The sequence below is a fragment of the Pseudorhodoferax sp. genome (assembly GCF_047601025.1).
In the GTDB taxonomy this organism is placed as follows: domain Bacteria; phylum Pseudomonadota; class Gammaproteobacteria; order Burkholderiales; family Burkholderiaceae_C; genus Pseudorhodoferax.
The window spans coordinates 5,172,866-5,229,542 of the sequence record NZ_JASGJZ010000001.1 but is presented as its reverse complement, the minus strand read 5'-3'; the positions used below and the strand labels follow the sequence as shown (position 1 = coordinate 5,229,542).

The 56,677-nt window shown below is 68.8% G+C and carries 48 protein-coding genes and 4 pseudogenes (2 of these 52 cut by a window edge); 23 read left to right on the top strand and 29 right to left on the bottom strand.

Going from position 1 to position 56,677, the window contains the following annotated elements:
* The 7 genes from QM782_RS24110 to QM782_RS24080 all read left to right on the top strand — a co-directional run.
* Nucleotides 1–99, top strand: the 3' portion of a protein-coding gene (locus QM782_RS24110) for a glycosyltransferase family 39 protein (RefSeq protein WP_415205395.1). The gene continues 1,581 nt to the left of window position 1, outside the view; 99 of the gene's 1,680 nt are visible here — the last part of the coding sequence; its start codon lies beyond the left edge, outside the window; the stop codon is at nucleotides 97–99.
* Nucleotides 96–485, top strand: coding sequence for an SMR family transporter (locus QM782_RS24105; protein WP_415205394.1), 390 nt, complete (start codon nucleotides 96–98; stop codon nucleotides 483–485). Before QM782_RS24110 ends, QM782_RS24105 begins: the two co-directional genes overlap by 4 nt.
* Complete coding sequence (locus tag QM782_RS24100) at nucleotides 482–1,627, top strand: DegT/DnrJ/EryC1/StrS family aminotransferase (protein ID WP_415205393.1); 1,146 nt, start codon at nucleotides 482–484, stop codon at nucleotides 1,625–1,627. The genes QM782_RS24105 and QM782_RS24100 overlap by 4 nt, the downstream gene beginning before the upstream one ends.
* A gap of 5 nt (nucleotides 1,628–1,632) precedes the next feature.
* On the top strand, nucleotides 1,633–2,616 hold the full coding sequence (locus tag QM782_RS24095; RefSeq protein ID WP_415205392.1) for a glycosyltransferase: 984 nt from the start codon (nucleotides 1,633–1,635) through the stop codon (nucleotides 2,614–2,616).
* A gap of 107 nt (nucleotides 2,617–2,723) precedes the next feature.
* Nucleotides 2,724–3,671, top strand: a complete 948-nt coding sequence (locus tag QM782_RS24090) for a formyltransferase (RefSeq protein ID WP_415205391.1) — start codon at nucleotides 2,724–2,726, stop codon at nucleotides 3,669–3,671.
* Nucleotides 3,672–3,676: 5 nt separating this feature from the next.
* Nucleotides 3,677–4,714: a bifunctional UDP-4-keto-pentose/UDP-xylose synthase gene (locus tag QM782_RS24085; RefSeq protein WP_415205390.1), complete on the top strand. Its 1,038-nt coding sequence runs from the start codon at nucleotides 3,677–3,679 to the stop codon at nucleotides 4,712–4,714.
* Between the two features lie 4 nt (nucleotides 4,715–4,718).
* A complete protein-coding gene (locus QM782_RS24080) occupies nucleotides 4,719–5,675 on the top strand; it encodes a 4-deoxy-4-formamido-L-arabinose-phosphoundecaprenol deformylase (protein ID WP_415205389.1) in 957 nt (318 codons plus the stop codon).
* A gap of 271 nt (nucleotides 5,676–5,946) precedes the next feature.
* Here the strand turns inward: QM782_RS24080 and QM782_RS24075 are convergent, their stop codons facing one another.
* From QM782_RS24075 to gabT, 8 genes are read right to left on the bottom strand one after another with little or no spacing between them, the layout of a single operon-like run.
* On the bottom strand, nucleotides 5,947–6,915 hold the full coding sequence (locus QM782_RS24075) for an amino acid ABC transporter substrate-binding protein (protein ID WP_415205388.1): 969 nt from the start codon (nucleotides 6,913–6,915) through the stop codon (nucleotides 5,947–5,949).
* A 19-nt stretch (nucleotides 6,916–6,934) separates the two neighbouring features.
* Complete coding sequence (locus QM782_RS24070) at nucleotides 6,935–8,245, bottom strand: dicarboxylate/amino acid:cation symporter (protein ID WP_415205387.1); 1,311 nt, start codon at nucleotides 8,243–8,245, stop codon at nucleotides 6,935–6,937.
* Between the two features lie 51 nt (nucleotides 8,246–8,296).
* Complete coding sequence (locus QM782_RS24065) at nucleotides 8,297–9,292, bottom strand: C45 family autoproteolytic acyltransferase/hydolase (RefSeq protein ID WP_415205386.1); 996 nt, start codon at nucleotides 9,290–9,292, stop codon at nucleotides 8,297–8,299.
* Between the two features lie 25 nt (nucleotides 9,293–9,317).
* A complete protein-coding gene (locus tag QM782_RS24060) occupies nucleotides 9,318–10,775 on the bottom strand; it encodes a biotin carboxylase (protein WP_415205385.1) in 1,458 nt (485 codons plus the stop codon).
* Complete coding sequence (locus QM782_RS24055; RefSeq protein WP_415205384.1) at nucleotides 10,772–13,660, bottom strand: aminotransferase class I/II-fold pyridoxal phosphate-dependent enzyme; 2,889 nt, start codon at nucleotides 13,658–13,660, stop codon at nucleotides 10,772–10,774. Before QM782_RS24055 ends, QM782_RS24060 begins: the two co-directional genes overlap by 4 nt.
* A gap of 58 nt (nucleotides 13,661–13,718) precedes the next feature.
* Nucleotides 13,719–14,594, bottom strand: coding sequence for a carbon-nitrogen hydrolase family protein (locus QM782_RS24050; protein WP_415205383.1), 876 nt, complete (start codon nucleotides 14,592–14,594; stop codon nucleotides 13,719–13,721).
* Between the two features lie 17 nt (nucleotides 14,595–14,611).
* Nucleotides 14,612–16,072, bottom strand: coding sequence for an NAD-dependent succinate-semialdehyde dehydrogenase (locus QM782_RS24045; RefSeq protein ID WP_415205382.1), 1,461 nt, complete (start codon nucleotides 16,070–16,072; stop codon nucleotides 14,612–14,614).
* 18 nt (nucleotides 16,073–16,090) lie between these two features.
* Entirely contained in the window at nucleotides 16,091–17,407 is a 1,317-nt protein-coding gene (gene gabT, locus QM782_RS24040; RefSeq protein ID WP_415205381.1) for a 4-aminobutyrate--2-oxoglutarate transaminase, read from the bottom strand.
* Between the two features lie 95 nt (nucleotides 17,408–17,502).
* Here gabT and QM782_RS24035 point away from each other — a divergent pair, with 95 nt between their 5' ends.
* Nucleotides 17,503–18,984, top strand: coding sequence for a PLP-dependent aminotransferase family protein (locus QM782_RS24035; RefSeq protein ID WP_415205380.1), 1,482 nt, complete (start codon nucleotides 17,503–17,505; stop codon nucleotides 18,982–18,984).
* 9 nt (nucleotides 18,985–18,993) lie between these two features.
* Here the strand turns inward: QM782_RS24035 and QM782_RS24030 are convergent, their stop codons facing one another.
* Nucleotides 18,994–19,905 carry a LysR substrate-binding domain-containing protein gene (locus QM782_RS24030; RefSeq protein WP_415205379.1) on the bottom strand — a complete coding sequence of 304 codons (912 nt, stop codon included), beginning with the start codon at nucleotides 19,903–19,905 and terminating at the stop codon, nucleotides 18,994–18,996.
* A 232-nt stretch (nucleotides 19,906–20,137) separates the two neighbouring features.
* Here QM782_RS24030 and aspA point away from each other — a divergent pair, with 232 nt between their 5' ends.
* From aspA to QM782_RS24010, 4 genes are all read left to right on the top strand, one after another.
* On the top strand, nucleotides 20,138–21,556 hold the full coding sequence (gene aspA, locus QM782_RS24025) for an aspartate ammonia-lyase (RefSeq protein WP_415205378.1): 1,419 nt from the start codon (nucleotides 20,138–20,140) through the stop codon (nucleotides 21,554–21,556).
* A gap of 31 nt (nucleotides 21,557–21,587) precedes the next feature.
* Nucleotides 21,588–22,298: a DUF1345 domain-containing protein gene (locus tag QM782_RS24020; RefSeq protein ID WP_415205377.1), complete on the top strand. Its 711-nt coding sequence runs from the start codon at nucleotides 21,588–21,590 to the stop codon at nucleotides 22,296–22,298.
* A gap of 203 nt (nucleotides 22,299–22,501) precedes the next feature.
* Entirely contained in the window at nucleotides 22,502–23,776 is a 1,275-nt protein-coding gene (locus QM782_RS24015; RefSeq protein ID WP_415205376.1) for an MFS transporter, read from the top strand.
* Between the two features lie 113 nt (nucleotides 23,777–23,889).
* Nucleotides 23,890–24,564, top strand: a complete 675-nt coding sequence (locus tag QM782_RS24010; protein WP_415205375.1) for a DUF4760 domain-containing protein — start codon at nucleotides 23,890–23,892, stop codon at nucleotides 24,562–24,564.
* On the opposite strand, the gene mltB is transcribed toward QM782_RS24010, so the two are convergent.
* The 4 genes from mltB to QM782_RS23990 are packed head-to-tail and all read right to left on the bottom strand — an operon-like array spanning nucleotide 24,561 to nucleotide 29,564.
* On the bottom strand, nucleotides 24,561–25,649 hold the full coding sequence (gene mltB / locus QM782_RS24005) for a lytic murein transglycosylase B (RefSeq protein ID WP_415205374.1): 1,089 nt from the start codon (nucleotides 25,647–25,649) through the stop codon (nucleotides 24,561–24,563). The two genes, QM782_RS24010 and mltB, sit on opposite strands and share 4 nt — an antisense overlap.
* Entirely contained in the window at nucleotides 25,646–27,676 is a 2,031-nt protein-coding gene (locus QM782_RS24000; RefSeq protein WP_415205713.1) for a DUF3488 and transglutaminase-like domain-containing protein, read from the bottom strand. The genes mltB and QM782_RS24000 overlap by 4 nt, the downstream gene beginning before the upstream one ends.
* Nucleotides 27,673–28,647 carry a DUF58 domain-containing protein gene (locus QM782_RS23995; RefSeq protein WP_415205373.1) on the bottom strand — a complete coding sequence of 325 codons (975 nt, stop codon included), beginning with the start codon at nucleotides 28,645–28,647 and terminating at the stop codon, nucleotides 27,673–27,675. Before QM782_RS23995 ends, QM782_RS24000 begins: the two co-directional genes overlap by 4 nt.
* The gene (locus tag QM782_RS23990; RefSeq protein ID WP_415205372.1) at nucleotides 28,644–29,564 is read right to left on the bottom strand and encodes an AAA family ATPase; all 921 of its coding nucleotides are present in this window, start codon (nucleotides 29,562–29,564) and stop codon (nucleotides 28,644–28,646) included. The genes QM782_RS23995 and QM782_RS23990 overlap by 4 nt, the downstream gene beginning before the upstream one ends.
* A 43-nt stretch (nucleotides 29,565–29,607) precedes the next feature.
* Here QM782_RS23990 and QM782_RS23985 point away from each other — a divergent pair, with 43 nt between their 5' ends.
* Nucleotides 29,608–30,561, top strand: coding sequence for a histone deacetylase family protein (locus QM782_RS23985; RefSeq protein WP_415205371.1), 954 nt, complete (start codon nucleotides 29,608–29,610; stop codon nucleotides 30,559–30,561).
* A 3-nt stretch (nucleotides 30,562–30,564) separates the two neighbouring features.
* Here QM782_RS23985 and QM782_RS23980 read toward each other — a convergent pair whose 3' ends face one another.
* Entirely contained in the window at nucleotides 30,565–31,545 is a 981-nt protein-coding gene (locus tag QM782_RS23980) for an SDR family oxidoreductase (RefSeq protein ID WP_415205370.1), read from the bottom strand.
* A gap of 233 nt (nucleotides 31,546–31,778) precedes the next feature.
* Here QM782_RS23980 and QM782_RS23975 point away from each other — a divergent pair, with 233 nt between their 5' ends.
* From QM782_RS23975 to QM782_RS23960, 4 genes are all read left to right on the top strand, one after another.
* On the top strand, nucleotides 31,779–32,528 hold the full coding sequence (locus tag QM782_RS23975; RefSeq protein WP_415201339.1) for an electron transfer flavoprotein subunit beta/FixA family protein: 750 nt from the start codon (nucleotides 31,779–31,781) through the stop codon (nucleotides 32,526–32,528).
* 13 nt (nucleotides 32,529–32,541) lie between these two features.
* Complete coding sequence (locus QM782_RS23970) at nucleotides 32,542–33,474, top strand: electron transfer flavoprotein subunit alpha/FixB family protein (protein ID WP_415203863.1); 933 nt, start codon at nucleotides 32,542–32,544, stop codon at nucleotides 33,472–33,474.
* Between the two features lie 84 nt (nucleotides 33,475–33,558).
* On the top strand, nucleotides 33,559–35,346 hold the full coding sequence (locus QM782_RS23965; protein ID WP_415205369.1) for an acyl-CoA dehydrogenase: 1,788 nt from the start codon (nucleotides 33,559–33,561) through the stop codon (nucleotides 35,344–35,346).
* A gap of 26 nt (nucleotides 35,347–35,372) precedes the next feature.
* Entirely contained in the window at nucleotides 35,373–36,329 is a 957-nt protein-coding gene (locus tag QM782_RS23960) for an NAD(P)H-dependent flavin oxidoreductase (protein WP_415205368.1), read from the top strand.
* A gap of 4 nt (nucleotides 36,330–36,333) precedes the next feature.
* Here QM782_RS23960 and mnhG read toward each other — a convergent pair whose 3' ends face one another.
* From mnhG to cutA, 7 genes are all read right to left on the bottom strand, one after another.
* Nucleotides 36,334–36,711 carry a monovalent cation/H(+) antiporter subunit G gene (gene mnhG, locus QM782_RS23955; RefSeq protein WP_415205367.1) on the bottom strand — a complete coding sequence of 126 codons (378 nt, stop codon included), beginning with the start codon at nucleotides 36,709–36,711 and terminating at the stop codon, nucleotides 36,334–36,336.
* A gap of 13 nt (nucleotides 36,712–36,724) precedes the next feature.
* Complete coding sequence (locus tag QM782_RS23950) at nucleotides 36,725–37,003, bottom strand: K+/H+ antiporter subunit F (protein ID WP_415205366.1); 279 nt, start codon at nucleotides 37,001–37,003, stop codon at nucleotides 36,725–36,727.
* A complete protein-coding gene (locus QM782_RS23945; RefSeq protein ID WP_415205365.1) occupies nucleotides 37,000–37,506 on the bottom strand; it encodes a Na+/H+ antiporter subunit E in 507 nt (168 codons plus the stop codon). Before QM782_RS23945 ends, QM782_RS23950 begins: the two co-directional genes overlap by 4 nt.
* Nucleotides 37,503–39,209 (bottom strand): monovalent cation/H+ antiporter subunit D, encoded by a 1,707-nt coding sequence (locus tag QM782_RS23940; RefSeq protein ID WP_415205364.1) that lies wholly within the window; start codon nucleotides 39,207–39,209, stop codon nucleotides 37,503–37,505. The genes QM782_RS23945 and QM782_RS23940 overlap by 4 nt, the downstream gene beginning before the upstream one ends.
* A complete protein-coding gene (locus QM782_RS23935; RefSeq protein ID WP_415205363.1) occupies nucleotides 39,206–39,559 on the bottom strand; it encodes a Na+/H+ antiporter subunit C in 354 nt (117 codons plus the stop codon). The genes QM782_RS23940 and QM782_RS23935 overlap by 4 nt, the downstream gene beginning before the upstream one ends.
* The gene (locus QM782_RS23930) at nucleotides 39,559–42,507 is read right to left on the bottom strand and encodes a monovalent cation/H+ antiporter subunit A (RefSeq protein ID WP_415205362.1); all 2,949 of its coding nucleotides are present in this window, start codon (nucleotides 42,505–42,507) and stop codon (nucleotides 39,559–39,561) included. The genes QM782_RS23935 and QM782_RS23930 overlap by 1 nt, the downstream gene beginning before the upstream one ends.
* Nucleotides 42,508–42,582: 75 nt before the next feature.
* On the bottom strand, nucleotides 42,583–42,900 hold the full coding sequence (gene cutA / locus QM782_RS23925) for a divalent-cation tolerance protein CutA (protein WP_415205361.1): 318 nt from the start codon (nucleotides 42,898–42,900) through the stop codon (nucleotides 42,583–42,585).
* 220 nt (nucleotides 42,901–43,120) lie between these two features.
* Between cutA and QM782_RS23920 the strand changes: the two genes are divergently transcribed.
* A complete protein-coding gene (locus QM782_RS23920) occupies nucleotides 43,121–44,701 on the top strand; it encodes a hypothetical protein (RefSeq protein ID WP_415205360.1) in 1,581 nt (526 codons plus the stop codon).
* Between the two features lie 413 nt (nucleotides 44,702–45,114).
* Here the strand turns inward: QM782_RS23920 and QM782_RS23915 are convergent.
* The 3 genes and pseudogenes from QM782_RS23915 to QM782_RS23905 all read right to left on the bottom strand — a co-directional run.
* A pseudogene (locus QM782_RS23915) lies at nucleotides 45,115–45,564 on the bottom strand (IS110 family transposase); the annotation flags it as partial.
* Between the two features lie 343 nt (nucleotides 45,565–45,907).
* Nucleotides 45,908–46,357 (bottom strand): annotated as a pseudogene (locus QM782_RS23910) (IS110 family transposase); the annotation flags it as partial.
* Between the two features lie 343 nt (nucleotides 46,358–46,700).
* The gene (locus tag QM782_RS23905) at nucleotides 46,701–47,717 is read right to left on the bottom strand and encodes an IS110 family transposase (protein ID WP_415203953.1); all 1,017 of its coding nucleotides are present in this window, start codon (nucleotides 47,715–47,717) and stop codon (nucleotides 46,701–46,703) included.
* Between the two features lie 136 nt (nucleotides 47,718–47,853).
* On the opposite strand from QM782_RS23905, the gene QM782_RS23900 reads away from it, so the two are divergent.
* The 3 genes from QM782_RS23900 to QM782_RS23890 all read left to right on the top strand — a co-directional run bounded on the left by QM782_RS23900 (nucleotide 47,854) and on the right by QM782_RS23890 (nucleotide 50,857).
* A complete protein-coding gene (locus tag QM782_RS23900; protein ID WP_415205359.1) occupies nucleotides 47,854–48,498 on the top strand; it encodes a type I restriction endonuclease in 645 nt (214 codons plus the stop codon).
* A 358-nt stretch (nucleotides 48,499–48,856) separates the two neighbouring features.
* Nucleotides 48,857–49,336 carry a hypothetical protein gene (locus tag QM782_RS23895; protein WP_415205358.1) on the top strand — a complete coding sequence of 160 codons (480 nt, stop codon included), beginning with the start codon at nucleotides 48,857–48,859 and terminating at the stop codon, nucleotides 49,334–49,336.
* Nucleotides 49,337–50,050: 714 nt separating this feature from the next.
* Nucleotides 50,051–50,857 carry a lipase family protein gene (locus QM782_RS23890; protein ID WP_415205357.1) on the top strand — a complete coding sequence of 269 codons (807 nt, stop codon included), beginning with the start codon at nucleotides 50,051–50,053 and terminating at the stop codon, nucleotides 50,855–50,857.
* 248 nt (nucleotides 50,858–51,105) lie between these two features.
* On the opposite strand, the gene QM782_RS23885 is transcribed toward QM782_RS23890, so the two are convergent.
* A complete protein-coding gene (locus tag QM782_RS23885) occupies nucleotides 51,106–51,369 on the bottom strand; it encodes a hypothetical protein (RefSeq protein ID WP_415205356.1) in 264 nt (87 codons plus the stop codon).
* Nucleotides 51,370–52,238: 869 nt separating this feature from the next.
* Between QM782_RS23885 and QM782_RS23880 the strand changes: the two are divergent.
* Nucleotides 52,239–53,054 (top strand): annotated as a pseudogene (locus tag QM782_RS23880) (radical SAM protein); the annotation flags it as partial.
* A pseudogene (locus QM782_RS23875) lies at nucleotides 53,042–53,545 on the top strand (transposase); the annotation flags it as partial. The pseudogenes QM782_RS23880 and QM782_RS23875, both read left to right, overlap by 13 nt.
* Nucleotides 53,546–53,549: 4 nt before the next feature.
* Here the strand turns inward: QM782_RS23875 and QM782_RS23870 are convergent.
* The 4 genes in view from QM782_RS23870 to QM782_RS23855 are tightly spaced (at most 5 nt apart) and all read right to left on the bottom strand, a layout consistent with a single transcriptional unit that may run on beyond the window.
* Nucleotides 53,550–54,215, bottom strand: a complete 666-nt coding sequence (locus tag QM782_RS23870; RefSeq protein WP_415205355.1) for an ABC transporter ATP-binding protein — start codon at nucleotides 54,213–54,215, stop codon at nucleotides 53,550–53,552.
* Nucleotides 54,199–54,972 carry an ABC transporter ATP-binding protein gene (locus tag QM782_RS23865; RefSeq protein ID WP_415205354.1) on the bottom strand — a complete coding sequence of 258 codons (774 nt, stop codon included), beginning with the start codon at nucleotides 54,970–54,972 and terminating at the stop codon, nucleotides 54,199–54,201. Before QM782_RS23865 ends, QM782_RS23870 begins: the two co-directional genes overlap by 17 nt.
* Nucleotides 54,972–55,928 (bottom strand): branched-chain amino acid ABC transporter permease, encoded by a 957-nt coding sequence (locus tag QM782_RS23860; RefSeq protein ID WP_415205353.1) that lies wholly within the window; start codon nucleotides 55,926–55,928, stop codon nucleotides 54,972–54,974. Before QM782_RS23860 ends, QM782_RS23865 begins: the two co-directional genes overlap by 1 nt.
* A gap of 5 nt (nucleotides 55,929–55,933) precedes the next feature.
* Nucleotides 55,934–56,677, bottom strand: the 3' portion of a protein-coding gene (locus tag QM782_RS23855) for a branched-chain amino acid ABC transporter permease (RefSeq protein ID WP_415205352.1). It continues 138 nt past the right edge of the window; the window shows 744 of its 882 coding nt (coding positions 139–882); its start codon lies off the right edge, out of view; it ends in the stop codon at nucleotides 55,934–55,936.

The window sequence follows — 56,677 nt, the reverse complement described above, 5'->3', positions numbered from 1 at the left end:
TACATGAACCGCGCCACCTGGCAGGTGCTCCGGCAGCGCGGCGTCCCCATGCGCGCCATCTTCGAGGACTCGCGCCGGGTCGTGGTGGTGCGCCGATGAAGCCCGCCGACTTCGCCTGCATCCTGGGCGGCGTGCTGCTCAATGCCGCCGCCCAGCTGCTGCTCAAGGCCGGCGTCGGCGGCGTGGGGGAGATCCGGCTGGCCGGCGGCCTGGCCGAGGCGCTGCGCACCGCGTCCCGCCTGGCGCTGCAGCCCGCCATCCTCGGCGGGCTGGCCTGCTACGTGGTGAGCGTGGTGGTCTGGATCGTCGCGCTGTCGCGCGTGGAGGTCAGCGTCGCCTACCCGATGCTGTCCATCGGCTACGTGGTCAACGCCGTGCTGGCGTGGTGGCTTTTCGGAGAGGACGTGAACATGCAGCGCTGGCTGGGTATCGGCGTGATCATTCTTGGCGTGGCCCTGGTCGCGCGCAGCGGGAGTTCCGCGTGAGCGCGCCGCCGTTCCTGCCCTTCACGCGCCCGGCGATCGACGAGCGCACGATCGAGGAGGTCGGCGACGTGCTGCGCTCCGGCTGGATCACCACCGGCCCCAAGTGCCAGGAGCTGGAGCAGGCGCTCTCGCGCCGGTGGGGCGGCCGGCCGGTGCGGCTGCTCAGCTCCGGCACCGCGGCGCTGGAGCTCGGGCTGCGGCTCGCCGGCGTCGGGCCGGGCGACGAAGTCGTCACCACGCCGCTGAGCTGGGTGGCGACCGCCAACGTGATCCTGGCGGTCGGCGCCACCCCGGTCTTCGCCGACGTCGACCCCGGCACGCGCAACATCGACCTCGGCCATGTCGAGCGCGCGATCACCCGGCGGACCCGGGCGCTGATGCCGGTGGACCTGGCGGGCCTTCCGGTCGATCGCGACCGGCTGTACCGGCTGGCCCGCAGCCGCGGCTTGCGCGTCGTCGAGGATGCGGCGCAGTCCTTCGGGTCGTCCTGGGGCGGGCGCGCGATCGGCAGCTTCGGCGACCTGGTGTCGTTCAGCTTCCACGCGAACAAGAACTTCACGACCGCCGAGGGCGGCTGCCTGGTGCTCAACGACGAGCAGGAGGCCCGCCGCTGCGAGAAGCTGCGCCTGCAGGGCGTCGTCCGGCTGCCGGACGGCGGCATGCTGGTCGAGGAGTGGGGGGCGAAGGCCAACCTGACCGACGTGGCGGCCGCCATCGGCCTCGGGCAGCTGCGGCACGTCGACGCGGCGGCGGCGCAGCGGCGCCGGCTGGCCGCGCGCTACTTCGCGGCCTGGGACCGCACGCTGGGCCTGGAGCTGCCGCCGCAGGACCCGGAGGGCCACGGCAACTGGCACATGTTCCAGCCGCTGCTGCCGCGCGACCTGGCGCCGCGGCGCGGCGACTTCATCGCGCGGATGCGAGCGCGCGGCATCGGCGTCGGCGTGCACTACCCCGCGATCCATCTGTTCCAGCTGTACCGGATGCGCGGCCACGGCATCGGCGACTTTCCCGTGGCGGAGGACATCGGCGCCCGCACCGTCACCCTGCCGCTGTTTCCGGGCATGGCCTACGGCGACGTGGACCGGGTCTGCGGCGCCGTCGCCGAGGTGGTCGGCGAGATGCGCCAGGGGCGTGCGCCGTGACGGCGATGCACGACGTCGACCCGTCCCTGCTCGCCCCGCAGGGGGAGGGCGAGGGACCGGTGGCGCTCAGCGTCGTGATCCCGGTCTACAACGAGGAGTCCGGCCTGGAGGCGCTGTTCGCGCGCCTGCTGCCGGCGCTCGACGCATTGGCGCTGCGCTACGAAGCGATCTTCGTGGACGACGGCAGCCGCGACCGGTCGGCGGCCATCCTGGCCCAGCATTTCGAGGCGCGGCCGGACGTGGTGCGCGTGGTCATGCTGAACGGCAACTTCGGGCAGCACCGCGCCATCCTGGCCGGGTTCGAGCGCTGCCGGGGCGAGCGCGTGGTCACGCTGGACGCGGACCTGCAGAACCCGCCGGAGGACATCCACCTGCTGCTCGAGGCGATGGCGCAGGGCTTCGACTACGTGGGCTCGATCCGGCGCGACCGGCAGGATGCCGCCTGGCGCCGCTGGGCGTCGCGGGCCATGAACCGCCTGCGCCTGCGCCTCACGGGCATCGCCATGACCGACCACGGCTCGATGATGCGCGGCTACAGCCGCGACGTGGTGCAGCTGATCAACCAGTGCAACGAGATGAACACCTTCATCCCGGCCCTGGCCTACCAGTTCGCGCGCAATCCGACGGAAGTCGTGGTCGGGCACGAGGCCCGGCACGCCGGAACGTCCAAGTACTCGCTCTACAGCCTGATCCGGCTGAACTTCGACCTGGTCACCGGCTTTTCCGTCGTGCCGCTCCAGGCGTTCTCGATGCTGGGCATCGTGGTGTCGCTGCTCTCGGGGCTGCTGTTCGCGGTGCTGGCGGTCCGGCGGGTGGTGATCGGGCCGGAGGAGGGCGGCGTGTTCACGCTGTTCGCGCTGGCGTTCCTGCTGATCGGGCTGGCGCTGTTCGGCATCGGCTTGCTGGGCGAATACATCGGCCGCATCTACCAGGAGGTGCGCGCCCGGCCGCGCTACCTGGTCCGCGCGGTGCTGGAGCGCCGGCCATGAGTCCCGCCCGGCCGCCCGAGGAGGGGCGCACCGCAGGTCGTCCCGTGAACACCGCCGGGCCGCCCCGAGGTGCCCGCACCGCAGCCCGCACGGGCGAGGGCACTCCGGTGAACACGGCGCCCCGCGCCGTCGTGTTCGCCTACCACGACGTGGGCGTGCGCTGCCTGCAGGTGCTGCTCGACGGCGGGGTGGACGTCGCGCTGGTCGTGACGCATGCCGACGACCCGCGGGAGAACGTCTGGTTCGCCAGCGTCGCGGCCCTGGCGGCGGACCACGGCGTGCGCTGCGTGATGCCGGACGACCCGCACGGCGCGGAACTGCTGGCGGCGGCCCGCGCGCTGCAGCCGGACTTCCTGTTCTCGTTCTACTACCGCAGGATGCTCGGGCCGCAGTGGCTGGAACTGCCGCGGCGCGGCGCCTTCAACATGCACGGCTCGCTGCTGCCGCGCTACCGCGGCCGCGCGCCGGTGAACTGGGCCATCATCCACGGCGAGCGCGAGACCGGCGCCACGCTGCACCGCATGAACGAGAAGCCCGACAACGGGCCGATCGTCGACCAGTTCGCCGTGCCCATCCTGGGCGATGACACGGCGCGCGAGGTGTTCTCCAAGGTCACCGTGGCCGCGGAGATCGTGCTGGCGCGCAGCCTGCCCGGGCTCCTCGACGGTTCGATCGTGGAGCGGCCGCAGGTGCTGTCCGCAGGGCGGTACTTCGGCGGCCGCACGCCGGCCGACGGCCGGATCCCGGCCGATGCGAGCGCCCGCCAGATCCACGACCTGGTGCGGGCGCTGGCGCCGCCCTATCCGGGGGCCTTCCTGGACATCGGGGGGCAGCGCATCGTCATCGAGCGCACGCTGCCGGCGGCCGCGTCCCCGCGCGGCGCCCCGGCCGGGCAGCGGCTGTGGGCCGACGGCGCCGGCATCTGGCTGAGCGCCGCCGACGGCCACCGGCTGCGCGTGCTGGCCGCACGCCGCGACGGCGACGCCGCGCCGCTCACCCCGCGCGATGTCGAGGCCCTGGCGCCGCAGACCCCGGGTCCATCCACCAACCACTGACCACCATGCTCCGAGTCCTCATCCTTGGCGTCAACGGCTTCATCGGGCACCACCTCACGCGGCACATCATCGCGTCCACCGACTGGGAGGTGTACGGCATGGACATGCAGTCGGACCGGCTGCGCCCGTGGCAGGACCATCCGCGCTTCCATTTCTTCGAAGGCGACATCACGATCAACCGGGAGTGGATCGAGTACCACGTGAAGAAGTGCGACGTGGTGATCCCGCTGGTGGCCATCGCGACGCCGGCCACCTACGTGCGCGAGCCGCTGCGCGTGTTCGAGCTCGACTTCGAGGCGAACCTGCCCATCGTGCGGCAGTGCGTGCGCTACGGCAAGCGCCTGGTGTTCCCGTCCACCAGCGAGGTCTACGGCATGTGCGCCGATTCCGCCTTCGATCCGGAGGCGTCCAACCTCGTCTACGGCCCGATCAACAAGCCGCGCTGGATCTACGCCTGCGCCAAGCAGCTGATGGACCGCGTGATCCACGCCTACGGGCAGGAGCAGGGCCTGCGCTACACGCTGTTCCGGCCGTTCAACTGGATCGGCCCCGGCCTGGACAGCATGCACACGCCCAAGGAGGGTTCGAGCCGGGTGATCACGCAGTTCCTCGGCCACATCCTGCGCGGCGAGCCGATCCGGCTGGTCGACGGGGGCAGCCAGCACCGGACCTTCACGCACGTGGACGACGGCATCGCGGCGCTCGGCAGGATCATCGCCAACCGCGGCGGCGTCGCGGACGGCAAGATCTACAACATCGGCAACCCGCGCAACGACTTCTCGATCCGCGCGGTCGCCCAGATGATGCTGGACCTGGCCAGGACGCTGCCCGCGTACCGGGAGGCGGCGGCGGACGTCGAGCTGGTCGACGTCGCCGCCACGGCCTACTACGGCAGCGGCTACCAGGACGTGCTGCAGCGCGTGCCCGACGTGCAGCGGACCATGGACGACCTGGACTGGCGGCCTCGGGTCGACATGCAGGACGCGCTGCGCGCCCTGTTCGACTACTACGCCCAGCACGCTGCGGCGGAGCTGGGCGCCTGAGCGGATGGCGCGCATCGCGCTCAAGGTCGACGTCGACACGCTGCGGGGAACGCGCGAGGGCGTGCCGGCGCTGGTTCGGCTGCTGCTGCGGGAGCATGCCGCGGCGAGCTTCCTGTTCAGCGTCGGGCCGGACCACACCGGCCGCGCCATCTTCCGGGCGTTGCGGCCGGGCTTCCTGCGCAAGGTCTCGCGCACCTCGGTGGTGGAGCACTACGGCATCCGCACGCTGCTGTACGGCGTGCTGCTGCCGGGCCCCGACATCGGGCGCGCCGAGGGAGCGACCATCCGCGGCGTCCGGGACCAGGGCTTCGAGGTCGGCGTGCACTGCTGGGACCATGTGCGGTGGCAGGACCGGCTGATGGCGCGCGACGGCGCCTGGGCGGAGCGCGAGATGCGCCTGGCGGTGCAGCGGCTGGCCGAGCTGCTGGGCGCTGCGCCGGCGCTGCACGGCGCGGCGGGCTGGCAGTTCAACGCCGCGGCGGCCTCGGCCGAAGCCGCGCTGGGCATCACCCACGCCTCGGACACGCGCGGCAGCCACCCGTTCGTTCCCGTCGACGACGCCGGCCGGGTACTCGGCCCGCCGCAGTTCCCGACCACGCTGCCGACGCTGGACGAACTGATCGGGACCCGCGGCCTGCACGCCGGCAACGTCCACGCGCACCTGCTCGCGCTGACTGAGGACGCGGCCCGGGACCAGGTGTTCACGCTGCACGCGGAACTCGAAGGCATGAAGCTGCGGCCCGTGCTGGAGCGCCTGATCCGGGGCTGGCGCGCGCAGGGCCACGCCCTGGTCGACCTGAGGACGCTGCACGGCGCCAGCCCGCCGGCGACGCTGGCGCGGCACCGGCTCGCGACGGGCTCGGTCCCGGGCCGCTCCGGCACCCTGGCGGTGCAGGGCGCGCCGTGGGTGGCGCGCGCGCCGGTGCCGCGGCAGGTGCCGGAACCCGTTCCCCGCGCATAGCGCAGACGGGAAAGCAGGAGGCCGTCTGACTCCTCCCGACGGCTTCCTGCTTTTTCGTGCAGCTGCTACGCCGCCCGGGCTCGACGGGCAGCGCCTGCCGGCGGCCTTCCTACGGCAGGCTCACCGGCAGGTCGAGGCCGGGGTCGTGCCGTTCCCCGGCATGCTGCGCGGCAGCGCCACCGAAGGGCGGCGGCGTGGCCTGCCAGCGTCGGCGGGCCGGGCTGGACGCGAAACGACCGGTCCGTGCCCAGGGCGCCCGCCGGGGTGGCGGTCAGCGCGTCGTGATCGCCATGGTTTCGATGATGGTCTGTAGCTGCGCGCTCATCGGCAGGTCGAGGCTGGCGCCCGACGAGGGCAGCCGGCGCAGGAACCAGCGCTTGTACTGGCGCTCGATCTCGCCGTCCTCGGCCAGTTCCTGGAAGCTGCGCTGCACCACCTGCGCCAGTTGCGGGTCGTCCTTGCGGAACATGATGGCGTAGGGGTCGTAGGAGAGGTAGTCGCCGACGACCTGGAACTTGCCGGCGCCTTCCTTGCCGGCGTTCTCGGCGATCAGGCCGTACAGCAGCACGTCGTCGGTGGCGAAGGCGTCGGCCTCGCCGGCCGCGACCTGGGCGAAGCCCTGGGCGTGGTCGGGCACCACCTGCAGCTGCAGGCCGAGCTTGAACTTGTGGTCCAGGTCGCGCAGCGCCTTCTCGTTGGTGGTGCCGGCGGTCACCGCCACCTTCTTGCCCGCCAGGTCGCGGAAGCTGCGCACCGGCACGCCCTGCTTGACCATCACCTTGGTGCCGGCCACGAACATGATGGGCGAGAAGGCCACCAGCTTCTGCCGCTCCAGGTTGCTGGTGGTGGAGCCGCACTCCAGGTCCACCTTGCCGCTGGTCACGGCCTCGATGCGGTTGTCGGAGGTGACGGGGACCCACTGGATGCGCAGGCTCTTGTCGATCGTGTCCTCGATCGCCGTGACCAGCGCCTTGCATAGCTCGATCGAATAGCCGATGGGTTCGTTGCGCGGGTTCAGGTACGAGAAGGGGACCGAGGCCTGGCGATAGCCCAGCGCGATGCTGCCGCTGGCGCGCACCTTGGCCAGCGTGCCTTCGAGCGTGGCGGGCGCCAGGCGGACCGCCGGGGCGCGGGCGGGCGTGTCGTTCTCCTGCGCCCGGGCCGGGCCGGACAGCAGCAGGCACAGGCCCGCCGCGCCCGCCAGCACGTTCAGAACGTTCGTGAGCCACCTGGGCTTCATGGCCTGCTCCTCGCCGGGTTCAGGAGTGCGCGGGGTTGGCCAGCGAAGCCTGCAGCTCCCGGTCCAGCCGCACCGCGTTGGCCTCGGCCTCGGCCTCGGGCAGCAGGTCGCCTTCCCACTTCGCGACCACGGCGCTGGCGATGGAGTTGCCGACGGCATTGGTGGCGGAGCGGCCCATGTCCAGGAAGCTGTCCACGCCCAGGATCAGCAGCAGGCCGGCCTCGGGAATGCCGAACTGGTTGAGCGTGGCGGCGATCACCACCAGCGAGGCGCGCGGCACGCCGGCGATGCCCTTGGAGGTGAGCATCAGCACCAGCAGCATCGTGAGCTGCGTGCCCAGCGACAGCTCGATGCCGTAGGCCTGCGCGATGAACAGCGTCGCGAAGGTGCAGTAGATCATCGAGCCGTCGAGGTTGAACGAATAGCCCATGGGCATCACGAAGCTGGAGATCTTGCGCTTGACGCCGAAGCGGTCCAGCGCGTCCAGGATCTTCGGATAGGCCGCCTCGGAGCTGGCGGTGGCGAAGGAGATCATGAAGGGCTCGCGGATGAGCCGGATCAGCTTGAACACGCGCGGCCCCAGGAACAGGAAGCCGGCCGCGATCAGCACCACCCACAGGATGATGAGCGCCACGTAGAAGTCGCCCATGAAGACGGCGAACTTGAGCAGGATGTCCAGCCCGTTCACCGCCACGGTGGCGGCCATGGCGGCCATCACGGCCACGGGGGCGAGCTTCATCACGTAGCCGGTGATCTTCAGCATCACGTGCGAGAGCTCGTCGATGGCAGACAGCAGCGTCTTGCCCTTCTCGCCCAGCGCCGACAAGGCCACGCCGAAGAACATCGAGAACACCACGATCTGCAGGATCTCGTTGTGGGCCATGGCCTCGGCGAAGGACTTGGGCACCATGTGGGCGACGAAGTCCTTGAGCGTGAACTTGGACGTCGCCAGGTTGGCCGATGCACCGATGTCCGGCAGCGGCAGCCCGAAGTTGGCGCCCGGCTGCATCAGGTTGACCAGCACCATGCCCAGCAGCAGCGAGACCAGCGAGGCGCTCATGAACCAGGCCATGGCCTTGAAGAACACGCGTCCGATCGCCGCCGCGTCGCCCATGTGCGCGATGCCCACCACCAGCGTGGAGAACACCAGCGGGCCGATCAGCATCTTGATGAGGCGCAGGAAGATGTCGGACAGGATGGAGATGTAGCCGGCCATTTCGGCGGCGATCTTCTTGTCCGGGAAGTTGATGAAGATCATGTGGCCGATCACGATGCCGAGCACCATGGCGATCAGGATCCAGGCGACGGGGGGAAGCTTTCTTTTCGTCATCTCGGGTCTCCTCGGTAGGGGTTGCGGGGGTTGGCCGGCGTGGCTGCCGCTTCAGGGCGCCGGGCTGAGGAAGGTGATTTCGCGCTCGCCCTCTTCGAAGGCGTCGAGCGTCTGGGTCCAGCAAGTACCGGGCCACAGCAGTTGCACGCGGCCTGCCCGGGGGGCGTAGGCGGCGGTGTAGAGCGTGCCGTAGCCGCGCTCCCAGGCGGGCTGGTACAGCGGCTCGCGCAGCAGCGCGTCCACGGCAGCCTGCACCGGAGCGCCGGCGCCGGCCAGCGCCTGCAGCGCGTCCAGCCGCTCGCAGGCCGCGGTGGCGCGCGCGTGCTCCGGCCACTCCACCGCGTGCTGGAAGTTGGTCACGGCCGCGCGGCGCGTGACCTCGACCGGACGGTCCGGATTCAGGAACACCGTGGCCCATGCGCCGCGCGCGTCGAGCAGTGTGACGCTGTAGCACATGTGCACCGGCACCCGCTGCAGGATGGCGATGGCCGACGCGGTGTCGGTGGCGACCTCCAGCACGTAGCGCAGTACCAGCGGGATGCCGAAGCCCTCGCCGGCGATGGTGCGGCCGCCGAAGGACAGCGATGCGGCCAGCCCCGATGCGTTGAGTCCGTCCAGCGCGCCCCACAGGCAGTCGCTCATGGCCAGCACGCGCTGGCCGGTCCAGCGCGTGGCCAGCCAATTGCCTTCCAGCAGCGCCGGCGCGTAGTCGTAGTTGCGCAGCAGGGCGGGGCCCTGTGCGTCGCCGGCGTCCGGCCAGACGGCCTGCGAGCAGCCGGCGATGTAGGCGGGCGGGCGCCACAGCGACAGGAAGCGCGCCTCCAGGTCGCCGCCGCCGGCCAGCTCGACCAGCCGCTCCCAGGTCGGCACCAGTTCCGGCATGTGCTGGCGCAGCGCGCGCCGGCACTCCAGGTAGGTCGGCCGGCCGACCGTGCCGCTGCGCAGGAACCAGGCCCGGTAGCCGGGCCAGGAGCGCGCGAACAGCGCCTGCCACTGCGCGCCGGGCTGGTCTTCGGCGACGGCCTGGAAGCGGATGCCGATGGTCATCTCATCTCAAGCGTTCGCCGCGCCGTCACAGGATCTTGAACGAGCCCGGCGTCGGCGCCGCCTCGGGCTGCGTCGTCAGGATGGGCTTGCCGGCGTAGTAGTTCTTGATGCCGCGGATCCAGTCGCGCGCGCGGATGTTGAGCTTGAAGTTGTCGTCCATGGAGCGCCCGCGCGTGATCAGGATGCCCAGGTCGGCGCCCTCGTAGCGGTAGTCGCCGGGCCCGGTGATGCGCAGGAAGAAGGCCTCGCGCTCGGAGTCGATGGCCTTGCGGTTGTAGTCGAAGCGCTGGTAGGCGACGCTGCCGTCCTCGGCCATGCGGTAGATGCCGGTGGCCGGCGCGTGCGTGACCTGGTCGACCTTGTCCTCGGTGAACTTCATGACCACCTGCGACCACGAGTCGATGAAGCGCGGCTGGGCCCAGCGCTCGTTGATCTCCTTGACGTTCAGGTCGAACGGCACGCCGGAGAACTCCAGCAGGTGGAACAGGAACAGCGGCGCGTCGGCGTAGGCGAAGGCCGCGTGGTTGGTCATCGGGCTGGCGCCGCAGATGCGCGGGTTCAGTTCGCCCAGGTAGACCTCGCCGGTGTCCTGGTCGATCAGGAAGTCCAGGTCGAAGTAGCCGCGGTAGCCCTCGGCCAGCAGCTGGTTGCCGAAGCGCTCGGCCATGTCGCGCGCCTTGGCCCGCACTTCCTCGGAGAAGGCGCCGGGGAACACCTCGTTGCCGCACCAGCCGCCCTTGTAGGGCGTCAGCTCGCGCGCGCCCACGACCTCGGTCAGCAGCGGCCCGACCAGCGTGCCCGACTGCGTGGCGCACGCTTCCAGCGTGGCGCCGCGGCAGTTGATCCGCTTCATGATCTTGACCTCGGGGTCGTTGACGATCTCGTCCTTGTGCTTGTTGAAATCGTCTTCCGAGGCGATGAAGAAGGTGGTGTGGCCCGAGTCGCCGAAGGCCGACTGCACCACCAGGTCCTTGCCCAGGCCGTGGCGCTCGGCGATCTGCATCAGGTGCTGGTAGCTCTCGACCTTCTCCAGCGCGTTGGGCACCGAGTGCACGCCGGCCTTGTTGCCGATGCGCACGGTCTCCATCTTGTTGTCGCAGCGCTGGCGCAGCGCCGCCGGCGGGAACCAGACCTCCATGCCCAGTTCCTTGGCCAGGGCCTCGGTCTTCTCGTCGAACATCAAGAAGGTGGCGACCGGCTTGCCGCCGCGGCGCTCGATCAGGTCGACCACGTCCTTGTGCTGCAGCAGGTAGTTGTTGATGTCCTCGATCGAGGTGAATTCCTCGTGCGGCGCCTCCTGCGGCACGAACACGTTCGGGTGCCGGCCGTCGAAGCAGTCGATGTAGTTGATGTAGCGGAAGCGGTTGACCCACCGGTCCATGCCCAGCAGGTTGAAGTTGGTCGCGCTGATGAAGTAGATGGGCCGCTCGTTGCGGTGGAACATCAGCAGCAGGTCGGAAATGCTCTTGACCGTGTTGGTCATTTCTTGCTCCTCGAGGTGGACTTCCTGGTGGTCTGGCTCGTCGTGGCCAGTTCGGGTTCGGCGCCGTCGGGCGCCAGCGGGACCTGGGGCGGCTGGGCCGCGCGGTCGGCCACGGCCAGCGCGGCGCGCGCCGCCGTGGCCTGGGCCGCGCGCTGCAGCGCAGCGTCGCTGAAGATGCGGAAGCCCAGCTCGGGCCTGAAGCCGTGGATCTCGCGCACGTCCAGCGCGGCCATGAACTGCAGGATCTCGGCGCTGATGACCTGGCCCGGCACCAGGATCGGGAAGCCGGGCGGGTAGGGGATCACGAACAGCGCCGACACCAGCTCGCGTCCGGCCGCGATCGCGCGGGCGGCCTCGGCCATGTCCACGTACTCGCAGTTGCTGTCGTCGTAGGACAGGAAGAAGGCGCTGCGGATGTCGCCGTCGCGCGTCTCGGCCCGGCCCTCGACCGAGCGGCCGCGGAACGCGAAATGGAAGCTCGAGAAGTCCGGCAGCGGCGGCTGCTCCAGCGTCAGCGAGCGCACGCGCTTCTCGTGGATGCGGCGCTCGATCGCGCTCATGTCGGCCACGCGCGCGTCCACGTCGCGCGCGATCTTCACCAACACCTCGATCAGGTAGGCCACGGCCGAGCGCGTGGTGCCGATGTTGGTCATGAACAGCACGGTGTTGCGCGAGGTCTTGTTGATCTGGATGCCGTACTTGTCCATCAGCTCCTTGTTCTTGAAGCTGTCGCCGTCCAGGCCAGTGGCGCCGATGGACAGCGTGGCGCGCGTCGGGTCCAGCGCGAACTCGTCGGTGCGCCAGGCCGATTCCAGGTTGGCCCAGCCGTTCTCGTCGTTGTAGTAGCTCTGCACGCCCGATTCGCGGTAGGCCTCGGGGACCACGTCGACCACGCTCAGGAAGCGGAAGTAGCGCTTGAGCAGCGGATGGCGCAGCACCTGCTCGCGCAGGCTCATGGCCAGCTCCAGCTGGCGCTGGATCAGCTCGTAGCCCTCGAGCTCGACCTGGCGCCGGCCCACGTCCAGCGAGGCCAGGATCTGGTAGTTGGGCGAGGTCGAGGTGTGGGTCATGTAGGCCTCGTGGAAGGCCTCCTCGGCCTTGTCCTTGAAGTCCTGGTCCCAGACGTGGATCATCGAGCCCTGGCGCAGCGCCGTCAGCGTCTTGTGCGTGGAGTGCGTGGCGTACACGCGCACGCGCGCACGCGCCGGGTCGGGCAGCAGCCGCGCGTTCAGCAGGGCCTCGTCGTCGTCCCAGTCGATGCTGGCGGCGAAGGCGGCTTGGCGCCGGGCGTAGGCCGGGTCCTTGAACATCTCGGCCAGGCGCGCCGCCGCCGCCATGCCGGTGCGCTGGCGGTAGATCGGGTGGCAGCGCGCGAAGGCGAACCAGGCCTCGTCCCACAGGAACACCAGGTCCGGCTTGATCGCCAGGCATTCCAGCATCACCCGCTCGACGTCGTAGACGATGCCGTCGAAGGTGCAGTTGGTCAGCAGCACCATGCGCACGCGGTCCAGCGTGCCGGCGCGGCGGAAGCCCAGCAGCGTCTCCTTGATGTGGCGCACCGGCACCGCGCCGTACATGGAGTACTGGTCCAGCGGGTAGGAGTCCAGGTAGGCCACCTGGGCGCCGGCCAGCACCAGGCCGTAGTGGTGCGACTTGTGGCAGTTGCGGTCCACCAGCACGATGTCGTCGGGCCGCACCAGGGCCTGCACCACGATCTTGTTGCAGGTCGAGGTGCCGTTGGTCGCGAAGAAGGTGCGCCGCGCGCCGAAGGCCCGGGCCGCGTACTCCTGCGCCAGCTTCAGCGGGCCGACCGGGTCGAGTAGCGAGTCCAGGCCGCCCGAGGTGGCCGAGGTCTCGGCCATGAACAGGTTCATGCCGTAGAACTGCGCCAGGTCGCCGATCCAGCTGGAGTTCATGATGGCCTTGCCGCGCGCCAGCGGCAGCGCGTGGAACACGCCGGTCGGCTGCTTGGCGTAGTCGCGCAGGGCCTGGAAGAACGGCGTGCGGTGGCGCTCGCCCACGCCCTTCATGATCGAGCTGTAGAGTTCGATGTGGTCTTCCTCGCCGAAGAAGATGCGCTTGAACACCTCGCCCACGCGCGCCGCGATGTCTTCCACGCTGACGTCGGTCACCAGGTACAGGTCCAGCTCCGGCCGCAGCTGCGCGATCTGCTGGCCCAGCAGCGGGCCGCGCTCGAACTCGGGCATCTGCTCGATGCTCTCGTCCACGCCGTCCAGGAAGCGGCGCAGCATGTCGTTGTGGTTGACCGAGCGGAACGGGAAGCCGTGCCGGATCACGACGGCCTGCAGGTTGAAGTTGACCAGCGTGGCGATCAGCGCGTCCTCGAAGGTGGGCACCACCACGATGTCGAAGACGAAGTCGTCGTCCGGGCTGCGCTTGCGCTGCACGCGCCGGCGCAGCGCGTCCTCCTCGGTGGCGCTCATCTCGTCGACGATCAGCACCTCGAAGTACGGCCGCGACAGCTGGGCCAGGCGCTCGCTGTCGGTCTCGATCTGCGAGGGCAGCTCGTTGTCGCTCTCCAGCGCGCTGCTGTCGTGGCGGTAGGTGCGCGCGGCCAGCACGCGGTGGATGCGGCGCGCGGCCTGGTGCGCGCGGGCGAGTTCCTCGCGCTCGATCCACTGGCACAGCTCGCCGAACACGCGGCCGCCGGGAAAGGCCCAGTAGCCCTCGATCGGCGCCAGCGTCTCGCAGATTTGGCGCACCAGGGCCATGCGGCGCTCGCGCTCGGGGTCGTCGGGCTGCAGGATGGCCGACCGGCTCAGGTGGTCGACCAGGCTGATCCAGCCGTCCGAGCGCATCTCCCACACGCTGCGGTGGCGGCTCAATGAGGTGCGCGGTTTCGTTGTCGTCGTGTTGTTGCTCATCTGTCTCGTCTCCTCGGCCGGCTTGGCGCCCCGGCCATGGCGTGTGCGCGGGTGTCGTTCAGTCCGGTTTGGTCAGCGGCCCCAGGGTGTGCAGGTACGGGAACTCGGCGGCGGCGTCGGCCCGGTACAGCCTGAACTCGCAGTCGCGGTCGCGGAAGCTCTTGAGCGGCTGGCCCAGGTTGCTGCGCAGGCCGCGCTCGCGCTCGCGCCGCAGGCGCGCGAGGTCGACCTCGATGGCCATGATCTCGGGGCCGTTCTCGGCCTGGTGCAGCACGTAGCCCGACGGGTCGCAGACGATGGAGCGGCCCACGCCGCCGTGGCCGACGCCGTTGACGTCGAAGAAATACACCTGGTTCTGCGCGGCCGAGGCGCGCGCGATCGCCAGTTCCACGTCGCGGTCGATGGTGTCGGTCATGGTCGGGTGCAGGATCACCTCGGCGCCCATGGCGGCCAGCGTGCGCGTGGTCTCGGGGAACCACATGTCATAGCAGATCGACACGCCGAAGCGGCCGACGCCGGGCACGTCGAACACGCAGAACTCGGTGCCGCCCTGCACGTCGCGCTCGTACGGGCGGAACGGGAACAGCTTGCGGAAGCGCGCGACGACCACGCCGGCCGGATCGATCACCGGCGTGGTGTTGTAGACCACCGGGCCGTCCGGCCCCTCGGCCTGCTCGAACAGCGAGCCCGGGATCAGCCACAGCCCGGTCTCGCGGGCCAGTTCGGCCAGCCGCGCCTCGGTCGGGCCGGGCAGGGGCTCGGCCGTGCCGTGCCGGGGCCCCAGCGCCGCCAGTTCGGAGAACAGCACCATGCGCACCCACGGGAAGCGCGAGCGGATGTGGCGCAGGTAGTTGCCCATGTGCTCGACGTTGCTGTCGAACGCCGAGACGTTCATCTGCACGCCGGCGATGCCGAAGCAGGCGCCGGCGTCCAAGCTCTGCGATGCCGGCGTCACGTGTCCAGGCCCCCGAGGCAGACGTACTTGATCTCCAGGAACTCCTCGAGGCCGTAGCGGGACCCCTCGCGGCCCAGGCCGGACTGCTTGACGCCGCCGAACGGCGCCTCGGCGGTGGAGATCAGGCCGGTGTTGACGCCGACCATGCCGGACTCCAGCCGCTCCGCGACGCGCATCACGCGGCCGATGTCGCGGCTGTAGAAATAGGCGGCCAGGCCGAACTCGGTGTCGTTGGCCAGCGCGACGACCTCGTCCTCGCCGTCGAAGGGGAAGATGGGGGCCAGCGGCCCGAAGGTCTCCTCCCGGGCGAACAGCATGTCGGCGGTGGCGCCGGCGATCACCGTGGGCTCGTAGAACAGCCCGCCCAGCGCATGCGGCTTGCCGCCGGTCAGCACCTGGCCGCCCTTGGCGCGCGCGTCGGCCACGTGCTCCTCGAGCTTGGCCACGGCCTTGGCATCGATCAGCGGGCCCTGGGTCACGCCGGGCTCCAGGCCGTTGCCGACCTTCAGCGCCTGCACCCGGGCCACGAGCTTCTGTGTGAACGCCTCCAGAACGCCGCGCTGCACGTACAGCCGGTTCGCGCAGACGCAGGTCTGGCCGGTGTTGCGGTACTTGGAGACCATGGCGCCTTCGACCGCGGCGTCGAGGTCGGCATCGTCGAACACGATGAACGGCGCGTTGCCGCCGAGCTCCAGCGAGAGCTTCTTGATGGTGTCGGCCGATTGGCGCATCAGGCTGCGGCCGACCTCGGTCGAGCCGGTGAAGGTGAGCTTGCGCACCACGGGGTTGCGCGTCATCTCGCCGCCGATGGCCGCGGCCGACCCGGTCAGCACCGACAGCAGGCCCTTGGGAACGCCGGCGCGCGCGGCCAGCTCGGCGAAGGCCAGCGCCGAGTAGGGGGTCTGCGTGGCCGGCTTGACGACCATGGCGCAGCCCGCCGCCAGCGCCGGGCCGGCCTTGCGCGTGAGCATCGCGGTCGGGAAGTTCCAGGGCGTGATGGCGGCGGTCACGCCGATCGGCTGCTTCAGCGCCAGGATGCGCTTGTCGGCCGTGGGCGCCGGGATGGTGTCGCCGTAGACGCGGCGCGCCTCCTCGGCGAACCAGTCGATGAACGAGGCGGCGTAGGCGATCTCGCCCTTGGCCTCGGCCAGCGGCTTGCCCTGCTCGCTGGTCATGATCAGCGCCAGGTCGTCCTGGTGGGCCAGCATCAGGTCGTTCAGCCGGCGCAGCACGGCCGCGCGTTCCTTGGCCGGCAGCGCGGCCCAGGCACGCTGGGCCGTGGCTGCGGCGGCGATCGCGCGGGCGGTCTCGGCCTGGCCGCACGTCGGGATGCTGCCGATGCGCTCGCCGGTGGCCGGGTTCGTGACGTCGGTGGTCGCGCCGTCGTCGGCGTCCACCCATTCGCCGGCGACGAAGGCCTGCTGGCGCAGCAGGCCGGGATCCTTGAGGTTCAGCATGGCGGTGTCAGTTTCTCCTCAGGCCTGCAAGGCGGCGGCCAGGATGTCCAGGCCTTCGTCCAGCAGGGCGTCCTCGATCGTCAGCGGGAACAGGAAGCGGACCACGTTGGCGTGCACGCCGCAGGTCAGCAGCAGCAGGCCGGCGTCGCGCGCGCGTTGCTGCACCAGCTTCGTGAAGTCCGGGTCGGGCGTGCCGTCGGCCTTGGCGAATTCCACCGCCACCATGGCGCCGAGGCCGCGCACGTCGCTGATCTGCGGCACGCTGCCCCGCAGGGCCTGCAGCCGCGCCTTCAGCCGCTGGCCCAGGCGCTCGGCGCGGGCGCACAGCTGCTCGTCCTCGATCACGTCGAGCACGGCGTGGGCGGCGGCGATCGCCAGCGCGTTGCCGGCGTAGGTGCCGCCCAGGCCGCCCGGGGCCGGCGCGTCCATGATCTCGGCGCGGCCGACCACGCCCGACAGCGGCAGGCCGCCGGCCAGGCTCTTGGCCACGGTCATCAGGTCGGGCAGCACGTCGTAGTGCTCCATCGCGAACAGCTTGCCGGTGCGGGCGAAGCCGGTCTGGATCTCGTCGGCGATCATGACGATGCCGTGGCGGTCGCAGATCTCGCGCACCGCGCGCATGAACTCGGGCGGCTGCACGTAGAAGCCGCCTTCGCCCTGGACCGGCTCCAGGATCAGTGCCGCGACCTGCTCGGGGTCGATGTCGGACTTGAACAGCTGGTTCAGCGCCGCCAGCGACTGCTCGACCGTGACGCCGTGCAGCGCCACCGGCGCCGGCACGTGGTGCACGCTGCCCGGGAACGGGCCGAAGCCGGTCTTGTACGGAACCACCTTGCCGGTCAGTGCCATGCCCATGAAGGTACGGCCGTGGAAGGCGCCGGTCAACGCGACCACGCCGGGCCGGCGTGTGTAGGCGCGGGCGATCTTGATGGCGTTCTCGACGGCCTCGGCGCCGGTGGTGAAGAACGCCGTCTTCTTGGCGTGGCTGCCCGGCGTCAGCGCGTTGAGCCGCTCGGCCAGCGCGACCGAGATCTCGTAGGGCACGACCTGGTAGGCCGTGTGGGTGAACTGTTCCAGCTGCCGCTGCACGGCCTCGACCACGCGCGGATGGCGGTGGCCGGTGTTGAGCACCGCGATGCCGGAGCCGAAATCGATGTAGCGCCGGCCTTCCACGTCCCAGAGCTCGGCGTTCTGGGCGCGCTGCGCGTAGATCGGGAAGCCGATGCCCACGCCGCGCGGCGCGGCGGCGGCGCGGCGGGCGTCGAGCGCCTGGTTGCTGGCGGCGGCGTCCGGCCGGTTGGCGGAGGAGGGGGGAGTGGCGGTGGCGATGGTCATGGCAGGTCAATCGGGCTGGGCACCCGGCTTGATGGACAGCGGCGCAGTCTACGAATACATTGATTCCAGAAAAAGAACCAACTATGCGAGATTCGATGGAACCAATCGGCGGACGGGAAGCTCAGGCGCTGCCCGACTTCGTGCAGCAGCGCTTCGACCGCGGCGCCGGCGAATACGACCACCAGCAGCTCTACCGCATCCTGTCCGCGGGCATCCGGCAGGCGGCGCTGCCGGCCGGCCTGAAGCTGCCGCCCACGCGCGAGATGGCGCAGGTGCTGGGCATCGCGCGCAACACCGTGGTGCAGGTCTACGAGCAGCTGGTGCTCGAAGGCCTGGTGGAGGCCGGCGTCGGGCGCGGCACCTACGTCAAGCCGCTGGCACCCGGCTTCGGCGGCCGCGCGCGCACGCCGCCGGCGCGCCAGGCCATGGCCTTGTCGCGCCGCGGCGACGAACTCGTGCGCGGCGCGCGCGCCAGCCCGCTGCAGTGGGGCGCGTTCACGCCCGGCGTGCCCGAGGTGCGCATGTTCCCGGCCAAGGTCTGGCAGCGCCTGCATGCGCAGGCCTGGCGCGAGGCCGGGCCGGCGCAGCTGAGCTACGCTACCGACGGTGGCCACGCGCCGCTGCGCGAGGCGATCTCGGACTACCTGCAGGCCACGCGCGGCGTGGCCTGCCAGCCGGAGCAGGTGGTCGTCACCAACGGTACCCAGCAGGCGCTGCACCTGGTGGCGCACCTGCTGGCCGATGCCGGCGACCCGGTGTGGGTCGAGGACCCGGGCTACTGGGGCGCCTGCAGCGCTTTCCGCAACGCCGGCCTGGTGCTGACGCCGGTGGCGCTGGACGCCGAAGGCCTGGCGCCCACGCCGCAGCAGCTGCAGGCGCCGCCGCGGCTGATGTTCCTGTCGCCCTCGCACCAGTACCCGACCGGCGTGCTGATGAGCCACGGCCGGCGGCACCAGCTGCTGGACTACGCCGCGCGCCACCACGTCTGGGTCGTGGAGGACGACTACGACAGCGAGTTCCGCTTCGCCGCGCGGCCGCTGCCGGCGCTGCAGGGCCAGGAGGAGCACGGCCGCGTGCTGTACCTGGGCACCTTCTCCAAGACGCTGTTCCCCTCGCTGCGGCTGGCCTACCTGGTGCTGCCGCGCGAACTGGTGGAGCACTTCGCGCGCGCGCTCAACGAGCTGTTCCGCGAGGGCCAGACCATGCAGCAGGCGGTGCTCGCGCGCTTCATGCGCGAGGGGCACTACGCGCGCCACATCCGGCGCATGCGCGGCGTCTACGCGGCGCGCCGCGGCGCGCTGATCGGGGCCATCGCCCGGCGCTTCGGCCAGCAGCTGCCGGTGCTGGGCAGCGACGCCGGCCTGCACCTGGTGCTGGGCCTGCCGCCATCGGTGGACGACGACGCCGTGGCCCGCCAGGCGCTGCAGGCCGGGGTGATGACGCGGCCGCTGTCGCTGTACGCGCTGGCGTCGCCGGCGCCGCGCGGCCTGGTGCTGGGCTACGGCGCCGTGTCCGAGCCGGAGATCCACGACAGCTTCGACCGGCTCGCCGACGTGCTCGAGCGCGCCCTGCGCTGAGCCCGCCGCTCAGGCGGACGGCCGGTCCAGCCAGTGCCAGACGGCGTCGACCACGGCCTTGGGGCTGGGCGCGGTGCGGTACAGGCGCACCTCGAGCTGGCCGACCCACTCGTCGCCGCCGGCGACGGCCAGGTGGCCTTGCGCCATCTCGTCGGCCACGCAGCTCTCGGGCAGCCAGCCGACGCCGTGCCCGGCCACCAGCATGGCCTTGAGCGCCTCGGACATGTGGGTCTCGAAGCAGCGGTTCAGGTGCGCCGGCGTCGGGGCGTTGAGCCGCAGCATCTCGACCACGTTGCCGATGAAGGCGCCGGCCGAGTAGGCCAGGAAGGGCAGGGGCTGCTCCTTGCTGCCCGGCAGCCGGAAGCGTGGCCGGCCTTCGGCGTCGGCCGCCGAGAACGGCAGGATGCGCTCGACGCCGAGCAGGCGGTGCGGGTACTGGTTGGGGTCGAGCAGGATCGGCAGCTGCGGATGGTGGTAGGCCAGCAGCAGGTCGCAGTCGCCCTCGACCAGCTGCTGCACGCCCTCGGGCACGTTGACCGCGTGCACGCGCGCGGGCAGCGGGCCGAAGCCCTCGTGCAGCCGCTTGAGCCACTGCGGGAACAGCGTGAAGACCAGCGTGTGGGCCACCGCGAACTGCACCACCTTGCCGGGCTCGGCCAGCGGCTGGCAGCCGCCCAGCAGCGTGCGCGCCGCGTAGGCGTCGTGCAGCAGGTCGGCGGCGATGCGGCGGAACAGCCAGCCGGCCGCGGTCAGCCGGGCCGGCTGCACGCTGCGGTCGACCAGCTCCACGTTGAGCCACTCCTCCAGCGCCATGATCCGGCGGCTGAAGGCCGACTGGGTGATGTGCCGGTCGGCGGCGGCGCGCGAGAAGCTGCGCATCTCGGCCAGGCTCAGAAAATCCTCCAGCCACTTGATTTCCATGGGAGACGCTCGCGCAGGTTGGCATGCCGGGTGGTCGACGGGCGGCATGTTATGCCCATCCCCCGCCGATGGAGCCGCGGTCCTGCGGCCCCGCGGCGGGCCATGCGCGCCGTGCGGCCCGCGATGCGTTGTTTGCATCGGTCTGGCGCCCGGGCCGGCCGCGCCCGCACACTGCGCCCGCGTCGGCCCGCCGCACCGGCCGGCCCGCACGAACACCGACAGGAGACCCGCCATGGCCACCAGCGCCGACTTCCGCATCGAACACGACCTCCTCGGCGACCGCGAGGTGCCCGCCGACGTCTACTACGGCGTGCACACGCTGCGCGCGATCGAGAACTTCCCGATCACCGGCACCACGATCGCGATCTACCCGGACCTCGTGCGGGCGCTGGCCTTCGTCAAGCAGGCGGCGGCCCATGCGAACCACGAGCTCGGCCTGCTGGACGCCCAGCGCTGCGACGCCATCGTGCGCGCCTGCGACGAGATCCTGGCCGGCCGGCTGCACGACCAGTTCGTCGTCGACGTCATCCAGGGCGGCGCAGGCACGTCGAGCAACATGAACGCCAACGAGGTCATCGCCAACCGCGCGCTCGAACTGCTGGGGCATGCCAAGGGCGAGTACCGGCACCTGCATCCCAACGAGCATGTCAACATCGGCCAGAGCACCAACGACGTCTATCCCTCGGCGCTCAAGATCGCCACCTGGTTCGGCATCCAGGGCCTGGTCGAGGCGATGGAGGTGCTGCGCCGCTCGTTCGCGGCCAAGGCGCTGGAGTTCAAGGACGTGCTGAAGATGGGCCGCACCCAGCTGCAGGACGCCGTGCCGATGACGCTGGGCCAGGAGTTCAGCACCTATGCCGTGATGATCGAGGAAGACCAGGCCCGGCTGCGCGAGGCCGCGCTGCTGATCTGCGAGATCAACATGGGTGCCACCGCCATCGGCACCGGCATCACCGCCCATCCCGACTACGCGCCGCTGGTGCTCAAGCACCTGCAGCGCATCACCGGCATCCCGCTGATGACGGCGCCCAACCTGATCGAGGCGACGCAGGACTGCGGCGCGTTCGTGCAGCTGTCCGGCGTGCTCAAGCGCGTGGCGGTCAAGCTGTCCAAGGTCTGCAACGACCTGCGCCTGCTGTCCAGCGGCCCGCGCGCCGGCCTGAACGAGATCAACCTGCCGCCGATGCAGGCCGGCTCCAGCATCATGCCGGGCAAGGTCAACCCGGTGATCCCGGAGGTCGTGAACCAGGTGGCCTTCGAGGTCATCGGCAACGACGTGACGGTCACGTTCGCGGCCGAGGCCGGCCAGCTGCAGCTCAACGCCTTCGAGCCCATCATCGCGCACAGCCTGTTCAAGAGCGTGGCGCACCTGCGCAGCGCCAGCCTGACGCTGGCCGCGCGCTGCGTGGACGGCATCACCGCCAACGCCGAGCACCTGCGCGGCCTGGTCGCCAATTCCATCGGCATCGTGACCGCGCTGAATCCCTACATCGGCTACGCCAACGCCACCGCCGTGGCGCAGGAGGCCCACGCCAGCGGCGGCAGCGTCTACGACATCGTGCTGGCCAAGGGCCTGCTCACGCGCGAGCAGCTCGACCGGATCCTGCGCCCCGAGGTGCTGACGCAGCCGGTGCCGCTGGCGCAGCCGTAGCCGTCCGCGCCGGCGGCGCACAATCGCCGGCATGGATGCGCGACCCCCTTCGGGCACCGGCCAGCCCGCCCATCGGCTGCACTGGTCGGTGCGCCTGAGCGCGCTGCAGCGCCAGGGCCTGGCGCTGCTGGCGGCGCTGGCGGGGGCGGTGGTCGCGATGCGGCAGAACGTGGGCGGCCCCGAGGTGCCCTGGCTGGCCGGCTGGCTGGCCTACAGCCTGGCGTACCTAGGGATCGCCTGGCGGCTGGCCCTGCCGCTGGACGCCACCGCCACGCGCCGGCGCGCGCGGTGGAACGACCCGGGCGCCGCGGCGCTGTTCATGCTGGTCGCGGGCGCGGCCTGCGCCAGCATCGTGGCCGTGGCGCTGGCCGTGGAGAGCAGCCGCGCGCTGCAGGGCCTGGCGCGCTGGAGCTACCTGGCGCTGGCCATGGCCGCGCTGGCGGCCTCCTGGCTGCTGCTGCAGACCGTGTTCGCGCTGCACTACGCGCGCGTGTACTACCGCTCCGAGCGGCAGGAGCAGGAGCCGGCCCGGGGCCTGGACTTCCCGGGCGGCCAGGCGCCGGACTACCTGGACTTCCTGTACTTCTCCGCCGTGATCGGCATGACCTCGCAGGTCTCCGACGTGACGGTGAGCAGCCGGCGCATGCGCCGGCTGACGCTGGTGCACGGCCTGCTGTCGTTCGCGTTCAACCTGATCGTGCTGGCGCTGGCCGTCAACGTGGTCGCCGGCAGCCTCGGCTGACGCGCGCCGGGTTGTCCAGCGGCGCTGTGGACATCCTTGGGGACAGGCGCTGAACGGCTGCGCCGAAGCCAGGCGCCATGCGGGTTTGCACGGGGTTGCCTGTTTTTTGGGCAGCGGCGCGGCCGGGCGGCCGCCAGCGCGGCGCGGCGTTTTGCGCCACAATCCGGCCCCCTCGGCCAGCCGCCGAGGCCGTTCCCGCCCCCTTGTCCAGTCCCGCTTCCTCCTCTTCCAGCGACGACGCCGCCGCCAGCGTGCTGCGCCATCCCGGGCTGCGCGCCTTCATGGCCGCGCGCGTGGCGGCCGTGCTGGCCACGCAGGTGCAGGCCGTGGTCGTGGCCTGGCAGGTCTACGACCTCACGCGCGAGCCGATGGCGCTGGCCTACGTGGGGCTGGCGCAGTTCCTGCCGATGCTGTGCCTGCTGCTGCCGGCCGGCGACCTGATCGACCGCTTCTCGCGCCGCACCATCCTGGCCGGCAGCTGGGTCGTCTCGGCCGGCTGCAGCGCGCTCCTGTGGTGGCTGTCGGGCCACGGGCTGGCCGGCGTGTCGGCGATCTACGGCGTGCTGGTACTGTACGGCTGCGCGCGCGCGTTCGCCGGGCCGGCGCTGCAGAGCCTGCTGCCGCAGATCGTGCCGCGCGCCCAGCTGGCGCAGGCGATCGCCGTCAACGGCATGCTGATGCGCAGCGCCACGATCACCGGCCCGTTCCTCGGCGGCGTGCTGTACGCGGCCGGCGGCGCGCCGCTGACCTACCTGGTGTGCCTGGCCTGCTTCGCGCTGGGCGCGCTGCTGCTGGCGCGCGTGACGGTGGACCATGCCGGCCCCCAGCTGGCGACGCAGGGCAGCATGTGGCAGCGCTTCGGCGCCGGCATCCGCTTCATCTGGACGCGGCCGGTGGTGCTGGGCTGCATCTCGCTGGACCTGTTCGCGGTGCTGCTGGGCGGCGTGGTGGCGCTGCTGCCGATCTACGCGCAGGAGGTGCTGCACGTGGGGCCGCAGGGGCTGGGCGCGCTGCGCAGCGCGATGGCCATCGGCGAGGTCGGCATGGGCCTGTTCCTGAGCATGAAGCCGCTGGACCGGCGCGTCGGCGCCACGATGTTCGGCGCGGTCGCGGTGTTCGGGCTGGCCAACCTGGTGTTCGCGCTGTCGCACTGGTTCTGGCTGTCGTTCGGCGCGCTGATGGTGGCCGGCATGGCCGACATGGTCAGCGTCTACATCCGCGGGGCGCTGGTGCAGTTCTCCACGCCGGACGGCATGCGCGGGCGCGTGCAGGCGGTGAACATGCTGTTCATCGGCTCGTCCAACGAACTCGGGGAGTTCCGCGCCGGCACCAGCGCGGCCTGGCTGGGCGCGGTGCCGGCGGCCGTGGCCGGCGGGCTGTGCACGCTGGCCGTGGTCGGCCTGTGGACGCGGCTGTTCCGCGGCATCGGCCGGCTGGACCGCTTCGAGCAGGCGGCTGCCGGGAGCGGGCGGCCTTGAAATCCCCGCTCCGCGGACCAGCTATGGCATACTGGCCCGGCTCCGGCGGCGCGATGGGCGCCCCGGCACACCAGAGAAGGAGGTCCCGATGACAGCATGCTTCATGGAAGGCGATGGCTTCGCATAAGGGCGACCCATCGTTCTGGAGGCCCAGCTTCGTGCTGGGCCTTTTGTTTTTTGCGGCCCTGATCTCGGTGGCGGTGTTCTTCTGGTGGCACCAGTGGCTGCGCCGCACCGCGCCGGCCGAGGCGCTGGAGAAGCAGCAGATCGTCGTGCTGTTGGCCGCCTGGCTGGCCGTGATCGGCTGGATCGTGACGGCTTGGACCTCGATCCGCAACTCGGTCAAGCAGCACACGGTGAACACGCTGCTGCAGTCGCGCCTGTCGGCCACCTACATGGAGCGCGCCGACCGCGTCAACAAGTTCTTCGGTGCCTACGAGCGGGCCCATCCGCTGGCCACGCGCGACCCCGAGCAGGACGCGACCGCCGGCATCGCCGGCGACGACGAGGAGGCGCTGCGCTACGTCCTGAACTACTTCGAGTACATCGCGATCGGCGTGCGCCACGGCGACCTGCACGAGGCCATGCTGCGCGCCAGCCTGCGTTCGATCCTGACCAAGACCACGTTCTACTCGCGCGACTGGATCGAGCGCCGGGTGGCCGGCGACGCGCACCTGCCGCGCAACCTGCTGCTCTACCGCAACCTGCGCTGGCTGTACCTGCGCTGGCGCGACGAGCGCGAAGTGCCGGCCAACGATCTGCGGCCGTTCTCGATGCTGCGCGGCTAGGCGCCGGACGGGCGGTCGAGCGCGGCCTTGACCGCCTGCCCCAGTTCCAGCACCGCCATCGCGTAGTAGCTGGACCAGTTGTAGCGCGTGATCACGTAGAAGTTCTCGGTGCCGGCCACGTACTGGGGTGCATCGCCGCCGTTCTGCAGTTCGACCAGCGCCAGCGGGCCGGCGTGCTGCAGCGCCGCGCCGTCGAGCCGCGCCCCCAGGGCCGTGAAGCGCTCGGCGCCGAAGGTCGGCAGGATGTCCGGCGCCAGCAGCGTGTCCATGTCGGCTTGCGGGTCCAGCGCCACCGGGTAGAAGGCTGGCATGCCGGTCTGCCAGCCGAAGGCCCTGAAGTAGTTGGCGACCGAGCCGATGGCGTCTTCGGCGCTGCCGAACAGGTCGACGCGGCCGTCGCCGTCGAAGTCCACCGCGTAGCGCACCCAGCTCGACGGCATGAACTGCGGCAGGCCCATGGCGCCGGCGAAGCTGCCGCGCCAGGCGCGCGGGTCGGTGCCGCTGCGGTCGGACAGGCTCAGCAGCTGCTCCAGCTCGCCGAGGAAGAAGGCGGCGCGTTCGGCCGCGCGCGGATGCGCCTTCGGGAAGTCGAAGGCCAGCGTGACCAGCGCGTCGATGGCCGGGAAGCTGCCGGTCTGCTGGCCGTAGATGGTCTCCACGCCGAGGATGCCGACGATGATCTCGGCCGGCACGCCGTAGGTGCGCTCGGCGCGGGCCAGCGCTTCGCGGTGCTGCTGCCAGAAGCGCACGCCGGCGCGGATGCGTGCCGGGTCGATGAAGCGGCTGCGGTAGACGCGCCAGTTCTTGGGCGTGCCGCGCGGCGCCGGCGCCATCAGCCGCTGCACCTGCGGCAGCAGCCGGGCCTGGCCGATGGCCTGGCGCACCCATTCGCGGTCCAGGTCGCGGCGGCTGGCGATGTCGTCGGCGGCCAGCAGTACCTCGGGGCGGGTCGCGTACAGCGGCCCGGGGGCACTGGCCGCTGCGGCCGCCGCGGCGGGGCGCTTCTTCGGCGTCTGGGCCGGGGCGGGCAGGGCGATCAGGGGCAGGGCGAACAGCGCCAGGCTGCAGCGGAGCAATCGGTTCATGGACGGAGTATCGGCGGGTGGGCGGCGGGCCAGCGCAGCTGCCGGGATTCGCGCCGCAGCGCCGCCAGGCTGGCCGGGCCGGCGCGCGCGTAGCGCTGCGCCTCCAGGCGCAGCAGCCAGCCGCGCAGCGCCGCGTGGTCGCCGGGCAGGCCGGCGTGCGCGAGCGCCTCGGCCAGCTGCCGCGGCGGCGCGTGCGGCGGCACCGCCAGGCCGGCGGCGCGCAGGCGGTCGCGCGCCTGGTCCAGCAGGCGCAGCCAGGGGTCGCGCCGGCGCCGTTCCCACAGCGCCCAGCCGGCGCCGCCCAGGCCGCCCAGCGCCAGCGCGCCGGCCAGCAGCCCGGCCAGGTCGGTCCAGTCGTCGGCGGAAAAGCCCAGGCGGCGCAGCAGGTCGAGCTGGCGGGTCTGCGTGTAGTTCAGCACCCATTGGTTCCAGCGGTTGTTGACGGCTTCCCAGACCGCGCGCAGCCGGGCCGCGATGTCCGGGTCGACGGCGCCGACGGCCGCGGCGAACGCGCCCTGGGGCGCGCGCAGGCGCTGCAGGCTGCCGATGCGGCCTGGCGCCACGGCGGCCGTGGGGTCCACCCGCACCCAGCCCCGGCCTGCGTGCCAGACCTCGGCCCAGGCGTGGGCGTCGCTCTGGCGCACGGTCCAGTAGCCGTCCACGCCGTTCATCTCGCCGCCCTGGTAGCCGGTGACGATGCGGGCCGGCACGTCCAGCGCGCGCATCAGCACCACGAAGGCCGAGGCGATGTGTTCGCAAAAGCCCTGCCTGCGGTCGAACCAGAACTCGTCGGCCTGGTGCTCGCCGTAGACGCCCGGCTCCAGCGTGTAGACATAGCCGCCGCCGCGCAGCCGCTGCAGGGCGGCCGCCACCAGCGCGGCGCTGCCGGCACCGGCCAGGCGCGGGTCGCGCCGCATCTCGGCGGCCAGCGCCAGCGTGCGCGGGTTGCGGCCGGGCGGCAGCTGCAGGGCGGGCTGCAGCGCGGCGGTGCGCTGCAGCGGCCCGTGGCGGAAGTCGACGTGGCTCTGCGCGCGGTAGCGCACGAGGTCGGTGACCGGCCGCGTGGCGAACCATTGCAGCTCGGCCGACTGCAGCGCGCGCAGGCCGGCCAGTTCCGGCGCGCGCGCCGCGGCGTCGAGCAGCAGCAGCCAGGGCCGGTTGTGCGGCTCCAGCGTGACCTCGTAGCGCACCGGCGCGCCGAGCACGCGCAGCGCGCCACCGGGCGGCGCGTCCAGGCCGAATTCCACCCGCGCCGGGCGCCAGCTGCGGCCGTCGTACTCGGTCAGCACCGGGCCGCGGAAGTACAGGTCGGGCTGGGCTGGCGGCGGCCCGTCGAAGCGCACGCGCATGGCGATGGCGTCGTCCAGCGCCAGGCTGGCCAGGCTGCCGACCTCCATCGTGGGCGACAGGCCGCTGCGCCCGCCCATCGCGTCGCCGGGGACGCTCCACAGCGGCGCCAGCCGCGGGAACAGCAGGAACAGCACCAGCATCACCGGCGCACCCAGCAGCACCATGCGCAGCGCCTGGCGCGCGGCCAGCGCCAGCGGCGGGCGGCCGACCGGCATGTGGGCGTTGACCAGCGCCGCCAGCAGGCCCAGCAGCCCGACCAGCATGGCGGCGGCGACGGCCAGCGATTGCGAGAAGAAGAAGTTCGTGAGCATCGTGAAGAAGCCCAGGAAGAACAGCACGAAGGCGTCGCGCCGTGCGCGCAGCTCCAGCGTCTTGAGCGCCAGCAGCGAGACCAGCAGCGTGACGCCGGCGTCGCGCCCGAGCAGCGTGCGGTGCGAGGCGAGCGTCAGCGCGACGGCCAGGCCGACCAGCGCCAGCAGCCACCAGCGCGCCGGCAGCGGGCGCGCGCCGAACGCCAGCCAGGCGCGCCAGGCCAGCACCGCCGCGGCCAGCGCGCTGCACCACGGCGGCAGCCGCGGCACCTGCGGCAGCAGGATCCAGCCGACCACGGCCAGCAGGAACAGCGTGTCGCGGCTGTCGCGTGGCAGGTTGCAAGGGCGGCGCAGCGGCCGGCTCAGCACAGCGCCAGCGCCTCCAGGCAGCGCCGCCGGTGGGCCGGGCCGCTGGCCGGCGGCAGCTGCAGGCCGGGCAGGCGCAGGCCGTACGGCAGGCCCAGCCGGTCGGCCTGCAGCACCCAGGCGCACAGGCGCGAGAGGCGGTGCTCGCGGCCGGCGGCGCCGGCGGCGGCTTCCAGGTCCAGCCACAGCGCGTGGCGCCGGGCCTGCCGGCTGTCGCGGCTGACCAGTTCGCCGGCCTTGGCGGCCTTCTTCCAGACCACACGCTTCAGCGGGTCGCCGCGGCGGTAGTCGCGCACGCCGTCGAACTCGCCGCTGCCGGCGGCCTGGTGCACGCCGCCGCCGGGGTCGGGGCTGCCGGGCGGCAGCGGCGGCGGGTGCGGCTCGGGCTGCGGGTAGACCAGCACCCGGGAGGCCGGCCGCCACAGCGCCCAGACGCGGAAGGCGCCCATCGGGTAGCGCGTCTCCAGGACCAGCGTGGGGATGGCGTGCAGGCCGCGCCGCGCCGGCGCGAAGGCCACGTGCACCTGGCTGCGGCCGCCGGCCGGCACGTCCACGTAGGCCAGCCGCCCAGTGCCGCGCAGGCTCGCGGCGATGCCGTGGCGCGGGGCGGCGCGGGTGCTGGCCAGTTCGATCGTGAGCTGGCAGGACGTGCCCAGGAACTGCGGCTCGGGCGGCAGCAGGTGCAGCTGCAGGCCGTGCAGCGTGGCGTGGCCCGCGTGCATGCCGGCCAGCGCGCAGCCGGCCAGCAGGAAGGTCAGCAGGTAGCCCAGGTTCAGCTGGTAGTTGATCGAGCCCAGCAGCAGCAGCGCCAGCGTGGCCGCCAGCATCAGTCCGGCGCGCGTGGGCAGGATGTAGAGGTTGCGCTGGGTCAGCGCCAGCGTGTCGCTGCGCGGCAGGCGCGCCTCCCACCAGGCCTGGAGGCGCAGGCGCCAGTGCGGCGGCGGGCTGCGGCGGCCCAGGACGGCGCTCACGGCAGCGGCACGGCCTCGACCATGGCGCGCACCTGCTCGACGGCGCCGCGGCCGGCGTCGCCGACCGGCACCAGCCGGTGCGCGATGGTCTGCGGCAGGATGGCCTGCACGTCGTCCGGCGCCACGTAGTCGCGCCCGCCCAGCAGCGCCTGCGCCTGGGCCGCGCGCACCACGGCGATGGCGGCGCGCGGCGACAGGCCCTGCAGGAACCAGCGGCCCGAGCGCGTGGCCGCGACCAGGTCCTGCAGGTAGTCCAGCAGCGGCCCGGCCAGGTGCACCTGCAGCACCTGCTGCTGCAGCGCCTGCAGCTCGCCGGGCGTCAGCAGCGCGGGCAGGGCGTCGACCAACTGGCGGCGGTCCGCGCCGGCCAGCAGCAGCCGTTCGGCGCCGCGGTCCGGGTAGCCGAGCGAGATGCGCATCAGGAAGCGGTCCAGCTGCGACTCCGGCAGCGCGAAGGTGCCGACCTGGTCCTGCGGGTTCTGCGTGGCGATCACGAAGAAGGGGCGCGGCAGCGCGCGCGTGGCGCCGTCGACGGTGACCTGCTTTTCCTCCATGGCCTCCAGCAGCGCGCTCTGCGTCTTGGGGCTGGCGCGGTTGATCTCGTCGGCCAGCAGGATCTGCGCGAACAGCGGGCCGGGATGGAACACGAAGGCTTCCTGGCCGCGCTCGTAGACCGACACGCCGGTCAGGTCGCTGGGCATGAGGTCCGAGGTGAACTGCACGCGCGAGAACTGCAGCCCGAAGCTGCGCGCCAGCGCATGGGCCAGCGTGGTCTTGCCGACGCCCGGGACGTCCTCGATCAGCAGGTGCCCGCCGGCCAGCAGGCAGGCCACGCAGTCCTGGATCTGCGCCGCCTTGCCGACGATCACGTCATTGAGCTGCCGCAAAAGCCGGCCGGCGGTGGCGTGTACGATCATCGCAGGACCATACCCGAAAACACCTGCGAGGGAGACGAGCGCCGTGAACCAGACTGGATACTTCAGCCACAGCGAGTGCCGCAGGCACGAGATGGGCCCCGGCCATCCCGAGTGCCCCGAGCGGCTGGACGCGATCGAGGACCGGCTGCTGGTCACCGGCGTGGGCGATGCGCTGGACCGCCGCGAGGCGCCGCCGGCCACCGTCGGCGACCTGGAGTTGGCGCACGGCCGCATGCACGTGGCGGCGATCCGCGGCATGACCGACAACCTGCAGGAGCAGATCGACGCCGGCGGCCCCACGCACGCGCAGATCGATCCCGACACCAGCCTGAACGTGCACACCTGGAGCGCCGCGCTGCATGCGGCCGGCGCCGCGCTGGCGGCGACCGACGCGGTGCTGGGCGGCGAGCTGGAGAACGCGTTCTGCGCCGTGCGCCCACCGGGCCACCACGCCTGCCGCAACCAGGCCATGGGCTTTTGCTTCTTCAACAACGTGGCGATCGCGGCGCGCTACGCGCTGGAGCGGCACGGCCTGTCGCGCGTGGCCATCGTGGACTTCGACGTGCACCACGGCAACGGCACCGAGGACATCGTGGCGGGCGACGACCGCATCCTGATGGTCAGCTTCTACCAGCATCCGTTCTACCCGCTGGACTGGAACTTCTCGCAGGCCGGCAACCTGGTCAACCTGCCGGTGCCGGCCTACACCCGCGGCATGGACGTGCGCGAGATGATCGACATGGCCTGGCTGCCGCGGCTGGATGAGTTCAAGCCCGAGATGATCTTCATCAGCGCCGGCTTCGATGCGCACCGCGAGGACGACATGGGCCAGCTCGGCCTGACCGAGCAGGACTACGCCTGGATCACGAGCCGCCTGAAGGACGTGGCCCGGCGCCATGCCAAGGGCCGCATCGTCAGCTGCCTGGAGGGCGGCTACAGCCTCAGCGCGCTGGCCCGCAGCGTGGAAGCCCACGTCCGCGTGCTGGCGGACCTGTAGCGGTCAGCTGCGCTCGCGCGGCGTGGTCGCCAGCAGCAGGCCGATCGCGACCGCGCCGATGAACGCCACGGCCAGCGCCAGCTTCTTCTGCGGTGCCGGGCGCCGCCGCTGGCTGCCGTGCACGGCCGGATGGCGCGAGGGTTCGAACAGGTTGCCCTGCGTGACCGGTTCGCGCTCGGCGCCGGCCAGGGCCCGGTCCACGGCCCACTTGCCGGCCCGGCCCAGCGTGGCCGGCGCCGCGGCCTGGGCCAGCCGGCCGGCCAGCGCGCCGGTGCCCAGCCACAGCGTCGGGCGCGGATGGCGCACCAGCCGCACGATGGCGGCGGCCACGGCTTCGGGGTCGACCAGCAGCCCGGGCGGCTGCAGCTTGCGGCCGGTGAAGTTGGCGCCATGGCGCAGGCCCGGCGTATCTACGATGGTCGGGCACACGTCGCAGACGTGCACGCCCGGCAGGTCGGACAGCTCGGCCCGCAGCGCGGCCGACCAGCCGCGCAGGCCGAACTTGCTGGCCGTGTAGGCGCTGGCGTAGGGCGCGGCGACCCAGCCGCCCAGCGAGATCATGTTGACCAGCACGCCGTTGCGCTGGGCGCGGAAGTGCGGCAGCACCGCGTGCGCGCCATGCATGTGTCCCAGCAGGTTGGCCTCGACCACCCGGCGGTGCGCCTCCATCGGCGTGGCCTCGAAGCGGCCGACCGCTCCCACGCCGACGTTGTTGATCCAGACGTCGATGCCGCCGAAGCGCCGCAGCGCGGCGCCGGCCAGCGCCCGCACGGCCTTGGCGTCGGTCACGTCGGTCGGCACGGCGATGGCCTGGGCGCCCAGGCGCGCGCACTGCGCGGCCACGCGCTCCAGCGCCTCGGCGCCGCGCGCGGCCAGCACCAGCCGGGCGCGGCGTTGGGCGAAGGCCATGGCGGTGGCGCGGCCGACGCCGCTGGACGCGCCGGTGATGACGACGACGGGGAAAGGGGGCAGGGAAGAGCGCATGTCGGGCGACGATACAGGTGTTGTTGTCGGGTGCGCAGAGCATAGAGGCATTGGCCGGGCTTGGCGACCGCCGCCCGCGGTGGGCAGGGATGTTCCCCACCCGGCGGCACGCCCGATCAGCGCCTGTCCCCTGCGTGTCTCCCCGGGTTGGCCGGCCGGCGGTGCACACTAGAATCATTCGGTTTGCCCGAGCCGGGGCATGCAAGCACCAACCTGAAAGAGGAGTCGTAGCCATGAAGATCCTGGTCCCCGTCAAGCGCGTGGTGGACTACAACGTGAAAGTCCGGGTGAAGTCGGACGCGAGCGGGGTGGACATTGCGAACGTGAAGATGTCGATGAACCCGTTCGACGAGATTGCGGTGGAAGAGGCGGTGCGCCTGAAGGAAAAAGGCGCGGCCACGGAAGTGGTGGCGGTGTCCTGCGGCGTGGCGCAATGCCAGGAGACGCTGCGCACGGCCATGGCCATCGGCGCGGACCGCGCGATCCTGGTGCAAAGCGACGCCGAACTGCAGCCGCTGGCGGTGGCCAAGCTGCTCAAGGCCCTGGTGGACAAGGAACAACCCGGGCTGGTGATCCTGGGCAAGCAAGCCATCGACGACGACTGCAACCAGACCGGCCAGATGCTGGCGGCGCTGGCCGAACTGCCCCAGGCCACCTTCGCCAGCAAAGTCGAAGTGGCCGGCGACAAAGTCAAGGTGACCCGCGAAGTCGACGGCGGGCTGGAGACGCTGGAACTGGCCACGCCGGCCGTCATCACCACCGACCTGCGCCTGAACGAGCCGCGCTACGTCACGCTGCCCAACATCATGAAGGCCAAGAAAAAGCCGCTGGAGACCGTCAAGCCCGAAGACCTCGGCGTAGACGTGCAAAGCAAGCTCAAGACCCTCAAAGTCAGCGAACCGCCCAAACGCTCGGCCGGCATCAAAGTCCCCGACGTCGCCACCCTGGTGGCCAAGCTCAAGAACGAAGCCAAGGTCATCTGAAGAAAGACACGCCATGAGCATCCTCGTCATCGCCGAACACGACAACGCCAGCCTCAAAAGCGCCACGCTGAACACCGTCACCGCCGCCCAAGCCTGCGGCGGCGACGTCCACGTGCTGGTCGCCGGCCACAACGCCGGCGCCGCCGCCCAGGCCGCCAGCCAGATCGCCGGCGTCGCCAAAGTCCTGCACGCCGACGCCCCCAGCCTGGCCCACGCCCTGGCCGAAAACATCGCCGCCCAAGTCCTGGCCATCGCCGGCGGCTACAGCCACATCCTGTTCGCGGCCACCGCCGGCGGCAAGAACGTCGCCCCGCGCGTAGCCGCCAGGCTGGACGTCGCCCAGATCAGCGACATCACCAAAGTCATCGGCGCCGACACCTTCGAGCGCCCGATCTACGCCGGCAACGCCATCGCCACCGTGCAAAGCGGCGACAGCGTCAAAGTCATCACCGTGCGCACCACCGGCTTCGACGCTGCCGCCGAAAGCGGCGGCAGCGCCGCGGTGGAAAGCCTCGCCGCCGTCGCCGACACCGGCAAGAGCGCCTTCCTCGGCTCGGAAATCGCCAAGAGCGAACGCCCCGAACTGACCGCCGCCAAGATCATCGTCTCCGGCGGACGGGCGCTGGGCAGCGCGGAGAAATTCAACGAAGTCATGACCCCGCTGGCCGACAAGCTCGGCGCGGCGATCGGAGCCAGCCGCGCGGCGGTGGACGCCGGCTACGCGCCCAACGACCTGCAGGTCGGGCAGACCGGCAAGATCGTGGCGCCGCAGCTGTACATCGCCGCGGGCATCAGCGGGGCGATCCAGCACCTGGCCGGCATGAAGGACTCCAAGGTGATCGTGGCGATCAACAAGGACCCGGAGGCGCCGATCTTCTCGGTGGCCGACTACGGGCTGGAGGCCGACCTGTTCCAGGCCGTGCCGGAGCTGGTCCAGGCGCTTTGAGGCCCTGAACCAGCGGCTGTTCCACGACAGGGGCATCGCGTTGCTGCGATGCCCTTTTTTCTTTGAGTGCAAGAGGAGATCCAGATGGCCTACGCCGCACCGCTGAAGGACATGCTGTTCAACATCCGCCATCTGGCGCGCATCGAGGAGATCGCGCGGATGCCGGGCTTCGAGGAGGCCGGCTACGAGACCGCGCAGGCCGTGCTGGGGGAGGCCGCCCGCTTCAACCAGGACGTGGTGGCGCCGCTGAACGAGGCCGGCGATCGCCATCCTTCGTCGTGGAAGGACGGCGTGGTCACGACCGCGCCCGGCTTCAAGGAGGCGTTCAAGCAGTTCACCGCCGGCGGCTGGCAGGGCCTGCAGCACCCGGCCGATTTCGGCGGCCAGGGCCTGCCCAAGACCATCGGCGCCGCTTGCGGCGAGATGCTGAACGCGGCCAACCTGAGCTTCGCGCTGTGCCCGCTGCTGACCGACGGCGCCATCGAGGCGCTGCTGACGGCCGGCAGCGACGAGCTCCAGGCCACCTACCTGGAGAAGCTCGTCAGCGGTGAATGGACCGGCACCATGAACCTGACCGAGCCGCAGGCCGGCAGCGACCTGGCGCTGGTGCGCACGCGCGCCGAGCCTTTGCCCGACGGCCGCTACAAGCTGTTCGGCACCAAGATCTTCATCACCTACGGCGAGCACGACATGGCGGACAACATCGTCCACCTGGTGCTGGCCCGCGTGCAGGGCGCGCCCGAAGGCGTCAAGGGCATCAGCCTGTTCGTGGTGCCCAAGTTCCTGGTGAACGCCGATGGCTCGCTGGGCGCGCGCAACGACGTGCGCTGCGTCAGCATCGAGCACAAGCTGGGCATCAAGGCCAGCCCGACGGCCGTGCTGCAGTTCGGCGATGCCGGCGAGGGCGCGATCGGCCAGCTGGTGGGCCAGGAGAACCGCGGCCTCGAATACATGTTCATCATGATGAACGCGGCGCGCTACGCCGTCGGCGTGCAGGGCATCGCCGTGGCCGAGGCCGCCTACCAGAAGGCCGCCGCCTATGCCAGGGAGCGCGTGCAGAGCCGCCCGGTGGACGGCAGCCTGCCGGCCAGCGCGCCCATCGTGCACCACCCCGACGTGCGTCGCATGCTGATGACCATGCGCGCGCTGACCGAGGGCTGCCGCGCCATGGCCAGCGTCGCCGCCGCGGCCTACGACGCCGCGCACCGCCATCCCGACGCCCAGGCCAGGCAGGACAACCAGACCTTCTACGAATTCATGGTGCCGCTGGTCAAGGGCTACAGCACCGAGATGAGCCTGGAGGTCACCTCGCTGGGCGTGCAGGTGCACGGCGGCATGGGCTTCATCGAGGAGACCGGCGCGGCGCAGTACTACCGCGACGCGCGCATCCTGCCGATCTACGAAGGCACGACCGCGATCCAGGCGAACGACCTGGTGGGCCGCAAGACCGGGCGCGACGGCGGCCGCACGGCCAAGGCCATCGCCGCGCAGATCGAGGCGACCGAGGCGGAGCTCGGCCGCAGCGGCAGCGCCGACGCGCAGGCCGTGGCGCGCCGGCTGCAGGCCGCGCGGCAGGCCTTCGTCGACGTGGTGGACTTCATCGCCGCGCAGGGCAGGGGCGACCCGAACGCCGCCTATGCCGGCTCCGTGCCCTACCTGCTGCTGGCCGGCAACCTGGTCGCGGGCTGGCAACTGGCGCGCGCGCTGCTGGCGGCCGAGCAGCACCGCGACGAGGACCCGGCCTTCGCGCAGGCCAAGATCGCCACGGCGCGCTTCTATGCCGAGCACATCCTGCCGCGCACCGCGGGCCTGCGCGAGGCCATCGTCGAAGGCGCCGCCAGCGTGATGGCCCTGCCGCCCGAAGCGTTCTGAAACCGCCCCGCACCGTACGGAGACCCATGTCCACACTGCCCGCCCCGCTGGACCGCCTGCCGTTGCCCATCATCGGCTCGCCGCTGTTCATCATCAGCAACCCCCGGCTGGTCATCGCGCAATGCACGGCCGGCGTGCTCGGCTCCATGCCGGCGCTGAACGCGCGGCCCGCCGAGCAGCTCGACGAATGGCTGGCCGAGATCACCGAGGCGCTGGCCGCCTGGAACCGGGACCATCCGGACCAGCCGGCCGCGCCGTTCGCGGTCAACCAGATCGTGCACAAGTCCAACCCCCGGCTCGAGCACGACATGGAACTGTGCGTGAAGTACAAGGTGCCGGTCATCATCACCTCGCTGGGCGCGCGCGAGGACATCAACGCCGCGGCCCACGGCTACGGCGGCGTGGTGCTGCACGACATCATCAACGACCGCTTCGCGCGCAAGGCGATCGAGAAGGGCGCCGACGGCCTGGTCGCGGTGGCGGCCGGCGCCGGCGGCCACGCCGGCACCAAGAGCCCGTTCGCCCTGGTGCAGGAGATCCGCCGGTGGTTCGACGGGCCGCTCGCGCTGTCGGGCTGCATCGCCACCGGCGGCGCGGTGCTGGCGGCGCAGGCCATGGGCGCGGACTTCGCGTACATCGGCTCGGCCTTCATCGCGACCGAGGAGGCGCGCGCCAGCGAGGCCTACAAGCAGGCCATCGTGGACGGCAGCTCCGATGACATCGTCTACAGCAGCCTGTTCACCGGCGTGCACGGCAACTACCTGGCGCCGTCGATCCGCGCGGCCGGCCTGGACCCGGACCACCTGCCCGAGGGCGATCCGAGCACGATGAACTTCCACAGCGGCGCCGACAAGAAGGCCTGGAAGGACATCTGGGGCTGCGGCCAGGGCATCGGCGCGGTCGACCGCGTGCGCCCGGCGGCCGAGTTCATCGCGCAGCTGCGGCGCGAGTACCAGCAGGCGCGGGCGCGGCTGCTGGGCTGACCGGCTACTCCGCCGCCCGCGTGGGCACCGGCGGGGACTCGACGGCCGCGTGCGTGGCGTGCGGCAGGTCCAGGCCCTTCTGCCGGTCGCGGAACAGCGCCGCGCGCATCAGGAAGATGGTCGTGACCGGCGCCGTCAGCGCGACGAACAGCGCGATCAGCACCGCGTGCAGGAACAGGTGCGTGCCCTGCACCGAGAAGTACACGACGGTCGCCAGCATCACGCACCAGGCGCCGGCCGTGGCGCCCAGCGTGGGGGCGTGGATGCGGTTGTAGAAGCTCGGCAGGCGCACCAGGCCGAACGAGCCGATGGCGGCGAAGGCGGCGCCGGCGACCGCGAGGACGGCCGTCAGGATCTCGGCCCACAGCGGCAGTGCGTTCATGGCCGCGTCCTCCTCATTCGATCACCTCGCCGCGCAGCAGGAACTTGGCCAGCGCCGTGGAGCCGACAAAGCCGAACAGCGCGATCAGCATCGCGGCCTCGAAGTACACGTTGCTGGTGTAGGTGATGCCCAGCACCAGCATGGTCAGCATGCCGTTGATGTAGAGGCAGTCGAGCGCCATCACGCGGTCCTGCGCGGCCGGGCCGACCAGCAGCCGGAACAGCGCGCACAGCATGGCCACGGCCAGCAGGAACAGGGCGATCTTCAGGCCCCAGAACAGGATGGGTGTCATGCGGGCTCTCCTTCGGACTGGAAGATCTCCAGCAGCGGGCGCTCGTAGCGCTCCTTCAGGCGGGTGATGAAGTCCTGTTCGTCCACCAGGTCGAACACGTGGATCAGCAGCGCGGTGCGGTCCAGCGACAGCTCGCCCCAGGCGGTGCCGGGCGTCAAGCACATGATCATCGCCAGCACCGCCAGGCCGTTGGGGTCGCGCAGTTCCAACGGCACGACGACGAAGTAGCTGTTGAGCCGCACGTTGCGCCGCGTCAGCACCAGCCAGGCCACGTTCTTGGCCGAGACCAGCATGTCGGCGATGGCCATGCCGGCCAGCCGCAGCGCCACGCGCGGCCTGTGCATGCGCGCGGTGGCCGGCCGCAGGCTCTTGGTCAGCAGCGGCACGACCAGGGCCAGCACGATGCCGGACAGCAGCGTCGTGGCCTCGACCGACTGGTGCAGCAGCAGCCAGACGACGAACAGCGTGCCCGACAGCGGCGGCGAAGGTACCCACCGCTTCATGGCCTGGCCTCCCGGTGCGCCGGCGCCGGCACCTGCCGCGCGGCGAGCACGGCCTGCCGGTAGGACAGCGAGGTGCGCAGGCCCTCGGCCGTCAGCTCGGCATGCTGCATCACCGGGCCGGCGCCGATGGTCAGCCCGATGGCGGTGGCCAGCAGCAGCGCGACCGGCAGCACCTCCAGCGCCGGCAGCGCCGGCAGGCTGGCATGCGGCTGGTTCCAGAAATGGCGGATACCGGCGCGGCACAGCGCCACCAGCGTCAGGAAGCCGCCCAGGATCAGCAGCACCATCACGGTCACCGATCCGGGGCTGAGTACGGACGCCTGCAACAGCCCATCGAGCATGGCGAACTTGCCGACGAAACCCGACAGCGGCGGCAGCCCGGCCAGCAGCAGCGTGCACAAGATGAAGGCCAGCCCCAGGAAGGCGACGCCGGCCGGGATCGCGCGGCCGAACAGCGCCTGCGCGTCGTCGTCCAGGTTCACGTCGGACATCAGCCGCAGGTCCTCGCTGAGGAAGGGGGCGTCGTCCTCGCGGGCATGCGGCGCCACGCTGGTGCCGTTGCGCCAGCGCTCGACGATGTCGGTCAGCAGGAACAGCGCGCTGACGGCCAGCGTGGAGCTGAGCAGGTAGTACAGCGCGCCGGCCCAGACCGCGTGCTGGCCCAGCCCCACGGCCGCCAGCAGCGTGCCGGCGGAGACCACGACGCTGTAGGCGGCCAGCAGGGCCAGCCGCTGCGTGCCGAGTACGCCCAGCGCGCCGACCAGCAGCGTGACCAGCCCCAGCGCGAGGATCACGCTCTGGCCGAACTGCGCCGAGGCGCCGGCGTCGGGCGCGAACAGCACGGTCCACAGCCGCAGCACGGTGTAGACGCCCAGCTTGGTCAGCAGCGCGAACACGGCGCCGACCGGCGCGACCACGCTGCCGTAGGCCGGCACCAGCCAGAAGTTCAGCGGCCAGGCGCCGGCCTTGGCGAAGAAGGCCGTGGCCAGGATCGCGGCAGCGGCGTGCACCAGGCCGCGGTCGGCCGCGTCCAGCGTGGCGATGCGCTGGCCCAGGTCGGCCATGTTCAGCGTGCCGGTCACGCCGTACAGCATGGCCGCGCCGATCAGGAACAGCGAGGACGCCGCGAGGTTGATCGCGATGTAGTGCAGCCCGGCCTGCACGCGCTGGCGGCCCGAGCCGTGCAGCAGCAGCCCGTAGGAGGCGGCCAGCATCACCTCGAAGAACACGAACAGGTTGAACAGGTCGCCGGTCAGGAAGGCGCCGTTCAGCCCCATCAGCTGCAGCTGCAGCATCGGGTGGAAGTGCACGCCGACGCGGTCCCAGCGCGAGGTGGAGTAGATCGAGGCGGCGAACGCGATCACGCCGGTCAGCGCCACCATCATCGTGGACAGCCGGTCGGCCACCAGCACGATGCCGAACGGCGCCATCCAGTTGCCGGCCAGGTAGACGCCGATGGAGCCCGGCCCGCCGCCGGTGTCCGGCGCGTTGACCCAGCGCAGCAGCATCAGCGCCACCAGCAGGCCGAGCAGGCCGGAGACCACGGTCAGCGCGGCCTTGGTCTTGCGCTGGTGCTCCTCCAGCAGCAGCATCAGCGCGGCCGTCAGCATGGGCAGCACGATGGGCGCGGCGATCAGGTGCGGCATGCTGAATTCCAGCAGCCGGTCCAGCAAGCGCATGGCGTCGGCGAACAGCGCGCTCATTCGGCCGCCTCGCTGCGTTCGCGGCCGTCCACGTGGTCGGTGCCGGTGAGCCCGCGCGAAGCCAGCAGCACCACCAGGAACAGCGCCGTCATCGCGAAGCCGATGACGATGGCCGTCAGCACCAGGGCCTGCGGCATCGGGTCGGCCGTGTTGGTCAGCGTGGCGACCACGCCGGGCACCAGCAGCGGTTCGCTGTCCACCTTCAGCCGGCCCATGCTGAAGATGAACAGGTTCACGGCGTAGGAGATCAGCGTCAGGCCCATGATGACCTGGAAGGTGCGCGGGCGCAGCAGCAGGTACACGCCCGAACTCGTGAGCACGCCGATGGCGATGGCCAGGACGATTTCCATCAGTGTTCCTCCGCGCCGCCCGACAGCGCGGCCCGCGCCTCGGCCATGCGCTGCTCCTGTTCCTCGGACCAGCGGTGGCTGCGCACCGACTGGTGCGCCAGCCCGGTCAGGATCAGCATGGTCGAGCCCAGCACCAGCGCGAACACGCCGGTGTCGAAGAACAGCGCGCTGGGGATGTGCAGCTCGCCGAGCACCGGTAGCGTCACGTGGGCCGTGTGCGTGGTCATGAACGGGTAGTGCAGCAGCAGCGCGCCGCCGCCGGTGGCGATGGCCAGCAGCAGGCCGGTGGCGATCCAGCGGCGCGGATAGATGCGCAGATGCTCCTCCACCCACTCCGTACCCGAGACGATGAACTGCAGCAGCAGCGCCACCGACATCACCAGCCCCGCCACGAAGCCGCCGCCGGGCGCGTTGTGGCCGCGCAGGAAGAAATAGACCGACACCAGCACCGCCAGCGGCAGCAGCAGCCGCACCAGCACGGCCGGCACCATCAGGTAGCCGACGGCGGTGTCCTTGGCCAGGCGCGGGTTGAACACGTCGCTGCTGCCGTCATCGGACTGCGCCAGCTGCTGCGGCGGCAGCGCCATGGACTCGGGCGCCGGGCGGAAGCGCCGCAGCAGCGCGTACACCGTCAGCGCCACGATGCCCAGCACCGTGATCTCGCCGAAGGTGTCGAACGCGCGGAAGTCCACCAGCATCACGTTGACGACGTTGGTGCCGCCGCCCTCGGTCAGCGCACGGTCCAGGAAGAACGGCGAGATGCTCTGCGGGAAGCGCCGCGTCATCACCAGCCAGGCCAGCGCCGCCATGCCGCAGCCGGCGGCGGCGGCGACCACCAGGTCGCGCGCGCGGCGCGCCCAGGGCAGCACGCGCTCGCGCGCGGACTGCGCGGCTTTCTTGCTGCGCATCGGCAGCCAGCGCAGGCCCAGCAGGATCAGCACCGTGGTCACGGCCTCGACGACCAGCTGCGTCAGCGCCAGGTCGGGCGCGGAGAACCAGATGAAGGTCAGGCAGCAGGTCAGCCCCGCGCCGGAGGCCAGCATCAGCGAGGCCAGCCGGTGGAACTTGGCCTGCCAGGCCGCCCCCACCGCGCAGACGCTGCCGATCACCCAGGTCATCGCGAACATCGGCGAGAAGCTCAGCGCCGGGCGCCCGCCCTGCGTGGCCGGCTCGAACCACAGCGAGGCGCCGGCACCCGCCAGCGCCACCAGCACCAGCAGCAGCAGCTGGGTCTGCAGCCGCCGCGTGGCCAGCAGCCGGCGGCTGCTGCGGCCGGCTTCCGACAGGCGCGCGAGCAGGTGCTCGAACATGCGCTGGCCGTCGAGCACGTGCAGCACCGGCGTGCGCGCCAGCCGGCCGCGCGTGCGCGCGCGGCGCTGCGCCAGGTACAGCAGCGCACCGCCGGCCAGCGCCACGAAGCTCATCGCCAGCGGCAGGTTGAGTCCGTGCCAGACCGCCAGGCTGTACTGCGGCAGCTGGCCGCCGACCACCGGCGCCGCCGCGGTGGCCAGCAGCGGGCCGACCGACCATTCCGGCGCCACGCCCACGACCAGGCAGGCCAGCACCAGCAGCTCCACCGGCACGCGCATCCAGTGCGGCGGCTCGTGCGGCGTGCGCGGCACCTGGCCGACGCAGGACGGGCCGAAGAACACGTCGAACACGAAGCGGGCGGAATAGGCCACGCTGAACAGCCCGGCCACCGTGGCCAGCACCGGCAGCCCGCGGTCGACCCAGGGCGTGGACTGCAGGAACACCGTCTCGGCGAAGAACATCTCCTTGGACAGGAAGCCGTTCAGCAGCGGCACGCCGGCCATGGAAGCGCTGGCGATGATGGCCAGCGTGCCGGTGATCGGCATCAGCTTCAGCAGGCCCGAGAGCTTGCGGATGTCGCGCGTGCCGCTCTCGTGGTCGATGATGCCGGCGGCCATGAACAGCGAGGCCTTGAAGGTCGCGTGGTTCATGATGTGGAAGACCGCGGCGACGGCGGCCATCGGGCTGTTCAGCCCCAGCAGCAGCGTGATCAGGCCCAGGTGCGAAATCGTCGAATAGGCCAGCAGCGCCTTCAGGTCGTTCTGGAACATCGCCACGTAGGCGCCCAGCAGCAGCGTGGCGGCGCCGGCGCCGCCGACCATCCAGAACCACTGCTCGGTGCCGGCCAGCGCCGGCCACAGCCGCGCCAGCAGGAACACGCCCAGCTTGACCATCGTGGCCGAATGCAGGTAGGCCGAGATCGGCGTGGGCGCGGCCATCGCCCGCGGCAGCCAGAAATGGAACGGGAACTGAGCGCTCTTGGTGAACGCGCCCAGCAGCACCAGCGCCAGCGCCGTCGCGTACAGCGGATCGGCCTGGATGCGCGCGCCGGTGGCCAGCACCGCGTCGAGCTCGTAGCTGCCGGCGATGCGCCCCAGCAGCAGCACGCCGGCCAGCAGGCACAGCCCGCCGGCGCCGGTGACCGTGAGCGCCATGCGCGCGCCGCGCCGCGCGTCGCGCCGGTGGTGCCAGTAGCCGATCAGCAGGAACGAGAACAGGCTGGTCAGCTCCCAGAACAGCACCAGCTGCACCAGGTTGCCCGACAGCACCACCCCCATCATGGAGCCCATGAAGGCCAGGAAGAACGAGAAGAAGCGCGGCACCGGGTCGGACGACGACAGGTAGTAGCGCGCATACAGCACGACCAGCGTGCCGATGCCGGTGACCAGCATGCCGAACAGCCAGGCGAAGCCGTCCAGCCGCAGCACGATGTTCACGCCCAGCGTCGGCAGCCACAGGTACTCCTCGCGCAACACCTGGCCCCCGGCCACCTGGGGAAACATCATGCCCAGCTGGATGGCACTGCCCAGCGCCACCAGGCCTGCCAGCGTCGCCTCGCGGTTGCGGGCGTACGAGGGCAGGAACATCGCCAGGACGCTGCCGAGGAAGGGGACGAGGACGAGCAGTGCCAGGGACATTCCGATCAATTTTATCGATGGATCGTGTACGTTCCTTTGGCGTTTCCCTCGCGGGCATGGACCTTTGCAGCGGGCTCAGGGCGCGGTTTCGTCGGCCACCCATTGGGCATACGGCGGGTGCACACCGTCGAGCTGCAGCGCGTAGACCGCCGGCAGCGCGTAGGGGTGCAGCGCCACGATGGCCTGCTGCAGCGCGGCCACGCCGGCGGCACTGGTCTTGCAGACCAGGCGCACCTCGGGCTCGTGCTGCACGGCGCCCTCCCAGCGGTAGAAGCTCTCGATCGCCGACAGCTGCACGCACGCGGCCAGGCGGCGCTCGACCAGCGTGCGGGCCAGGGCGCGGGCGGCGGGCAGGTCGGGGAGGGTGGTGAAGACGGCGTGGGTGGCGGGCATGGTGACGGCGGGAAAAGCTGCTGGCGAGGGGCACATTTATCCGCGAAATTTTAGGCGTCCTAAATCGGCGAAGGCGTAATCAAGATGGATGAAAAATCAAGAGCTTGAAGCCTGCTGGCCGTTGACTTGGGCCGCTGGGGGTGCTTAGGATCGATGGGTCTAAATCTAGTTGGGCGTCTGGAAGTGCTGCTGACTGGCATCCTTGAGGAGAACTGACGCAATGGACTTCGAAGCCTTCTTAAAAGCTCTTCCTGTGGTAGCCGCAAGCCCATATGCCTTCATTGCTTATGTTCTTCTGATCACAGCTTGGCTTGTGCTCGGTTTACGTGTGAAGCGAAACAAGAATCTGCTCGATGCATTGGAAAAACTCCCTGCAAGTCAAAGGCTAGCCGCACTGCAAGCAGAAATGGGCCACGTGTCACCTCCGAGTGGTCTAACGCCAGAGCAGTGGCTTAAGAGCAGGACCACAACATATTACTTTATTGGCTTCCTCGCTCTGTGCTTTTGCGTCACCTTGCTTGGTCTCATCGCGTATGTTTTCGCGCCGGAAGATCCGAGCAAGAAGGCTTCCTCCGGCGTCACCCTGTTTACCGAGAACACGACCGGTGGGAAAGACTCGGCAGCCGAAATCAATGTTCTGCGTTATGAAACGAATCTAGCTGCCGATCAATCGATTTCGATTCAGCCAACAATGCCCTATCTCGCCAATCTCGAAGCAAATAGGGAGGTTCATGGGTTTCAGTATTGGAGAGAGCCATTCGAGTGGAACTTTCCTGAACTGTCGATCAAAGTCGTAAACAACTCGAAGTCTACCCTGTTTATATCTGGGATCGACTTCGAGGTTACGGACAGCAAAATAGATGAACACCCCGTTCCACTGATTCACGAGAACTTCTACAACGTGAGCCATATCTTGTTCGTGAACGAAGGCTGGGGAGAAATGCGGGAGCCGAGGTTGACAATCCAGGGCTGGCGAAAGCCGTCTATCCCCGCTAGAGACATCGTATTTATGTGGCGCTTCGGTGATTCAACTCAGGACGCCTGCGGCGGTTCCAAAGAGTTGACGGGCGCACCGGCCGAATTGAAACTGAACCAGATAGCAGAAGAAGAGAACGTTTCAGTATCGCAGTACGTCCCTGCCGCCTTGAATAACGAACCTTTAATCTGCGCGATTGGCACTCTAACCTACATGCGTCCGAACTCTTCTGCTCCAGAAGTATTTAGATTCAGAACCTTAGTGTCTCAGTTTAATCCGGGCCCGGGCGCCCCCGCTCCACCGTCGGCCGAATATGATCTGTTTTTGTGCGCCGGAAAGAGCAACTACGTCGCATCTGTACCTGTCTCTCAAGAGGTGAAGCCTGGTGCAACAGATCACTTTCTCATTAGAGTGGCCACAGACAAGTCATCAAGCTTCAAGCTGAAATATCGTGCAAAAGAGCTCTCAAACATCCTTCAAGGTGAGCAGTTGCTAAGCCTGCGACTATTTGTTCCTCGCGCCGGAGCTGATAGAGGAAGCTTGAATGCGAAGTACTTTCCTCAGCTGCCGGTTGCGGTTTGGGGGGGCATGCCCCAAGCTAAAACAATCTCCCGGGTTGTCTATAGCCCGGACGATAAGGGAGACATACGTATCTATTTAAATGAGGGTCGTGATCAAGTTAGTTCGTGCGACGAGTATTACGATGCTTTGTCCACGAAGCTCAAATCAGCGCCATTCCCGGAACAAGTACATTTTGGGATCGTTGATTCAAAGGGAACAATGTTTTGCACGTCGGGCTTGCGTTCACTGAGGGCTTCAAATTGAAGCGCAGCTTCCTCTCGAGCAGACGCCCAACCTGTCGTTCCAGCGGACCGCCTCCGGCGGCCGCTGAACTCCTACAAGGGCTTCCCCATCTGTCAAGCCAACATCCATGCGTCCCACGCAGTGGGACATTGGATCTTCCTGATTAACTGACTGCCGAGCGTTGCAAAAGAGTTGAGGTCAACAAGGTGCGGACTGGCCAGACTACAACCGGTCATCGATGCAGCCGTTCAATGGCTGCGGACCCTGATGAAGGACGCACGCGAGAGACCCATTCGTTAGCCGGCGACGGTGAGGCCGCCCTAGAGCTTATCGGTCACTTCCCGCGCAGGTCCAAACCTGTTGCCATCAACGCTTGCCGTCACGCGGCGGTCAATTTCGAATCCTCAATTGGTGCACGGCATTGGGCAGGTCGCTCAGGCCGGCATCGCAAAGTCCTCGCCGCGCCTGAGCACCGCCCAGGCCATGCGCGCATTCTTGGCCGCGATGGCCACCACGGCTTTCCAATAGCCGCGTCGTTCCTGCAACGCCAGCGCCCAGCGGCTGACCGGATCGGGCTGGTTCTTCGCCGTGGCCAGCACCGCCCTGGCGCCCATGACCAACAAGCTGCGCAGGTACGGGTCACCGGCCTTGGTGATGCGTCCCAGCCGGGCTTTTCCGCCGGAACTGTACTGCCCGGGCACCAGGCCCAGCCAGGCGGCCAACTGACGGCCGCACTCGAACTCGTGGCCGTTGCCGACCATGGCCAGCAAACAGGTAGCGGTGGTCTCGCCCACGCCGCGAAGGCGCATCAGCCGCTGGGCGCGCGCGTCCTGGCGGGCCTCCTGGCGGATATGTTGGTCGTACTGCGCGATGCGCTCATCGAGCCTACAAGGGCTTCCCCATCTGTCAAGCCAACATCCATGCGTCCCACGCAGTGGGACATTGGATCTTCCTGATTAACTGACTGCCGAGCGTTGCAAAAGAGTTGAGGTCAACAAGGTGCGGACTGGCCAGACTACAACCGGTCATCGATGCAGCCGTTCAATGGCTGCGGACCCTGATGAAGGACGCACGCGAGAGACCCATTCGTTAGCCGGCGACGGTGAGGCCGCCCTAGAGCTTATCGGTCACTTCCCGCGCAGGTCCAAACCTGTTGCCATCAACGCTTGCCGTCACGCGGCGGTCAATTTCGAATCCTCAATTGGTGCACGGCATTGGGCAGGTCGCTCAGGCCGGCATCGCAAAGTCCTCGCCGCGCCTGAGCACCGCCCAGGCCATGCGCGCATTCTTGGCCGCGATGGCCACCACGGCTTTCCAATAGCCGCGTCGTTCCTGCAACGCCAGCGCCCAGCGGCTGACCGGATCGGGCTGGTTCTTCGCCGTGGCCAGCACCGCCCTGGCGCCCATGACCAACAAGCTGCGCAGGTACGGGTCACCGGCCTTGGTGATGCGTCCCAGCCGGGCTTTTCCGCCGGAACTGTACTGCCCGGGCACCAGGCCCAGCCAGGCGGCCAACTGACGGCCGCACTCGAACTCGTGGCCGTTGCCGACCATGGCCAGCAAACAGGTAGCGGTGGTCTCGCCCACGCCGCGAAGGCGCATCAGCCGCTGGGCGCGCGCGTCCTGGCGGGCCTCCTGGCGGATATGTTGGTCGTACTGCGCGATGCGCTCATCGAGCCTACAAGGGCTTCCCCATCTGTCAAGCCAACATCCATGCGTCCCACGCAGTGGGACATTGGATCTTCCTGATTAACTGACTGCCGAGCGTTGCAAAAGAGTTGAGGTCAACAAGGTGCGGACTGGCCAGACTACAACCGGTCATCGATGCAGCCGTTCAATGGCTGCGGACCCTGATGAAGGACGCACGCGAGAGACCCATTCGTTAGCCGGCGACGGTGAGGCCGCCCTAGAGCTTATCGGTCACTTCCCGCGCAGGTCCAAACCTGTTGCCATCAACGCTTGCCGTCACGCGGCGGTCAATTTCGAATCCTCAATTGGTGCACGGCATTGGGCAGGTCGCTCAGGCCGGCATCGCAAAGTCCTCGCCGCGCCTGAGCACCGCCCAGGCCATGCGCGCATTCTTGGCCGCGATGGCCACCACGGCTTTCCAATAGCCGCGTCGTTCCTGCAACGCCAGCGCCCAGCGGCTGACCGGATCGGGCTGGTTCTTCGCCGTGGCCAGCACCGCCCTGGCGCCCATGACCAACAAGCTGCGCAGGTACGGGTCACCGGCCTTGGTGATGCGTCCCAGCCGGGCTTTTCCGCCGGAACTGTACTGCCCGGGCACCAGGCCCAGCCAGGCGGCCAACTGACGGCCGCACTCGAACTCGTGGCCGTTGCCGACCATGGCCAGCAAACAGGTAGCGGTGGTCTCGCCCACGCCGCGAAGGCGCATCAGCCGCTGGGCGCGCGCGTCCTGGCGGGCCTCCTGGCGGATATGTTGGTCGTACTGCGCGATGCGCTCATCGAGCCGGCTGACTTCGCTGAGCAGGTCGCCCACGATGGTGCTGGCCCAACCGGGCAGATCCTCCAGGCATTCGCAGGCACGCCGGCGCACGGTGGCGGCTTTGAGCGGCAGCACGATGCCGAACTCCGAGAGCAGGCCGCGGATGCGGTTGAGCGTGGCCGTGCGTTGTTCGACGAATCCCTGGCGGGCACGGTGCAGCATCAGTTGGGACTGCTGCGCCAGGTTCTTGATCGGCACGAAACGCATGTGCGGGCGCTGCACCGCCTCGCAGATCGCCGCGGCGTCGGCCGCGTCGTTCTTGCCGCGCCGCCCGCTCATGCGGTAGGGCGTGACGAACTTCGGTGCGATCAGGCGCACGGTGTGGCCGCTGGCGGTGAACAGCCGCGCCCAATGGTGCGCACCCGAGCAGGCCTCCATGCCGATCACGCACGGCGGCAAGGCGGCGAGCAGCTCGTGCAGTTTCTCGCGCGCCACGCTCGGCCGGACCAACTCGGCCCGGCCGGCCTCGTTGACGCCGTGCACGGCAAAAACATTCTTGGCGAGATCGATACCGACGCATACGATGGCCATGGACTTCCCCTTTCGAACGAGTTGACGAGAGTTCGCACTTCCCATCGTGGCACTGAGTTGCCGGTTGCCGCAATGCGGCGGGTTCGGGACGGGGAAGTCCCTTTCATTCGTTAGGCCGCTCAAACCACCCTCTGCCATGTACGAAGACTTCGACTTCTCAGCTCTCGATTCACCCGATTACAAGGAAGATGCGGTACGCGAGGACCTGATCGCGCCACTTCTACGGCGGCTGGGCTACAAGGCCACGGGAACGGTGCGCATGCAACGAAGCAAGACACTCGTTCATCCGTTTGTGATGATTGGGTCGAGGAAGAACCAAGTCAGCATCGTCCCGGATTACACGCTCTATGTGGATGACGAACCTGCAGCAATTATTGAGGCGAAAGGACCAAGGGAGCAGATCGTAAGCTCCCACCATGTTGAACAAGCCTATAGCTACGCGATCCATCCAGAAGTACGTGTTGACGTGTACGCCCTCTGCAATGGCCGGGAGTTAGTCGTGTACTCAGTAAGTGAATGGGAACCTGTTCTTCGAATTGAAATGGCCAAAATTGAAGAATCTTGGCAAGACGTTGAGGAGGCCTTGAATCCAAAGTTTCTTCTCAACCCGGAGCTAAAGGGGTTCATGCCAGACTACGGGCTCGCAATGCTCAAGATTGGCGTCAAGCCCGGCACCATCCAAATCATAGTTCTTCATCATTTGCAATCAATCATGAGGGCTGAGGACGATCTCTACGTTGTGAACACGACGACAAATGCAGGGGATCTTGAATGTCGTTAGTCTTGATTTAACCGGGTCGCATTTTCGAGAATTGATGTCTCAGCTTCCGCAAGAAATTTCCAGCCCTATTAATTCAGCGATGAGGCGCGCGCCGTACCAAATGCAACTGGACGGAAAGATCATACTTAGCTGTGCGGGCGAACTTGGCGACGTCGTGGAGGGGGCGTACGAAGAATTTGCGCCAATCCGACTGACTGAGATCAGTAAGGTTTTGTACGACCCTACCGTTCAGTTGTCCCCATACATCCGCACGAGAGCAGCCTAACGGGTCTTTCCATCGGACCGCCTTCGGCGTCCGCTGAAATTGGGCGTTAGCCATCAAAATCGAAAGTGACAATTTGCGAACAAGGAGAGAGCAATGGTGACGGATGTCGTGCTAGCCGAGGTGAGAGATGGCCTGAGGCGCTCCAGGACTAGCCAAGCTGTGGACGGATGGCTCTACAACGGGGGTGTTGTCTTTACGCTGTTGTGCACTGGCATTGCGACTATCATCGGTGCCGTGAATAACGTCCAAGATCCAACTATTCCTCTTTGGGTGGCACCGCTATTATCTGGCCTTGCAACAATTTGGGTAGGCATTGACCGCGCTCTTCAGTTCGGCTTGCGTTGGCGATTCCACCGATCGATCTCCGCTGCTCACCAGTCGATTCTCAATCGAATAGTGTCACTCGATCTGCTTCCGGCCGAGGAGCGAGCAGATGAACTGAAGGTGATACGAGATGCTCTCGTCAACCTGCCGAACATGGATCCCAATGTTCCCGGCGTAGACGCTAAGGATTTTACTCAGCAGGACCACAAATCGACGGCCGGTGGCGGCGAAGCAGTGAAGAAGAAGTGATAGCGCGAGAACGTGCCTACGTGCTCTCTGGCTCTACTACGGGGAGTTCCTCTTTTGTCAACAGCGGCGCATAGGTTTTCCTCCCTGATAGACGGTCTTCGCGTTCATTGATCGCAGACGCACGGCTTTGTTGCACAAACTGCCCCGCCCGCCCTCGTAGACTGACGGCGTGACAGAAGCGAAGCTTCAAGGGGTGTTGCACTTCAGATTTGAGGCCGCCCGTCCTAAATCGGCGATGGCGTAATCAATATGGATGAAAAATCAAGAGCTTGAAGCCTTCTGGCCGTTGACTTGGGCCGCTGGGGGTGCTTAGGATCGATGGGTCTAAATCTAATTAGGCATCAAGTGGCTACACAGTGCCTACCTAAAATCATCGAGAGGTTTATGAAACCGAACGCTAGCCTACCGGCATCCTGCATATATTCAGCTGCATGCGCTGCTGATGACACTTATAACCCGAAGCACGCCGAACTGTTTAATGAAATCAGGACAGTGAGGCAGTTCCGACTCGTTGGAGACTTAATTGCCTGCACGCGCATAGACGAATCATGCAAGACAGCGTACGTGGCGATACGCGGAACAAGCGAGCCTGGCAACTGGATATTCACCAATTTTCAGGCTTTCTTCACACCCCTACACATTGTAGACGACTCAATCGAGTGCAATGGGCGAGAGTTTCAAGGAGGGAGGCTTCGACTCCCCATCGAGGGCACGATGCATCAGGGGTTCATTCGCGCCTTCTCTTGGCTATGGTATGGCACGGAGCCAGTTTTTAATCTAAGAGAGTTTCGTCGAGAGGCCGCACTAGCACAGTTCACCAAGTACATCATTGTGTTCTTTGGGCCAATTCTCGCATGGCTCATATTAAACTGCTTCTTTCCAACATTTGGCACAGCGACGCAAGCTTTGGGCGTCAGTCTGCTTGTCGGATTTCTGGTCGCCAACTTGGAGAATGGCGTCATAGAAGACTTCTTTCTCAAGACAGACCGCCCAACCGGAAGGCCCCTTGGCGCGCTGGTACGCGACCTGAACAAATATGACAGAGTAATATTCACTGGACATTCTTTGGGCGGTGCTATCGCATCAGTAGCCTTTGCGATCTACCGCACTTGGTGCAAGACCGATGCCTCCAGGCGAGACAATGGCCATCTCGTCACATTTGGATCGGGGAGACTTGGTGATGAGACTTTCGTGAACTCGTTCGAGCAGCATCATGCGTCTAGATTTATTCACATCCAGCACCCTGGAGATCCTGTACCTCAGATCCCCCCCAATGGTCTTTTTGAACTGGTTGCACGACGATTTCCTATCAGGGGATTTGGCGGATTTCTCCTCTCACTTGCTTTCATTCCTTGGACTGTGTACAAGTATGCTTGGCATGTACCTAGACCTGCGCGATGGTCGGCAAACGTAGTTGATCACATGAACGAACCACCGTTTCGAAGACTCTGCGTTACTTTCCATAGCATGAAGTTGTACAAAAAGTACACCAAGGACCTTCTTGACACGGCTCCTCGTTGACGCCTAACCCGGCTACAGGGACTTCCCACTCCGTCAACACCACCTCATAGGCTTTCTTCCTGATCAACGGTATTCGCATTCATTGATCGCTGACGCACGATGAAGCCAGAAGCCACCGCGAAAGGACAGACTGCATATCTACAGGCGGGCTTGTGTCGGCCAGAAGGTCCGAGGCCCCAGATACGAACCGCTCGACAGGACTCCATTCACTCGTCGTGCTTGAAGCACGCCAGGGTTATCGAGCTCACCTACCGCCGGTCTGACCTGTGGTGGGTATCTGCTTGTCGCACGTCCAATTCAGAACAACTCTTCAGGTCGGCGCCGGATTTTGCCGCGCCGCTGGTATCGCGGGCACATGGTCGGGGTCGAACGCGCCATCGCGTGAGGATTACCCACAAGATGCGCGCGTTCTTGTTGGCCAGCGTCACCACGGCCTTCTGCCAGTCGATGCGCTCCTTCAGTTGCACCAGTGAGTCGGCGGCGCAGAGGCTGCCATCGAATGGGTCGGCCATTTTCTTGGCACAACCAAACCTGTCGATATCGACGCTTGCGGTTACGCGACGGCCGGAACGGCTAGGAACTAATTTTTTCGTACGGACGTGAGTCTATGAATTCAGATATAAAGTATGCACTTTTATCGAACGGTGATTGTTCTGCAAATCAATTTCTATATGATTCCATGAAAGAATCTATTCGGAAGTTCTCAAAAACTGAAATTTATTCAGCCCACTCGCTTCCAATGGGGGAGTCGATATTGCAGCACTGGGAGAGTCCTGTATTCCAAAATCCTATCTTTGTTCTTAAGTGGAACGGCGGAGTGACAGGGGCTCTATCCTTCCAGAAAGAAGTTTTCAGCTTTGAAGCCAAGAAAATCGAAAGAATAGAGTTTTGTATCTAAGTCCGGCTAGAGGCGCCGGTGGTTTCGAGCTAACGCTAAAAACTTCATCTGGAAATGTGTATGTAAATCTTGGCGGCTTGCTGAAGAAAAGAGATTTGACGGATCATGCGGCTCTTCGGTGTGCTGTGATTTTTAGTAGTCTTGCGGATTTTTTGAGTGGAGATTTTCCTTTCGATGCGTTAATGACATTTAGTTCTCTCTGGCCAATAAGCCCGTGCCACTCCAGATTTTTTACCCGCCGACGCGTTCTTTCCGTTGCACCGGCCACGGGCTGATGCGGCCGTTGAAGTCGAAGCAGGCTGGTGGCGCCCACACCATTTCTTCGGCTGCGCGCCGTACCGGTCATCGACGGCCGGCACGAGGTTGCTGAGTCACTTGGGCCGGATCGGCCTGTCATGCGGCCTCGCGGGCGTGGCGGGCGGTAGCCGGTACATGCAGAGCGTCTCGGCGCAGCCATGCCCGGACTGCGGGGTCGAGCGCTGGATGCTGTATCGAATTACAGTATCGTTCGCCCATGCCACCCACACCCTGATCCCCCTGTCTGCCCTGCGCGGCCGCGGCGCGGCCACGCGCCTCGCGCACCGCTTCGCGCGGGACACGCGCGAGGCGTTCGACGACGGCTGGGGCGCGCTGGCGGAGCAGGGCGCCGCGGCGGGCGCGCCGGTGCCGACCGAGGTGATCTTCGAGGACGCCAGGAGCGCCATCACCCGGCAGCAATCGCCCGACATCTATTTCGAGCAGTCGGTCAATCCCTACCGCGGCTGCGAGCACGGCTGCATCTACTGCTTCGCCCGGCCCACGCACAGCTACCTGAACCTCTCGCCGGGGCTGGACTTCGAGACCAGGATCATCGCCAAGCGCAACATCGCCGCCGTGCTGCAGGCCGAGCTGGCGCGGCCGCGCTATGTGCCGCGCAGCCTCGTGGTCGGCGTGGCGACCGACTGCTACCAGCCGGTGGAGCGCGAACTGCGGATCACGCGCGGCGTGGTCGAGGTGCTGCACGAGGCGCGGCACCCGTTCTCGCTGATCACCAAGTCCAGCGGGGTGGAGCGCGACCTGGACCTGCTGGCGCCGATGGCCGCGCAGCGCCTGGCCGCCGTCTACGTGACCGTGACGACGCTGGACGCCGGCATCGCGCGCACGCTGGAGCCGCGCGCCGCATCGCCGCAGCGGCGCCTGCGGACGATCCGCGCGCTGGCGGATGCCGGCGTGCCGGTCGGCGTCAGCGTGGCGCCGCAGATCCCGTTCGTCACGGAAGACATGGAGCAGGTGCCGGACCTGACCTGGACATGTTCAGCCGCAAGATCGTGGGCTGTGAGGTCCACGGCAGCGACGATGCCGAGCACGCCGCACACCTGGTCAAGCGCGCGGTGCTGGCCGAGGACATTCACGCGATGGCGCGCAAGCCGGTGCTGCACGGCGACAACGGCGTCACGCTCGAGGCCACGACGGTGCTGGCGATGCTGCATTGGCTGGGCGTCCAGCCTTCCTACTCGCGTGCGCGCGTGAGCGACGACAACGCCTTCGTCGAAGGCGTGTTCCGCACCGCCAAGTACCGGCCGGAGTTCCCGTCCCAGGGCTTCGCCGATCTCGACGAAGCTCGCGCCTGGGCGATGCGCTTCGTGCATTGGTACAACCACGAGCACCGACACAGCGCCATCCGCTACGTCAGTCCGGCCCAGCGCCATGCTGGCGAGGATCGAGAGATCTTCCAAGCGCGTCATGCGCTGTACATCCGGGCTCGCCGGCAGAACCCGCGGCGCTGGTCGCGCACGACACGAAACTGGTCATCCTTCATGGGCTGCTGGCGACCGGTGAGATCGCGCCCTTGTCGATCTGGAACCAGCGGTTGCAGACGGCGTCGGTGAACTTCAGGTTCTGCTCGGCCACCAGCATGGCGATGCCGGTCTGCTGCAGGCTCTTGATGGCTTCCGCCACGCGCAGCACCACGATCGGCGCCAGGCCTTCGCTGGGCTCGTCCAGCAGCAGCAGCCGGGGCTTGAGTACCAGCGCGCGGCCGATGGCCACCATCTGGCGTTCCCCGCCGGACAGCTTGCCGGCGTAGCGCCCGCGCAGCTTCTGCAGTTCCGGGAACAGCGCGAGCACCGGCTCCAGGTCCGCCGGCGTGGCCGAGGCGATGCCGAGCAGCAGGTTCTCCTCGACCGTCAGCGACTTGAACAGCCGGCCGCCGGACGGCGAGATCACCAGCCCCTGGCGCACGCGCTCGTGCGATGGCAGCCCGGCGAGTTCCTGGCCGCACAGCTGGATGCTGCCGCGGCTGCTGGGCAGCATGCCGATCAGGCTGGACAGGAAGGTGGTTTTGCCCGCGCCGTTGCGCCCGACCAGGCCGACCACCTCGCCCGCCGCGACCGACAGGTTCGCGTCGCGGATGACCTTCACGTGGCCGTAGCCCGCGTCCAGGTGGGAAACCCGCAGGATCTCCTCAGATGTCTTCGCCAAAGTAGGCCTCCTTCACACGGGCGTCGCTGCGCACCACTTCCGGCTTGTCGTCCACCAGCACCTGTCCCGCCACCAGCACCATGACCCGGCTGGCGAACGAGAACACGACGTCCATGTCGTGCTCGACGAACACGATCGGCAGGCGCTCCCTGGTCGCGATGTCGCGGATCAGGCGCAGGCATTCGCGCGACTCCTCGCGGCCCATGCCGGCCGTGGGCTCGTCCAGCAGCAGCAGCCGGGGGCGCGTGGACAAGGCCACGGCCAGCTCCAGCGTGCGCTGGTCGCCATAGGAGAGGTCGCCGGCCGGCACGTCGCGCTTGGGCACCAGGCCCACTTTCTCCAGCACCGCCAGCGCCTCGTCGCGCCGGGTGTTCGCGGCCCGGCCGAACAGGCCCCAGGACTGGCCCGACGACACCATCAGGCCCATCTGCACGTTCTCCAGCGCGGTGTAGGACTTGAACACGCTGCTGACCTGGAACGAGCGGCCGATGCCACGCTTGACGCGCTGCCATGGCGGCAGGTGCGTGACCGGCTCGCCGAACAGCTCGACCGTGCCGGCGTCGGGCGTCTTGCGCCCGGTCAGCAGGTCGAACAGCGTGCTCTTGCCGGCGCCGTTGGGGCCGATGATGGCCAGGGCTTCGCCGGCGTGCACCTCGAAGGACACGCCATTGGTCGCCACGAAGCCGCCAAAGGACTTTCTCAGCCCCGATGCCTTCAGCACCAGGGAGGTCGAGGCTTGTTGCTGCGCGGCGCTCATCACGCTGCCTCCTTCGCGGCCTTGCCTGCGCCGGACCGGCGCATGAAGCCCTGGAACGCCGGGCCTACGCCTTCGGGGAAGAACACCGCGCAGATGATGACCAGCGCCCCGACGATCAGGTCGGAGTTGGACGAGTACTTGTGCAGGTAGACGCGGGAAACCTCCAGGATCAGCACGCCCAGCAGCGGCCCGAGGAAGATCGAGCGTCCGCCCAGCGCCACCATCATCAGCAGCAGCGCACTGGTGACCCAGGAGAACAGGCTGGGTTCCACGCCGCCCTCGGTGGCGGCCCAGACCACGCCGAACACCGTGGTCAGCACGCCGCCGATGACCATGACCGCGATCTCGTAGAGCTTGGGGTTGCCGCCCAGCGACGCCACGCGGTCCGGGTTGTCGCGGATCGCGCCCAGCGTGGCGCCGAACGGCGAGGCGAGCAGGCGCAGCAGGATCAGGCTGACCACCATGAGCACGGCCACGGCGAGATAGTGCTGCGCCAGGTCGCTTTGCGCCCAGGTCGGCGGATCGATGCCGAACAGGCCGTCGTCGCCGCCGGTCAGGTCGTAGTTGCGCGACACCAGCACGAACGCCACCTGGCCGATGGCCATGGTCAGCAGCCCGAAGAACAGATGCCGGGCCCGCAGCGAGATCAGGGCGACGAGCAGCGACAGCGGCAGCGAGAGCGCGATGGCGATCAGTGCCGCCTGGCCGTAGCTGAGGCCGTAGCGCAGGGTGCCCAGCGCCACGGCGTAGGCGCCGAAGCCCAGGAACAGCCCTTGCCCCATCGAGATCAGGCCCGAGGTGCCGACCAGCAGGTTCAGGCACATGGCCACGCCCGCCAGCACCACGATGCGCGTGATCTCGGGCAGAACCGTCCCGGAAATGACGAGCGGCAGCAGGCACAGCGCCAGCCCCGCGGCCAGCAGGATCGCCAGGCGGCGAGCGGAAAATCGTTCCATCGCGACTACTCCCTGCCGACAATGGTGCGCAGCCCGGTCGGGCGAACCAGCAGCACCAGCACCATCACCGCGAAGATCACCACCTCGCTGCCCTGGTCGAGAAACATGGTGGACACCGCCTCGGCGATGCCGATGATCATGGCCGCCGCCAGGCTGCCCCACACCGCCCCCAGGCCGCCGACGACGATGACGGCGAAGGCGATGACGACGATCTGCACGTCCAGCCCCAGGTTGATGGCCCCGCGCGGCACTGCGATGACGCCCGCGATGCCCGCCAGCAATGCGGCGATGCCCATCACCATGGTGCGCAGGCGCCGCACGTCCACGCCGATGGCGCCCAGCATCTGCGGATCGTCCACCGCCGCGCGGATCAGCCGCCCGGTGCGGCTGCGCGACAGCAGGTACCAGAGATAGATGGCCACCAGCGCCGTGACCGCCAGCACCGCCAGCTGATAGGACGCGAGCCGGAAGCCGCCCATTTCGATGAAGCCCGACAGCAGCTTGGGCGGCGGCATCGAGCGTGCCTCGGTGCCGAAGATCAGGCGCGCGGCATTGTTCAGCAGCAGCACCAGCCCGAAGGACACTAGCAGTTGCCCCCACATGCCGGACGCATAGACGCGGCGGAACAGGCTCATCTCCAGCAGGGCGCCGAACAGCGCGGCCGCCACCGGCACCAGCACCAGCGCCAGCGGCAGCCCGATCTCCGGGCCCCAGGCCTGGATGCAGACCGCGCCGGCAAAGGCCGACAG

Coding starts and splice junctions, on each gene's coding strand:
- QM782_RS23895 (WP_415205358.1), top strand. CDS start 48,857: ATGGTGACGGATGTCGTGCTAGCCGAGGTGAGAGATGGCCTGAGGCGC.
- QM782_RS23890 (WP_415205357.1), top strand. CDS start 50,051: ATGCATCAGGGGTTCATTCGCGCCTTCTCTTGGCTATGGTATGGCACG.
- QM782_RS23900 (WP_415205359.1), top strand. CDS start 47,854: ATGTACGAAGACTTCGACTTCTCAGCTCTCGATTCACCCGATTACAAG.
- cutA (WP_415205361.1), bottom strand. CDS start 42,900: ATGCCCGCCACCCACGCCGTCTTCACCACCCTCCCCGACCTGCCCGCC.
- QM782_RS24010 (WP_415205375.1), top strand. CDS start 23,890: ATGGCTTCGCATAAGGGCGACCCATCGTTCTGGAGGCCCAGCTTCGTG.
- QM782_RS23965 (WP_415205369.1), top strand. CDS start 33,559: ATGGCCTACGCCGCACCGCTGAAGGACATGCTGTTCAACATCCGCCAT.
- mnhG (WP_415205367.1), bottom strand. CDS start 36,711: ATGAACGCACTGCCGCTGTGGGCCGAGATCCTGACGGCCGTCCTCGCG.
- QM782_RS23950 (WP_415205366.1), bottom strand. CDS start 37,003: ATGACACCCATCCTGTTCTGGGGCCTGAAGATCGCCCTGTTCCTGCTG.
- QM782_RS23990 (WP_415205372.1), bottom strand. CDS start 29,564: ATGATCGTACACGCCACCGCCGGCCGGCTTTTGCGGCAGCTCAATGAC.
- QM782_RS23865 (WP_415205354.1), bottom strand. CDS start 54,972: ATGAGCGCCGCGCAGCAACAAGCCTCGACCTCCCTGGTGCTGAAGGCA.
- QM782_RS24095 (WP_415205392.1), top strand. CDS start 1,633: ATGCACGACGTCGACCCGTCCCTGCTCGCCCCGCAGGGGGAGGGCGAG.
- QM782_RS23920 (WP_415205360.1), top strand. CDS start 43,121: ATGGACTTCGAAGCCTTCTTAAAAGCTCTTCCTGTGGTAGCCGCAAGC.
- QM782_RS24080 (WP_415205389.1), top strand. CDS start 4,719: ATGGCGCGCATCGCGCTCAAGGTCGACGTCGACACGCTGCGGGGAACG.
- gabT (WP_415205381.1), bottom strand. CDS start 17,407: ATGACCATCGCCACCGCCACTCCCCCCTCCTCCGCCAACCGGCCGGAC.
- QM782_RS24020 (WP_415205377.1), top strand. CDS start 21,588: ATGGATGCGCGACCCCCTTCGGGCACCGGCCAGCCCGCCCATCGGCTG.
- QM782_RS23860 (WP_415205353.1), bottom strand. CDS start 55,928: ATGGAACGATTTTCCGCTCGCCGCCTGGCGATCCTGCTGGCCGCGGGG.
- QM782_RS23930 (WP_415205362.1), bottom strand. CDS start 42,507: ATGTCCCTGGCACTGCTCGTCCTCGTCCCCTTCCTCGGCAGCGTCCTG.
- QM782_RS23885 (WP_415205356.1), bottom strand. CDS start 51,369: ATGGCCGACCCATTCGATGGCAGCCTCTGCGCCGCCGACTCACTGGTG.
- QM782_RS24030 (WP_415205379.1), bottom strand. CDS start 19,905: ATGGAAATCAAGTGGCTGGAGGATTTTCTGAGCCTGGCCGAGATGCGC.
- QM782_RS23935 (WP_415205363.1), bottom strand. CDS start 39,559: ATGGAAATCGTCCTGGCCATCGCCATCGGCGTGCTCACGAGTTCGGGC.
- QM782_RS24070 (WP_415205387.1), bottom strand. CDS start 8,245: ATGACGAAAAGAAAGCTTCCCCCCGTCGCCTGGATCCTGATCGCCATG.
- QM782_RS23940 (WP_415205364.1), bottom strand. CDS start 39,209: ATGAGCGCGCTGTTCGCCGACGCCATGCGCTTGCTGGACCGGCTGCTG.
- QM782_RS24075 (WP_415205388.1), bottom strand. CDS start 6,915: ATGAAGCCCAGGTGGCTCACGAACGTTCTGAACGTGCTGGCGGGCGCG.
- QM782_RS23960 (WP_415205368.1), top strand. CDS start 35,373: ATGTCCACACTGCCCGCCCCGCTGGACCGCCTGCCGTTGCCCATCATC.
- aspA (WP_415205378.1), top strand. CDS start 20,138: ATGGCCACCAGCGCCGACTTCCGCATCGAACACGACCTCCTCGGCGAC.
- QM782_RS24065 (WP_415205386.1), bottom strand. CDS start 9,292: ATGACCATCGGCATCCGCTTCCAGGCCGTCGCCGAAGACCAGCCCGGC.
- QM782_RS23975 (WP_415201339.1), top strand. CDS start 31,779: ATGAAGATCCTGGTCCCCGTCAAGCGCGTGGTGGACTACAACGTGAAA.
- QM782_RS23980 (WP_415205370.1), bottom strand. CDS start 31,545: ATGCGCTCTTCCCTGCCCCCTTTCCCCGTCGTCGTCATCACCGGCGCG.
- QM782_RS23970 (WP_415203863.1), top strand. CDS start 32,542: ATGAGCATCCTCGTCATCGCCGAACACGACAACGCCAGCCTCAAAAGC.
- QM782_RS23945 (WP_415205365.1), bottom strand. CDS start 37,506: ATGAAGCGGTGGGTACCTTCGCCGCCGCTGTCGGGCACGCTGTTCGTC.
- QM782_RS24045 (WP_415205382.1), bottom strand. CDS start 16,072: ATGCTGAACCTCAAGGATCCCGGCCTGCTGCGCCAGCAGGCCTTCGTC.
- QM782_RS24035 (WP_415205380.1), top strand. CDS start 17,503: ATGGAACCAATCGGCGGACGGGAAGCTCAGGCGCTGCCCGACTTCGTG.
- QM782_RS24055 (WP_415205384.1), bottom strand. CDS start 13,660: ATGAGCAACAACACGACGACAACGAAACCGCGCACCTCATTGAGCCGC.
- QM782_RS24085 (WP_415205390.1), top strand. CDS start 3,677: ATGCTCCGAGTCCTCATCCTTGGCGTCAACGGCTTCATCGGGCACCAC.
- QM782_RS23905 (WP_415203953.1), bottom strand. CDS start 47,717: ATGGCCATCGTATGCGTCGGTATCGATCTCGCCAAGAATGTTTTTGCC.
- QM782_RS24060 (WP_415205385.1), bottom strand. CDS start 10,775: ATGACCAACACGGTCAAGAGCATTTCCGACCTGCTGCTGATGTTCCAC.
- QM782_RS24105 (WP_415205394.1), top strand. CDS start 96: ATGAAGCCCGCCGACTTCGCCTGCATCCTGGGCGGCGTGCTGCTCAAT.
- mltB (WP_415205374.1), bottom strand. CDS start 25,649: ATGAACCGATTGCTCCGCTGCAGCCTGGCGCTGTTCGCCCTGCCCCTG.